The organism is Flavobacterium sp. (assembly GCF_046073885.1).
Lineage (GTDB): Bacteria > Bacteroidota > Bacteroidia > Flavobacteriales > Flavobacteriaceae > Flavobacterium.
The window spans coordinates 1-57,671 of record NZ_JBJTND010000011.1; the positions used below are offsets into that span (position 1 = coordinate 1).

The window sequence follows — 57,671 nt, forward strand, 5'->3', positions numbered from 1 at the left end:
CCTCTCTTGAAACTTTTGCTGTCCATCCTACAATTTCTTTGGCTTTGGTAATGTCCGGTTGGCGCTGTAACGGATCGTTTATTGGCAAAGGATGATAAACTACTTTTTGATTTGTTCCTGTCAATTTTATAATTTCTTCTGCAAAATCTTTGATGGTAATCTCATCCGGGCTACCAATATTTACAGGGTAAATGTAATCGGAATGAAGTAATCTGAAAATGCCTTCCACTTGATCGGTAATATAGCAAAATGAGCGCGTTTGACTTCCATCGCCAAAGATAGTGAGGTCTTCTCCTCTCAATGCTTGTCCGATAAATGCCGGAATTACTCGGCCGTCATTAAGCCGCATTCTAGGACCATAGGTGTTGAAAATCCTGACGATTCTTGTTTCCACACCATGAAAAGTATGATATGCCATTGTTATAGATTCTTGAAAACGTTTTGCCTCATCATATACTCCTCTAGGGCCTATGGTGTTTACGTTTCCATAATATTCTTCTGTTTGTGGATGAATTAATGGATCTCCATAAACTTCTGAAGTCGATGCGATAAGTATTCTTGCTTTTTTAACTCGAGCTAATCCTAATAGATTGTGCGTCCCTAAGGATCCTACTTTTAGAGTTTGGATTGGAATTTTTAAATAATCAATTGGACTAGCTGGAGATGCAAAATGCAAAATGTAGTCTAATTTACCAGGAACATGAACAAACTTAGTAATATCATGATGATAAAATTCAAAGTTTTCTAACTTAAATAAATGTTCAATGTTCTTTAAATCTCCGGTTATTAGATTGTCCATTCCTATGACAAAATAACCTTCTTTTATAAATCGATCACAAAGATGAGAACCTAGAAAACCTGCGGCACCAGTAATTAATATTCTTTTCATGCTAAAGGGTGTTATCTCTGTGTTTAAATGAATAATTAAAATTAAACAAACAATAGAGAATGATAAAAAATACGATTCCTCTTTGTCTGCAAAAAAATGACTCTGACAAAAATAACAATATCATCGTGATTGCAAAAGCAATATGTAGAAAATCTTTTTTTTGGATTCCGTTAAAAAGATTTAAAAACAACATCACTATTAGAACCAATAATCCAAAAACTCCTATTTCAGCAAGCGATTGAATGTATTGATTGTGAAAATTATATTCACCGTATTCTTTATTTAAATTATGCACTAGGGCTTTGTTTCTTATTGCTTCTTGAGAAGCTTCCAATCCAAGTCCGGTAAAGAAAGTTGGCGATTCTTGTTGTATTTCTTTATATACTCTTATTTGATAAACTCTTAATGCAGTTCCAGGAAAAAAATCTGTTTGATTGAAAGATTTATTTTTCCAGGCTTCAGCCACACTTACATTGTGAATTGATGTTGAATCAATTGCATTGTTTTTACTACTAATATTATCGACAAATGCAGTTTCAAATTCTAAAAAAAAGCGCTCTTTAACTTCTTTAACGAAAAAAATAGAGAAAAATAAAAATAATGAAACCGCAAAGATGGTTAGCGCCTTTGTGCCATGAGATATTTTGGCATAAAAAGCATAAAAACAAATAATAATAACAAAATCAATTGTAATTATACTTTTTGAAGAAAGTAAAAAAATGAATGTCGAAATTAGGATTAATGCTATTTTATCAATGTTATTTTTTTTCTTTAACTGAACAAAATAAAATAATGCAAAGGAAGCGAAAACCGACATGTATATTGCTCCAGGATCATCAGGAACAAGGTTTTTATTAAAGAAACTTTCTCTGTTTTGACTGTGATAATAATTCAAACAGGCGTTCGCAAAATACATAACTGCATAGAACAGCATTCCGAAACTGTAAAATCTAAAAATATTGTTTTTAGATTCTTCTAATATTTTTGGTATGATAATAAATACCGCCGGAATAACTATAAATGACAGTGATTTTTGAAGCCCAGAAAGTGAGTCATTTAAATTATTGGTCCAAAACAAAGAAAGAGCCATAACGATGAAAAATAAAAAAGGCATAAAGACCGATTTTTCATAGTTTATTTTCTGGCGTTTATTTAGTACGATTCCAATTAGTACAAATCCAATGGTGGCGATGCTTACAAATGTATTTTCAAGCGGTAAGGTTATTAAAATTAAAGTAATTAATAGCTTTAATAAGTCCTGTGGGTTAGTAATAACGTTAGTTGGAAAACCAAAAAAAGCCGTTTTATTGATGCCCATTTATTTAATTTTTATTAGTTACAAAAATATACTTATTGTTGGAAACACAACATTTATTTGAAAAAATGTTTCTTATATATTTTACTTGTTATTATCTAAAATTCTAACCCATTAGATCTATTGTTTTTTATTGGATTCCTTATGTTATTCATAAAAACTCTATATTTGTTTCCTGAAATTTTATAAACATGAAAACAGCTTTAATTACTGGAATTAACGGTCAAGATGGTTCCTATTTAGCAGAATTATTATTAGAAAAGGGGTACTTTGTTCATGGTATTATTAGAAGAAGTTCTACTTTTAATACCGAGCGTATTGAGCATTTATACATTGAATCCTTGATTAAAGATCTTCATTTGAAGCAACAAATAAAACTGCACTATGGAGATATGACCGATTCAACGAATTTGATTCGATTAATTCAGCAAATAAAGCCGGATGAAATTTATAATCTTGCGGCCCAGTCTCATGTGAAGGTTTCTTTTGAATTGCCCGAATATACCGCTGAGACAGACGGTATTGGAACATTACGCTTATTAGAGGCAATCCGAATATGTGGCTTAGAACAAAAAACCAAAATATATCAAGCTTCAACTTCTGAGCTTTATGGAAAAGTGCAAGAAATTCCGCAAACAGAAACGACGCCTTTCTATCCAAGAAGTCCTTATGGAGTAGCAAAAATTTATGCCTTTTGGATTACAAAAAACTACAGAGAATCCTATAATATTTTTGCCGTAAACGGAATTCTTTTCAATCACGAATCTGAGCGAAGAGGAGAAACGTTTGTTACAAGAAAAATTACTTTGGCAGTAGCGCGAATAAAAAATGGATTACAAGAAAAACTATATCTAGGAAACCTCAATTCTCTAAGAGATTGGGGGTATGCAAAAGACTATGTAGAATGCATGTGGTTAATGCTACAACAGGATAAACCAGAAGATTATGTGATTGCAACTGGTGAGCAACATTCGGTAAGAGAGTTTTGTGAATTGGCTTTTAAAGAAGTTGGAATTTCTATTAAATGGGAAGAAGAAAATGAGAATGAAAAGGGAATTTGCAGTGAAACAGGAAAGGTTTTAATAGAAGTGGATCCAAATTATTACAGACCTGCGGAAGTGGAAACCTTACTAGGAAATCCAAACAAAGCGAAAACTCAATTAGGTTGGAATCCTACAAAAACCTCATTTGAAGAACTTGTAAAAATCATGGTAACCCATGATTTAGAATACGTAAAAAGAAAATAGTTTGGAAAAAACAGCTAAAATATTTGTTGCTGGGCACAATGGCTTAGTTGGAAGTGCGCTAGTTAAAAACCTTCAAGGAAAAGGGTTTGTGAACATTATCACTCGAACTCGGCAAGAACTAGACTTAACAAACACTTTAGAGGTTGCCACTTTTTTTGCTTCAGAAAAACCACAATATGTTTTTTTAGCTGCGGCTAAAGTTGGTGGAATTGTTGCAAATAATACCTATCGGGCGGATTTCATCTATGAAAATCTGATGATTCAAAACAATATTATTCACCAAAGCTATATTCATGGAGTAAAAAAATTACTTTTTTTAGGGAGCACTTGTATTTATCCTAAAAATTGTCCCCAACCCATGAAAGAAGACTATTTGTTGACCGATGAGTTGGAATACACCAATGAACCTTATGCCATTGCAAAAATAGCGGGAATAAAGATGTGTGAAAGTTATAATATTCAGTACAAAACCAACTTTATTTCGGTGATGCCGACTAATTTATATGGTCCAAATGACAACTTTGATTTAGAAAAGTCCCACGTGTTACCGGCGTTATTACGAAAAGTACATTTAGCAAAATTACTTTCGGAAAATAATATAGAAGCCCTTTTATTAGATTTAAAAGTGAACACTATTGAGGACGCAAAAATACCATTGGATCGATACAAAATTTCAAAAAACAATGTTGAAATATGGGGAAGTGGTGCTCCAATGAGAGAATTTTTATGGTCTGAAGATATGGCTGATGCGTGTGTTTTTATCATGGAAAATCGAAACTTTGAAGATTGTTACACCAATCCAAGTCACATCATAAATACTCACATTAATATTGGAACCGGAATAGATATCTCCATCAAAGACTTGGCTTATTTAATTAAAGATATAGTTGGATATAACGGGGACTTTGTTTTCAATACCGAAAAACCTGACGGCACCTTAAAAAAACTGACTGATTGCAGTAAATTAAATAGTTTGGGCTGGAAACACAAAATTGAATTAGCTGAAGGAATTGAAAAACTCTATCGCTGGTATTTAAAATAAGAGGATTGATTAATTTATATTTTTAATCTTTTTTATTACAAATACGTTATTAAAATAAGCCGTCTTATCTGAAGGTAAAATAAAGCTAAAGAATATTCCTAAGGTATTAAAAGTAACCATAAATGGAACTAATAATAGCTGTTTCAGGGCAAATTTTGGAATGATATTCTTAAAATAATTTATAGCAAACTGAAAAACAACTTCTATTTGGTTTCCAGTTTTGTGTTTTTGAACAACTTCAAATCCGTGTTTTTGGTAAAGGTATTCTAATGCCGGAGTAGTATATCTAGCAAAATCATAGGGCATTTCGTGCTCTTCCCACATAAATGGAGTGGTAATTAAAGCATGACCTTCCATTTTTAACACCCTATTGAATTCGATTAATATTTCTTCAATATTAAAAACATGCTCCAATACTTCTGTGCTTAAAATAGAGTCGAACATTTGATCCTTAAAAGGAATTGTTTTTCCGTCATAAAAAAAATCAACATTTTTTTGACTTTCTTCTCTTCCCTCAATTTTAAAATCAACTCCTGTGTAGCTATCAACGTTTAGAATTAGTTTTTTATAGGGCTTTGTACCGCATCCAAAATCTAATAAAGAACCACTTAAATAATTATTATACTTAACAATCGCTTTTCGAATGCTTTTTCGAATCAGAAAATTATTGTTAATAAAAAAGCTTATTATAGTTGGATGAAACTTTTCGTTCTGAATAATCCTTTTTAATCGCTTTATTATCATTGTTTTATCTATTTAATGATGCAATATAGATATTTTCTAAATTCTTTATGTTTTTTTCTACATTATATTTTTGTAAAAATTCATTTCTTGAATTATCAGAGAAAGTGTTTCTGACCTCTTTGTTGTCCAATAAATGAAGAATTTTGTCTTTAAACTCAGTACTATTTTGATTTTTTATTACATAACCATTATACCCATCAATTATTAAATCTCTATTTCCATCGCTATCGGTTACAACACAAGGTGTAGATAACGCAAGACTTTCTATAATTGAGTAAGGTAATCCTTCATATCTAGCAGTTGATATATATATTTTAGACTCTTTAATGATATTAAAAACATCGGTGCGTTTGGTCCAGTTTAATAAAGTAACTTTTTCGGTTAAATTGTAATTTTTAATCTTTTCTTGAACCTCTTCGAGTTTGTCTGAATGAAAGCCTACCCCCATTATTACAAGATGTACCTCTTTGATTTTATTTACTTCATGTAAAACATCAATCATTAACTCAATGTTTTTTTGATAGGATGGTCGGCCAACGGTGCAAATGTATTCTTCTGGCCATGTTTTTTCTATGGATAAGTCTTCTATTTTTTTAATATCAACTATTGAATTATTATATAAAAGCGCTTTTTCTTTTTTGAAAATTTTATTGTTTACCCCTCTTTCTTTTTCTGAATTTGATGAAGCTAATAAATACGAGTATTTATTTGTAAATAATCTCTCAATAAACAAATAAATTTTTCTTTTCAAATTATTTTCAGTGCTTAAAAAAGAGAATGCTTGAGGAGTATAAAACACTTTTGTTTTGAATAATAAGCCCATTAATCTGCCGATAATCCCTCCTTTAGCGCTATGTGCATGAATAATATCTGGGCGTTCTTTTTTTAATATCTTGTAAGTTTGAATTATTGCTATTAGATCATTAATAATATTTATTTCTCTGTATATGGAGGTTTTATACGACTTCAAAATTGTATTGTTTTGGTCTCTAAAATCAACATCGGTATCCTTTATTCCGTGAATTATTATATTTTCAAACTCTTCTGAATTAATGTTTTCAGTAATTAATCTTAATGAAACATCTACCCCTCCAACAGAATGTAATATATGAGCAACCTTAATCATTTAGGTGTTTTTTAAATTATTAATTTTCATTTTTTGCAGGTATAAGCAAGCAAAAATAGTCAACCAAAATCCGCTAAAAACAATACCATCAAAACGAATTAAAAAATCATCGGTTAGGTTGCTTGTAAAAAACAAAAAGAAGAAAGCAACTAGTATTGGTTCATGGGTTTTTAATCCAAAATATAAAAAGGAAAAAATGTAACCAATTGTTACTATTAATCCGATAAATCCAAACTTTAATAAAAAATCAATGTATTGATTGTGGGTGGCAAATTTATATTTTGTTAAAAATTTTTGATTTGTTTTTTTATAATATTTCACTAATTCGTTTCTGCCGTCTGATGATCCTGTGCCAAAAGGAAGTTCTTTGTAAGAAAGTTCAAGGGCCGATTTCCATATTGATACTCTTGTTACTAAAGAGCTGTAAACGGCTACCTCAGGATGATCAATTTCGTCTAGCCTTCCTACTTTATCCATATGAGCAAAAGCAATACTAGAAAATTTTTCTTTTAGATAAGAGTCCTTTTTCAAGAAAACAATAGAAAGGAGACTAATAAAAAGTACTGTTATAGAAGTATTGATTAAAAGCTTGGCTACATTTTCTTTATTTTTTAATTGATAAAAAACTACTATAATACACCCAATTGCCGTGTCCATTATCGCCATTCTTGTATTGATGAAGAGCAATAAAAAAATAGAGGTTAGAAAGATAAAGAAATATAGATATTTTGTGGCTCCGTTTTCCTTCTTTATAAAAATATAAAAGTTAATTATTGATACGAAAGCCATGTGCATATTCAATGCTGGGGCGTGCATGCCTAAAGTTTTGGAAAACACATACCCCATTTCCCACAAATGAATTCCGTTAAGGTATTTATTAAAATACTCGGGGTAAACTATTGTAAACCTTAAGAAAAAGAACAAAACAATTACCGTTGTGGAAATAGAATATATTTTTAATAATCTATAAAAATTAATCTCTTTATAATTACCTAAAATAAAAAGTGGAAAAATTAATAATGATACCGTTTTTTCTAGTGTTTTAACACCTAAATAATACGAATCGTTATTCCAGAAAAAAACAAGTTCTAATAACAACGGCGAAGCTATTAATGCTGTTATTAAAAGATTCTCTTTTTTAACTTTTATTTGTTTATAAAAACAAAGGCTAAATACAGAAAACAAGACGATTAACCAGGTACACGGAATTCTAAATAGGAAGGTTAATGGGATGCTTATTAAAAAAAAGTCAAGTCCTTTTTTATATATTTTTTCTGAAATAGTCATAGTATAAAACATAATAAATTAAAGGAAAAACACCTATTTTATGTCGAACCGCCGAACCAAGATCTGGTTCGAAAAGCCCTTGAATAATAAAGTATGAAAAGACAATTAACAAGAGCCATAATTCGTCTTTATTTTTATTCTTTTCTTTAAGGCATCGCGCTAATCGAACTAATAAAATGTAAAATAGTAACAACTGCCAAATTATAAATGAAATAATTTGAGGCGACATAATGTGTTTAAATCCTTCTATTACCGGTATGTTGATTTCAAAAAAGCCATAAACAATCCCAACCGTTTCCCCATACCATGTGTTTGTGCTTATTGGTGAAACAATAGCCGAATTGTTGTCTTTTGTTCGTTCTGCATTTAAAGCCTCTCTATTGCTCTCCGACATGTATTTCCCTTTTACGATTCCGTGTGATATAGAAAGGAAAATTATAATTATGATACCATAAAAAATCGAACTCGTTGTTTTGTTTTTAAAATTAAACTTTGTTATGTAATACATTCCTATTGATATGATAGGGATTAATGCATAATAGGTTCTAAAAAAAGAACCAAAAAACAATAGCAACAACATGCTACAGATTACTTTTCTTGTAGTTGTCCAATTCGATTTTAAAAAAATAAACGGAATTAAGGAAATATAGGTGAAATTAATAAACTCTTTTGATGGCATTGAAAGAAAAATAGCCATTAAAAAAATGCTTATGTAAACCAAAATATTTTTTACTGTTATTTTATGAAAATTGGAGGGGATCCCAATTCTATATAAAAGATAAGAACAGATTGGAAATTGAATTAATGCAATAATAAAAAAGGGGAAATATTTTAGTTTTGTTATCGAATAAAACATCATGGTAAATGGATAACTACCTATCCAGCCTATTTCATGATATTTATCGAAAATAATAATTACAGTGTCATTAAAATAGCGCTCTGGTAAAAATGAAAATGCTAAAGCCGATATCACTAAATTTATACTAAAAAGTGATAAAAACCAAAGTTCATTTTTTTTAATAAAATTACCCATAGCGTTTCTATTAATTTAAAAAAACAATTATTCTGTCTTTTTTATAAATTATAATTGTTGCAAGTAAATTCCAATAAAACATACTCGCTACATAGGAAAATGCAGCGCCGTTCATTCCATAAATTGGAATTAAAGTTCTATTTAAAGTAAAGTTAAGAAGAACTGCAGAAATAAGGATGTATTGAAAAATGTTTTGTCTTCCGGTCATATTTAAATAAACCTGAACACTGCCAAAAATAGAACATATTCCTTGCCCAACCATCAATATTATTAAAGGTTCTTTTACTACTAAATATTTTTCTCCAAAAAATCCTAAAATGTATGTGGAGAAGAAACAAAAAAACAATACGGTAGGAATGGATATTAGAAATATCATTCGGGCACTGTTTTTCATGGTTTTAATTAATTCATTTCTATTATCAGAAAAAAATTGCTCTGCTATTTTTGGGGAAATAGTAATATTAACGGAGTTCATAACCACTAGAAGAAGAGTCATTAATTTAACCGCTAGAGCATAATAGGCAACTTCCTCGTTTCCTTTAAATTTTTTTAAAAACATCACATCAAAACTCATCAATAAGAAAATAGCCAACGTACTTATCGCTATTGGATAGGATTTTTTAAAGATAAATTGGTAGGTGTTGGTTTCGTCATGTTCTTTGGAAGCTGAGACAAAGTGGCTCTTTTTAAAAATAGAAAATATCTTGAAAGTCGTAAATAATGATAAAAAGAAAAATCCAATTAAAAATGAATCTACTAAATAGGATTCTTTATGAATATTAAACAAAATTATTGACCCAATGATTACCGAAGCATATTTGAAAGTGTTTCGGTATAATTCTGCAATATAAACGCGCTCTAAAGCCCTTAATACTTCGGTGTTGAATAAGGTCATGCTGTAAAAAAATAAAAGCGCTGTCGCTTTTATTATGATGTTATAAATTACGCCGTCATTTAAAAAAGAATTAATAATTTCTTTTCCAATTACTACTAATAACAATAAACTAATAACAGAAGTTAAAAGAATTAATAAAAACATTTTGATGTAAATTCCTTTCAGCTCGTATAGTCTGTTCTTGCTTTTTAACATTCCTGTAAAATATAAAATAGACTGGTCTGTTCCTAAAATACAGATGCTTCCGAGTACTAATAAATACGTTCTAATGAAATCGTATTGACCAATAATTTTAGGATCGTAATTTTTGGTTAAAAAAAGTGTGAAGCCAAAAAGTGTAACCACCCCAATAATCCTTAAAATCATTGTATTAATGCTTTGCATCATGAATTCATTCTTATTAAATTTTTTAATAAAAGTGAACAGGTTATTTAAGTAGGTTTTATTTGTATTGATCTCCATTTATTCTTTTTCGTTTCCCGTATACAATCCGCCATCATAACTGCCAAATTGCATGGTTTTCCAGTCCCATAATACTTGATTGATTCTGACTTGTTTTCTGTATTTTGGATTATTCTTTTTTAATTTATTTAAAGATTCCGAATCGGATGGAAACAGGAATTTCCCATTTTTAGCAAATAATTCCATTCCGTTTCGATCAATAATTATGCGATCATTGTATAACGAAAAAATTTCTTGGTACGTTAGTTTTTCTTTGGAGGGAAATTCGATAGATTCTAGTTCTTCAAGTCCTGTAAATATACCTCCGTCATATTTCTTTCCAGGCATCGTCTTCCAGTCCCAAAGCAACTGATTAATTTGAACTTCATCACTTAATTTTGGATGCATTTTCTTATAAACATTATACGAATTATTGTCTTTTGGAAATTTAAATTTAAAATTTCTAACCAATAATTTTGTGCCGTTTTTATCAACTACAATTCTGTTGTTGTATTTTTTAAATAGCGCTTCATAAAAGTTGTCTCCACTAATATGGTCTTCTAATTTATTTTTTTCTGCAGCTTGATCGAGTTGTTCCTGTTCAAATTTCTTATTGCTTTCTGAAACAATTTTCTTGTCTAACTCTACTTCATCTGGAGGATAAATATCGTCTTTGGTTTTTATTCGTTCGTCACCTCGCCATACAAATCCTTTTAATTTTCGAGCGTTTTCTGGAAGTTCTGCTTCCGGATAAATATCTCCATCAACGGCGTCAAAAAAAGTAATCGTATCTACTTTGCTTTTATCGTCCATTGTCATGTTGATTCGGCTACTCACATTTTTATTAATTCCTATGAGTTCGTTTTTATCATTTCGCATAAAATAAACTACCTCCGTGTTTTTTACTACATCGGCTTCATAAAGTTTGTTGTCTTTAAATTTTCCGTAAAGATTAACCCCTTTTATTTGATTGAATCCCGTGCCTATAGTATCTTTTGAAATAATAAAAGTGTTTTTTAATATTTTAAGCGAATCCAATTTTTCAGTATCGTTGTTTCCAACTAAATGCATAATATCTCCCGTCATTTGACTTTCAAAATTCCAAAGAATTGGCTTTCCAATAAGTTTGGTAAGCGCTGCTTTTTGATCTGAATGAATGGAATCACACTTGCCGCTTAAGTCCGTTTTAAAAAAACGAACATTATGATATCCGGTAACTTTTCGTTCGCCAATTTTCCCTGTTACAATTATTTTTTTAGCATGAATAAACATAGAATCTTTTTCTATTAGGTATCTAACAGAAGCATGTTTTGTAATGTATAAGGAGTCTTTGTTTTTATATACTTCGCCATAATGCCCTTTAATTATGGCTTTATTTATAGAGTCTGTAATTTTAACATTGTTGGTTCCGGAGGCAAATTCCCGCTTTCGGTCGTAGTATAAACTGTCTCCTTCTATTAATCGCTCTTTGTACTTTATATAAGATTTCTTTTTGAAGTTACCGATGTTCTTTTTACTGTTGTAATATCCGTTTTCGGTATAAATAAAATTATCTTTTCCGGTAATTGTAGAGGGTCCTTTTAAATAAGAATCCCCTTGGGTGGTATAATAATCCAGATGATTTGATTTTATAGTATACTCAGGGTTTGTTAGTACTACAGAGGTCAAAAACTGGTATTTCTTTTCTTTAATATAATACCTCCCCGACTTGCTTTTTAAGGTGTTCTTTTTGTTTACAATTGTAGCATTTGAATTAAAATAAGCTTCCTGAATGTTTCGATCTAAATAGATTGTATCCGTAGTCATCGTAGATTCGGGCGAAGTCATGATTACATTTCCCGAGGCGAATGCCTTTTTTATGTTTCCATTATATTCGGCATACTTACTATTTAAATATAAAGTGTCTCCCTGTACCATTTGTACCTCGCCAAAAGCTTTAATGTAGTTTTCAATTTGAAAATAATAAGCTTTATTACAGGTCATTACTACGCCGTCATGTCGTACTCTTACATTTCCGGTTAGCAACAAAGCGTCTGGAACTTCATTTTGATTTATATCAGAAAAATCAGCGTTTTCAACAATAATTTTGCTCGTTTTTTGAGCACAAACTATTGTGAAATTTAAAATTAGTACGACTAAATAAAGTAGCTTTTTCTTCAAGGATAATGATTGTTTATTATTTATTGGAATAGTTTTTTTCTAAGCTATCTTCCCAACAACCTATTATAACGCAAAAAACCGATTTTATTTTACTTTTATCTAAAACACTTTGTGCGGGTCTTTTTGCCGGTGTAGGATAACTTGTTGTTGGAATGGGAATTAAGTGAATTTTACTATTATTTATTTCAAATATTTTTTTTGCAAAATCATACCAAGAGCATTGTCCTTCGTTACTGAAATTATAAATTCCAAAAAGCGATTGATCATTTGGTTGTTGACTATGTTTCTTGCAAATTTGTATTATTACATCGGCTAAATCAATGGCGTTGGTTGGCGTTCCTATTTGATCATTTACCACAGAAATAGTATCTCTCTCGGAAGCCAAACGCAACATCGTTTTCATAAAATTAGCCCCAAACTGCGAATAAACCCATGAGGTTCTTATAATAAAATACTGATTTAATATTTCTTGTATTGCTTTTTCTCCTTCCCATTTTGTCTTACCATAAACACCTGTAGGGTTTGGAATATCGAGTTCGGTATACGGTTTATTTTGACTGCCATCAAAAACAAAATCGGTAGAAATATGAAGGAGAACAGTGTTAAAATCTTTACAGGTTTCGGCAATGTTTTTAGCGCCAATACCATTTGTTAAATGCGCTTTTTCGGGTTCACTTTCGGCTTTATCAACGGCGGTATATGCAGCAGCGTTAATACAATAATTGGGTTTGTATTTATGAAATACTTCCTCACAATTTTTTTTATTAGTAATGTCTAATTCGGATGAGGCACAAAAAACAAAATTTATTTCAGGATAATTACCAGAAATAAATTTTATTGCTTGCCCTAGTTGACCGTTAGCGCCTGTTACTAATACTACCATACTTTTTTGGCGTTTTCAAAAGTAGGAAGGTTTTGGTCCTTCTCTGAAATAATCATTTCGTGAATTGGGAATTGCCAATCAATATTCAGCGTTGTGTCATTATATATAATTCCGCCTTCACTTTCTTTATTGTAAAAATTATCGCACTTATAAAAAAAAGTTGCCGTTTCGCTTAATACCAAAAAACCATGTGCAAATCCTCTTGGGATAAAAAATTGTTTTTGATTTTCTCCCGAAAGTAATTCCGAAACATAGTGCCCGTAAGTGCTAGAATTAGGACGAATATCCACCGCTACATCCAATACTTCTCCTTGAAGTACACGCACTAATTTTGCTTGAGCATGATCACCAGTTTGATAATGAAAACCGCGCAATACTCCTTTACTTGAAAAAGATTGATTGTCTTGAACAAAAACTATTTTTTTGCCAATTCCATTTTGGAAAGCATTTTCATTAAAAGTTTCCATGAAATAGCCTCTTGAATCTTGGATTATTTTTGGCTCAATAACAAAGCATCCTTCTAATTTGGTAGAAATAAAATTCATGGGGGATTGATTCTATTATTCGTTTGAAATGTCCATTAATTGATTTCCGTAGCCGCTTTTAAGCAAAGGTTCTGCCAATGCTTTTAATTGGGCTTTATCAATAAATCCCATTCTAAATGCCGCTTCTTCAATAGAACCAATTTTTAATCCCTGGCGCTCTTCTATTACTTGAACAAATTGTGCCGCCTGCATTAATGAATTGAACGTTCCGGTGTCAAACCAAGCGGTTCCTCTATCTAAAATACTTACTTTAAGTTTTCCTCTGCGTAAATATTCTTTATTTACATCGGTTATTTCTATTTCCCCTCGGTGCGACGGCTTGATATTGGAAGCGATTTCTACCACATCATTGTCATAAAAATAAACCCCTGGAACGGCATAGTTAGACTTAGGCTCTTTTGGTTTTTCTTCAATAGAAATTACATTTCCTTGTTTGTCAAAATCTACAACGCCATAGCGCTCTGGGTCATGAACATGGTATGCGTATATAATTCCACCGTCTGGGTCGTTATTTGCTTGAAGCAAATCAGCTAATCCGGTTCCGTAAAAAATATTATCTCCTAATATTAGCGCCACCTTATCGTTTCCTATGAATTTTTTTCCAATAATAAATGCCTCTGCTAAACCGTTTGGATGCTCTTGAACTTCATACTCAAATCGGCATCCATATTTTTTTCCATCGCCAAGCAGGGATTTAAAAAGTGGTAAATCATGTGGTGTAGAAATAATCAAAATTTCTTTTATTCCTGCCCACATTAATGTTGCCAATGGGTAATAAATCATTGGCTTGTTATAAATTGGCATTAACTGCTTGCTTACTGCAATGGTTAATGGGTGTAATCTTGTTCCAGATCCTCCTGCTAGAATAATTCCTTTCATATTTATGCTTTTTGAGACTTTTGATTTAAGCGTTTGATATAGCTAATAAACAAAAACAAGAAAATAAATAAAATAGGTAGTATGAATTTTAATTTATTAGCAATCCCCTTGTTGTTAATTTTATTAAGCACAACAGTGTTTTCTTTAATTATTTTATTTTGGCTAATAAGACTCAGCTTATCTTCATCAATTTTTGAAATTAATTCCTTTTTTTGTGTAATTAAACTATTTACTTCGCTGTTGTCGTTTTTAAACATCACATTAGCGTCTCCTCTAGCAATGCTAGTAGTATAGCTTTGAATCAATTTATCAATTTGTGCTATAGTAGAGTCATTTTTAATAATTCTTTCTTTAATGTTGGAGATGTTTAAATGTAAAATACTATCAAAATAAGCGTCTTTATTTAAATAAGTAATTACCGAATTAATATCTTTTTCTTCAACTTTATCTTTAGAAAAAACATTAATTTGTTGGAAATAATAATTTTTACTGGTCACCTCATCTTTAATAATATTATTAATGTCTCCTTTTTCAGACATTAACTTCAACATCTCAAAATTTTGTGAATTTTGAGCATTATTAGCGGCATTTGATGAAGTATTACTCACAAAAGAGTAAACATCAATTACAGGTTCTACCTCTATTCTTGTGAACTTTTTATAATTGGAAATTGGTAGTTCTGATTTAGAGTTTTGAATAAAATGATTATTTAAAAGGTCAACTCTTGAGTACAAATAATCATTGCTTGTAAAATTTGAATTTACGACAATCTCAGCAACATAGCTTTTTAAAAAATAATCTGCTGCTGCTCCTAGAGCACCTCCAATTATTAATAAAAATAACAAACGATAACTGTTTTTCTTAAAAAACAGAAATGTATTCATTATGGCATTATTAATAGCTTTTGAAATCGCAGCTCTTAAATTAAATAAATCTATTTCTTCTGGAATATGGTTTGATTCGTTTTTAGTACTCATTGTTAATTTATTTTATGTTAAAAATTTGTTCTAGTATTTTTATAGTAATCAAATAAGTGGGCTTAACCCCAGTGGTTCCTAATCCGCCAGAAGCTAAGGTACTTCCTGTTTCTAAAGGATTATCAGAAGCATAATACGCATACCTTACTTTCACATTTTGATTGATACTTTTTCTAATTTTAGAAGCACTTTGTATCGCTTTTTGATAATAAGACCCTTCCATTTCTAATCCTATGGCGCCCCAAGTTGAGTCATGGAAAAATTTTAATAAATCTTTATTTTGCAAAGAAGTTCCCAATACGGTAACCATTGGTCCGGCAAAAACCGGAATGTCATTTCCTTCAAACATTTTTGCGGTAAGCTCATTTTCAAAAGAATAATTATCGGCTGTGCCCTCATTAATGTGTGCATTCGGAATCATGATGTCGCCTTTACCTCCTTGAAGAATTCCGGCTTTACCCATTATTGAAACCGATTCTACATTTAAAAAATGTACTTTATCTTCTTTCTTAAATGGCTTTAATAATTCATCTATCGTTTCATATGCTTGTTCTCCAAAAGCATAATCCATTACAATAATAACTGGATTTTCACCTTTTATTGAAGCTTTAGGAAAATTCGATTTTGACCAATCAATTTTAGCGGTGTCAAAAATTTGAACATCTATATTCGTTCCTGATTGATCTGGCAAAGAAATCATTCCGTGTTGTAAAGCAAATGCTTCTACTTTGTTCCTGATTTCTTTACTGCCCGAAGCACTTAAATCTTCATAAATTTGATACTCCGATTTGCCTTTGTATTTCGTTCCTAAAACCGGAGTTGCAAAAATAGAATTCATTACCGAGTGCATGTTGGCACTTATAATATGAATAGGGCGTTCAATTAATTTATTATTGTTTAAGACTTCTTTAATGTTATTCGCCCATACCTCCCCGTGAATGTGGTGCCCAAGGCGTTCTCTTAATAACGGACTAAAAGTAATGGTTCGTTTGTTGTTGTCAACCACTTCTTCTATTGCTAGTTTTCCTAACCAATAAATTAGATGTAAAAAACGATCTGGTTTTTCGGTAGTTCCAAATGCATCGTAAATGTCTAACACTTCCGAAAAACTTCTACCCAATACATTTGAAGTGTGCGAAATGGCTTTTTCTTTTTCGGTTTGAGATAGTTTTTTTGTTTGTAAAGCGGCTTGCTCCAATTTTAACCAATCTCTTGTAACTTCATTATTTTCGTCTAATAAAACGCGGTCTTTTATTTTGTGGGATTCAATAAAGATGAATGTTAAATGCGTTAGAATATCATAAATATCGGATCTTCCGCGGGTAATTTCAACATTCATTTGTTCCTCATCAATTCGATAACAATTTCGTTTTCTTTTTGGTGGAACTATAGCTTGAAAATGAGACTGTGAATACCCTTCGTCTGAAGTTAAGTTGATGTATCTGCATTCTTCAATTCCTATCGGAAGCCTTTCAATTACATAAAGTAACCCATTAAGTTCTACTTTCTCTTCTGCAATACTTCCGTAAATTTCTGGTCGAAGCTCTAATAAAGCTTCTCGTAAAGTTTCTCCCGAAACACCCATTGGTTTATAAAAACCTCTGTTAAATAAGTGCCTCATAGTAATGTACAATCGTTCGATAGCTGCCGACGATTCTTGCGCCCTAGAACGCGAAATGTTTTTAATTTCTATCATTAAATTTTGTTTTCTAACCCGCAAAGATAGGCATTTAAAATTTTAATTGGTTAAAATTAGGTTAATTGACGGCTCGTAGACCATTCGCTTAATAGGGACTTTGTTATTATCGTATTGAATTTCTTTATTCCATTTTCCGCCCGAAAACGTAAAAAGGAAATCTCTTTCTTCTAAATTATATAAAACCAATGGTGAATACGTCTTCTTAATCGAGGTAACATTGGTATTGTAATTTGTAACCGGGATCTCTAATTTATTTCTCTCAATAATTAGTTTTTCAAAGCCCACGAAAAGTCCTTTTTTCGGCATTCGAAGATTAAAATCGGAAACATTAAAAATGTTTTTTACCACGCCAATAGGAACAGTAGCAATAAAATCTTTGGATAATAGCTCCTCTCCCGGAAAGCCGTTTTCGTCCACGCTATAAAAATGAATTTTAACGGTGGCGCCCTCTATTTTGCTGTCGGTTTCAATGGTAACTTGCTTGATGAATTTGGTTTTTTGGTAACGCGGCAAATACGGAAAGTACTTCACATCTATTCTTGGGCCGTTATCAAATGCTTGGTAAATGGCGTTTTTGCTTTTGCCAATCTCAATGATTTTGGTTTCTTTCTTTTTTAGAATTACCACATCGTTTAGTTGGTACGCTTTAGAGGCCAACCTCACTTGCATGGCTTGTGCTGCTTTTAGGGTTTTCTTTTCAAATCCTAATGCGGAGAAAATTAAGATTTTGTTTGAGCTTGTGTTGATAACAAATTCGCCATTTTCTTCGGTGCTGGCGCCTATATTCTCGTTTTCTACCCAAATATTCGCATACGGAATGGGTTTTCCGGTAATGCTGTCTTTAACGACTCCTTTAATTTGGGCGGAAACCGTGAATGAAAACACTATAAATAAAAGGTAAATTTTTTTCATTAATTTGTTAATATGATATTTATGGCTGGTTCAATGACCAAATATTGCCCTTCTCTTTCTAAATACGTAAGTTTTCTTTTCATCCATTCGTTATTTAAAAAAACATACGACTTTTCTTCTTCTGAATTATTGCAAATTATCGCTGGAGCATACAACTCTGTATCGTAATTCAATCCGTTGTATTTATACGAATAAATATACTTATTGCTTTCTATAAGCATACTTTCTAGTCCAATATCTAAACCTTTTTCAGGAAATTTTATTTTGTATTTAGAAACGTCTATTTGGGTTTTATTTCTGCCTCTTTTGACTTTTATAATGATGTCTTCATTAACTAAATCAATAATAGGTAAATCTGAAATGCTATCATGAAGTAAAATTCTAAGTTTAAAGGATGCATCTTTAATTTCTGATTGTGTAAAAACTTCAATCTCTTTTAAATAAGGTGTTTTTTTGTAAATAGTATCATAGTCAAATTTTTTAGCTATAATCTGCGGGTATTTTCCTTGTAAATGGGTAATTCTTCTAAAAACCGATTTCCCAACCAATAAAGATTCCGATTTTTTTAGTGTAATGATATCAATATTTTCTAATTCGATGCTTTTTTGACTGAGCAGTACTTCGTTTTTAGAATTTAAAATTGTTTTTTTAGAATGGTATCCAATGATGGAGAAAAACAAAGGTTTATCTTTTGCTGTTTTTATTTCAAAAGTTCCATCTTCTTTAGATGTGGTTCCAATATTCTCGTTTTCTACCCAAATATTCGCAAACGGAATTGGTTTTCCGGTAATACTGTCTTTAACGACTCCTTTTATTTGAGCGGAAAGAGCAGTTGATAAAAGAAAAAATAATGCTAATTTTTGCATTTAATTAGAAATAGTAATGTTTACGGAGGGCACTAAATAGTTGCTATGGTATTTTTTCATCAATAAATTCTCATAACTATTTGGGTTTTGTAAGATTATTTTTTCGTTTATTTCCCACTTATTATTTATTCTTTTATGCCATCCTATTTCCTCTTTTACCGGAGATAAAGGAATTTCTGGCTGATATTGTAATCCCTTTGATTTAATTTTATTGCCGTCACTATTTTTATATTCATATTCGTAATAATACTTATTTTCCTCAATTTTTAATTTTTCAAAAACAACATAAAATCCGTTTTCTGGTATGGCTATTTTTTTAACAGATAAATCAATTATGTTTTTTCTGCTTCCTTTTTTAACTTCAATAATTAAATCATCCATAATCAATTTATCGCTTGGAGAGCCGTCATTATTAATCTCTACAAGATATAATCTAATTTTAGCATTTTGAACTTTTGATAATGTTTTAAATTTCAATTCTTTTAAAAAAGGAAATTTTTCCAATTCTTCTTTAGCTACTTTAAATAAAATACCATCAACAAAATAGGCCCTATGGTATCTAAATCCTCCCGACTCATAATAGCCTATTTCTTTTTCTTCTTTTGTGGTTTTTTTATTAATTACTACATCTTCAAGTTCTATGGAAGTTGATTTTAGGATTACATTTTTAGCTTCAATAGGTTTAAGAATTTTAGTTTCAAAACCAATTGCTGAAAAAATTAAGGGTTTATTTTCATCTTTTAAATCAATTTTAAAACTCCCATCATCTTCAGAAGTTGTTCCAATGTTTTCATTCTCTATCCAAATGTTTACGTAAGGGATAGGAATATTGTTTTCATCTACAACCACCCCTTTTATTTGGGCGGAAGCTGAAATACTCACTAATAACAAAAGAAACCACAGCCTTTTTTCCTGCATCATTTTATTTTCTTTCTAATAAATCAGCAATTTTTCGGTCGTTGGCTAATCGGGGTAATTTATTTTGTCCGCCTAGTTTACCAATGGATTTCATGTATTCCTGAAATCCGTTTTTGGAAACTTTCGTGATTTTTAATGTTTTTAATACTTTTCCCACAATTAAATCGTCATAATAAACGTTTTGCTTGCGCATAGCCCCATCAATGGCTAACGCAAATTCTTCTAAATTATTGGGTTCGTTTTCAAATTCTATGAACCATTCATGGTAAGGCAATCCGGTTTCTGGGGCAATTTGTGGCGCTACCGTAAACTCGTTTACTTGAATAGTGGTTCCGTTCATGGCTTCTTGCAAAGCATGCTCTACTTCTTTTCCAATCACATGCTCGCCAAAAGCAGAAATGTAGTGCTTAATTCTACCCGAAACAATTACGCGATAGGGCTTCAAACTAGTAAATTGAACTGTGTCGCCAATGTTGTAGGCCCAAAGTCCGGAGTTGGTTGAAATTATTAATACATAATTCACGTTTAGCTCAACCTCGCCTATTGTATATCGTCTTGGATTTGGAGTAAAAAACTCTTCCGATTTTACAAATTCATAGAAAATTCCAGAATTTAAAAGCAATAACATGCCTTTTTCTTTTTGGGAATCTTGGTAGGCAAAAAATCCTTCGGAGGCGGGAAATAATTCAATTGCATCTACTTTTCGCCCGATAAGATTTTCAAATTTAGCGCGGTACGGTTCATAATTTACACCGCCATAAATAAACAAATTGAAATTATTAAAAAGGTCACCAACCGGCTTCCCTCCTTTTTGTTGCAGTTTTTCAAAATACATTTGCACCCACGACGGAATCCCCGAAATTACGGCCATATCTTCGCGGATGGTTTCTTCTACAATGGCATCTACTTTGGTTTCCCAATCTTCTATGCAATTCGTCTCCCAACTTGGAAGGCGGTTTTTTTGCAAATAGTTGGGAACAAAATGGGCTACAATTCCGGAAAGTCTACCGAATTGGATGCCGTTTTTTTCTTCAAGAATGGGACTCCCTTGCAGGAAAATCATTTTCCCGTTAACAAAATCAGCTTTACCCGTTTCGTGAATGTAATTCAAAATGGCATTTCGAGCCGCTTCAATATGAAACGGCATCGATTCTTTGGTAAGCGGAATGTATTTAGCACCCGATGTCGTTCCGGAAGTTTTGGCAAAATAAATCGGTTTCCCTTTCCATAATACATTTTCTTCGCCTTGCACTACGCGGTCTACATATGGTTTCAGCTCTTCATAATCCCGAATTGGAACTTGCTTTGCAAAATCTTCGGGGGTTTTTATTAGAGAAAAATGGTGGTCTTTGCCAAACTGCGTCTTTTCCGCTTGACGGATTAAATTTTCAAAAACTTTTTGCTGCGCAACTACCGGATTAGCAACCCATTTTTGAGTTTTGTGATGGATTACCTTGGCAAATAGTTGGGCTGCAATAGATTTTAAACTCATTATTTGTGCTTCTTTTTGGAAGATTTTTCTTTTTCTTTATCTGCCTTTTCTTGCTCGGAAACTTCTTTTCTTAGTTTTAATTCCGATTCTGTTGCGGTTAATTGTAAGTCGGGTAAAGTATCCACCGAAATGGCTAAAATAGAATCTTTGTTGACTTTGGCATATTGTAAATTTCCGTTCAATACTTTTTGAATGGATTGCAAATAGATTTCGTTTTTCTTAATTGCAAATTCCAACGAATCCGATTTTAGTGCCAACTCGGTAGCGTCTTTTTTGAGTTTGGTGGAAGTATACCCCGGAATGTATTCGCGCAAAGGGGTAAAGGCAATAATAAATGTGGTGATGAAAATAATTAAAATGGCTCCAATTGACGCCACAACGAAAACATTCATTAAAGTTAATTTTAACGAAAACAACTCTTCAAAGGTGTCTTCGTTTAAAACAACCAATCGGTTTTTAGCAAAAAGCTGTTTCTTTAATAATTGTTTTTTTAATCGTTTTTCAGACATCTTACTAGATTATAATACAAATATAGAAATTAGTTCGTAACCAAACTTGTCATTTAACCGTTCTTTAATGCTAAATAGTTGCAGAGCTAAATAAATATTTTCTACATTTGCATCACATAACTTTTAACAAGTATCATTATGAACTTTTTAACCATATTTTTAGAGCTTACAGGAATGCATGTTTTATTAATTTTGGGAGTTGCTCTACTTCTTTTTGGAGGTAAAAAAATTCCAGAATTAATGAAAGGATTAGGAGCGGGTGTTAAAGAATTTAAAAACGCAGCTAAAGAAGATCCAACTCCTGCAAAAAAAGAGGAAGAAACTAAAGAATAGGTTTTCTTTAATACAAATTAAAATCCCAACTCCCATTTCCTTTGACTAGCTTAGGATGACGGTGGGAGTTGGGATTTTTTATTTTACAAAATCATGGTAAGTTGAATTCGTTTTCGATCTTCGTCTACCTCAACTACTTTTACTTGAACATGCTGGTGTAGTTTCACCACTTCATTCACATCAGAAACATAGCCGGCTTTAAGTTGGGAGATATGCACCAAGCCGCTTTCTTTAACGCCTATATCTACAAAACAGCCAAAGGCGGTAATGTTATTCACGATTCCAGGTAATATCATTCCCGAATGCACGTCTTTTATAGTTTTTACATTGGGGTCAAATTCGAAAACTTTGGCTGCTTTTCTTGGATCCAATCCGGGTTTTACCAATTCTTTTAAAATGTCTTTTATTCCTAAAATTCCGATGGTTTCGTTGGTGTATTTTTCTGGGGAAATGGAATCTATTTTTTCTTTATTGGCGATTAATTCGTTTACCGAAATTTTCAAATCTTTTGCCATTTTTTCCACCACCGGATAAGCCTCTGGGTGCACCGCCGAATTATCTAACGGATTTTTTCCGTCTTTAATTCGAATAAATGCTGCGGCTTGTTGGTAGGCTTTGTCTCCCAATCGAGGCACTTTTTTAAGTTGTTTTCGGTCTTCAAAAGGTCCGTTTTCCGATCGGAAATTAATGATGTTTTCGGCGGTTTTTTCGCCTATTCCACTCACATAACTCAACAATGATTTACTTGCCGTATTGATATTAATTCCCACTGAATTTACACATCGAATAACAGTATTGTCTAGCTCTTCTTTTAATTTTGTTTGGTCTACATCGTGTTGGTACTGCCCCACTCCAATTGATTTGGCATCAATTTTCACCAATTCAGCTAAGGGGTCGGATAATCTTCTTCCAATTGATACCGAGCCTCGAACGGTTACATCATAACTCGGAAATTCTTCCCGCGCAATCTTACTTGCAGAATATACAGAGGCTCCAGCTTCAGAAACCACAAAAACCTGAACCGGCTTATCAAAAGCGATTTTCTTAATGAAAAATTCAGTTTCTCTAGAGGCGGTTCCGTTTCCAATGGAAATTGCTTCAATATTATAGGCATTCACCATCGATTTGATTTTTTTCATCGCCATTGCTGTTTCATTTTGCGGCTGGTGCGGATAGATGGTTTCGTTGTATAATAAATCGCCTTTTTCATCTAAACACACCACTTTACAACCGCTTCGATATCCGGGATCGATGGCTAAAATTCGTTTTTCGCCTAAGGGTGGTGCCAACAACAGCTGACTTAAATTTCCTGCAAAAACTTCGATTGCTTTACTATCGGCTTTGGCTTTGGCTTCTTGCAAAACTTCATTTGAAATAGCTGGTTGTAACAAGCGTTTGTAACTATCTTCTATTGCAAGTTGCACGTGAGAAATAGCCGGACTGTTGCTGTTTTTTATTATAATTTCATCTATTAAATCGTAGGTTTCGTCAAGATCGGTCTCTATTTTTATTTTAACAAAACCTTCGTTTTCGGCGCGAAGCATAGCTAATAATCGATGTGAAGGTGCTTTAGTTAGGGGTTCAGACCAATCAAAATATTGCGAAAATTTTTGAGCTGCCTCTTCTTCCGATTTCTTTTTTATTACTTTCGATTCGATGATTGCTTTTCTGGTATACAATCTTCGTAAGCTTTGTCGGACCGCTATATTTTCATTAATCCATTCGGCCACAATGTCTCTAGCGCCTTGAAGCGCTTCCTCTTCGTTTTTAACATTCTTATTAATATATTGCGTTGACAAGAAATCTACATCGTCATTTTTTTGAGCTATTATTAATTTTGCTAAGGGCTCCAACCCGTTTTCTCGAGCCACATCGGCACGGGTTTTTTTCTTCTTTTTATAAGGCAAATACAAGTCTTCTATTTCCTGTAAATCGAAACTTTTTTCAATTTTTGATTTTAATTCCGATGAAAGTTGCCCTTGCTCTTCAATGGTTTTTAGAATGCTTTCTTTTCTTTTTACAATTTCATCGTATTGCTTGGAAAGCTTTGCAATTTGTTCAATTACCACCTCATCTAAATTTCCGGTTTGGTCTTTTCTATATCGAGAAATAAATGGAATTGTACAGTCCTCGGATAATAATTTTAGAGTGGCTTCTATATTTTTAGGCGCCGTGTTTACTTGTGCCTGGATGAATTGTATGTTGGTCATTAACGAATTATTTAATCCTGAACAATAATTTCTTTTGGGTCTTCTTTTTTATATTCGGGCTGAATATTAATGTGGTTTATTTGGAATTTTTCAAAAACTACTTCTTCGATTTTAGCGGATATAGTATTGAATTCACTAATAGAAATATCTTTTGAACAATCTAAATGCGCTTCAAGATGCAATTCTTCTTCGTTAAGATGCCACACATGCACGTGATGTAATTTTCCGGCTCCTGGAATTTTTTCTACTTCTGCAACTATTTCTTTAATATCTATTTCGTCTGGAGTGAATAACATCAACATTTTTGTAGCTGTTATTACTAATTTATAACCTACCACAATTAAGTAGATTCCTATTAAAATAGTTAGAATTCCGTCAATCCAAAACCATCCAAAAAATTTCATCATCAATCCGCCAACAAGTACAGCAACCGAAGCCATCATATCAGTTAACAAATGCAAGTAGGCCGATTTCATATTGATGTTGTGCTCGGAGTCTTTTTGTAGAAGCAATACAGATCCTCCGTTAACTATAATTCCTAAAACGGATAGCCAAATTACAATATCAGATTCTATTGGTTTTGGATTAACAAATCGGTTTATTGCTCCATAAATCAATATAAAAGCAACAATTATTAATGTGGAAGCGTTAACAAAAGCCGCAATTAACTCGGCTCTTTTGTATCCAAATGTGTGTTCTTCGGTGGCTTTTTTTCTAGATAATTTATGCGCAATTAAACTAAATCCTAATGATAATACATCTGAAAAATTATGAAGGGCATCTGATAATAAAGCTAAACTGCCGGAAGCTATTCCTCCTATAACTTGAGCTACAGTAATTAATAAATTCAGTAATATTGAATAAACTAAATTTTTCCCTTGAACGACATGTTTATGAGAATGGGTATGCGTGTGGGTTTCTGTCATTTATTTACAAGAAATTTTATCTACACGATTGGCATGTCTTCCGCCTTCAAAATCGGTATTTAAAAAAGTATTTACAATTTCTACAGCTTGAGGAATTGAAGTGAAACGCGCCGGAATACTTACTACGTTAGCATTGTTATGTTGGCGCGCTAGCGCCGAAATTTCTTTGGTCCAACATAGTGCGGCACGAATTCCTTGGTGTTTATTAGCAGTCATAGCAATTCCGTTTCCAGAACCACAAATTACAATTCCTAAATCGGCTTTACCAGATTCTACATCTAAAGCAACCGGGTGAGCAAAATCTGGATAGTCTACACTATCTTCCGTATCTGTTCCGTGGTTAATTACTTGATGTCCATTTGAAGTTAAATAAGCAACAATAGCTTTTTTATAATCTGGTCCTGCATGATCGTTACCGATAGAAATTTTCATATTTTAAATGTATTAATTATGGAAACAAATTTAGTTATTCTAATTAGTATATCTATTTGATTTTAATAAAAATATAACTTCATGATTTACAAATAATAAGAAAATTAGTGGTTGTTATTATTTTAATTATTTGAGGTTTTTCTTGTTATTTTTTTAAGATAAATGTTAAAATTATTAATTGTTAATAGTGTTTTGTAATTCGTTGATATTCAGATAACTTTAAATTAACTTACTTTGTTGATAACTTAATAAAGAAAATTAGAAGTTTTTTTAGGTTGTATTTAAATTATTTGTAATCCAAAATTGGTTTTAAAAAATCAAATTTAGTTTTCTGTTTTTTTATAAAAGTTATCACTATAAAAATATGTTTTTTCAACCGAAATTAACAATGAAAGTTATTTACAAATTATTTAAATTTTTACTTATTAACAACTGTTTATTGTTTAAGGTTTTCTATTTAAAATTAGCGTTTTAAGTATTCAAAAGGCTGTTGATAATTAGAAATAAATAAAAATAACTTCAAAAACAATTTTTAAAAAATAAAGTTATTATACAAATTAACACCACATAATAACCATCATATATTTAAATTTAATTTTTAAAATATTTTTTTTGTTTTTAATAGATGTTGAAAACTTGGTGATTTTATAAACTTGTAAAAAGTTATATTTTCGATAAATCTATTCGGTATTCTCTATTTTCTATTTTCTTCTTCGTAAATTTAAACCTTATTAAAAAAGAATATGAGTAAATTCCCAAAAAAGTTTGGAAAAAAAGAGAAAACATTCTCTGAAAAAATCTTAAAAATCTTATCAAAACAAGCTAATAAACCCTTTAATTACAAACAAATTTGTGCTATTTTAGAATTAAACGATACTAAAAGCAGAAATGAGATTATTAAAGATTTAAAAATACTTGCAGCTCAAAAAGTAATTATTGAAAGTGAGCCTGGAAAGTATTTAGTAAAAGCGGTCAGTCAAGATTATTATGAAGGAACAATAGATATGACTTCACGAAGAACTGCTTATTTTATTTGTGAGGAATTTGAAGAAGATATTTTTATTCCTACAAATAATTTAAATCATGCTTTAGATAAAGATAAAGTTAGAGTTTATGTTTATAATAGAAGAAGAGGAAGAAAACCAGAAGGTGAAGTAATTGAAATTATAGAACGAGCTAAAACAGAATTTGTTGGAGTAATTGATATTCAAAAAAACTTTGCTTTTGTTACTACTGCTAATGCTAAAATGTATACTGATATTTTTATATCAAAAGAGAAATATAACGGAGCCGAACAAGGAGATGTAGTTTTAGTAAAAATTGAAGATTGGCCTAAAAAAGCCGATTCCCCTTTTGGAACTGTAATAAAAGTACTTGGAAAACCAGGTGAACACAATACCGAAATTCATGCAATCCTTGCTGAATATGGATTACCTTATGATTTTCCTGTAGAAGTTGAAGTTTTTGCTCAAAAATTAGATACTGCTATTCATCCAGAAGAAATAGCTAAACGTAGAGATCTTCGTGATACCTTAACTTTTACAATCGATCCAAAAGATGCAAAAGATTTTGATGATGCATTATCATTTAAAAAATTAGAAAACGGAAATTATGAAATAGGAATTCATATTGCCGATGTATCTCATTATTTACAAGAGGGAACAATTTTAGATGATGAAGCGTATCACAGAGGAACTTCGGTTTATTTAGTTGATCGAGTGGTGCCAATGCTTCCTGAAGTTTTATCTAATTTTGCTTGTTCACTTCGACCAAATGAAGAAAAATATACCTTTTCAGCTATTTTTGAAATTAATGAAAAAGCAACTGTTATCAACCAATGGTTTGGTAGAACGGTAATTAATTCCGATCAACGCTTTGCTTATGAAGAAGCACAAGTAATTATTGAAACAAAATCTTCTACTATTCCAGCTGAAATATCATTAACAGGAAAAGAATATAAAGCTTCCGATGCAATTACAGAAGCAACATTAAAATTAGATGAATTAGCTAAAATTCTTCGAAGAAACCGAATGAATAATGGTGCCATTTCTTTTGATAAAGTAGAAGTAAAATTCAATTTAGATGACAATGGAGAACCAGAAGGAGTTTATTTTAAAGTTTCTAAAGATGCTAATCATTTAATAGAAGAATTCATGCTTTTAGCTAATAGAAAAGTAGCTGAATATATTGGAAAACAAAAGAAAACATTTGTTTATAGAATTCATGATGAACCCAATGAAGATAAGCTATTCGCAATGCAAGCTTTAATTTCAAAATTTGGTTATCGAATGAATTTAAGAGATAAAAAAGATATTTCTAAATCTTTAAATCAATTGATGGCAGATGTTAATGGAAAAAAAGAACAAAATCTTATTGATACATTAGCTATTCGAACGATGAGTAAAGCAAAATATTCAACTGAAAATATAGGTCATTATGGACTAGCTTTTGATTATTACAGTCATTTTACTTCTCCAATTCGTAGGTATCCCGATGTGATGGTACACCGTTTATTGCAATATTATTTAGATGGTGGAAAAAGTGCTAACGCAGAAGAATTTGAAGAAAAATGCGAACATTCTAGTAATATGGAAAGTTTAGCCACAAATGCCGAAAGAGATTCTATCAAGTACATGCAAATAAAATACATGCAAGATCATAAAGATCAAGAGTTTCTTGGTGTTATTTCAGGTGTAACCGAGTGGGGAATTTATGTAGAAATTGTAGAAAATAAATGCGAAGGAATGTGTAGAATTCGAGAGATAAAAGATGATTATTACACTTTTGATGAAAAACAATATGCTTTAGTTGGACAAATTTCTAAAGCTTTATTACAATTAGGTGATGAAGTTTACGTTAAAGTTAAAAATGCCGATTTAGTAAAAAAACAATTGGATTTTACTTTTATTAGAAAGGAAGAATAAAAAAATAATTACGTAAAAAATGAAAAATATAGTTTATTATTTATTATTAATCAGTTCAATAGGTTTTTCACAAATTGAAAAAGAAGTAGGTGATTTTAATAAAGTAACTGCTTTTGATCAAATAGCTGTTCAATTAATTCCGGCCGAAAAAAACAAAGTTGTGTTAAACGGAAATGGATCTGAAAACGTAGAAATAATAAATAAAAATGGAGAGTTAAAAATACGAATGCCATTTACCCAATTATTAGATGGAGAAAATATTTCTGCATTAGTTTATTATAAAAATATTTCTGCAATAGAAGCAAATGAAGGTTCTCGAATTGCTGGAGAAAAAGAAATTCATACTTCTTTATTTGATATCAAAACAAAAGAAGGAGGAGAAATTAATATCAAACTTGAAGTAGATAAACTGACGGCTCGCGTAGCTAATGGAGCTAGGATTGAATTGGAAGGAACAGCTATAAATCAAGATGTGGTTGTTAATTCGGGAGGTGAATACAAAGCGGAAAAATTACATACCAATCAAACTAGTATTACTGTAAATGCTGGAGGAAATTCGCAAGTTTTTGCTACTGATTTAGTGGAGGCAAAAGTAAGAGCGGGTGGATCTATTATTATCTACGGAAAACCAAAACAGATCAATAAAAATATTCTAGCAGGAGGAACTATTCAAGAAGCTAAATAATTCATATTTTTTAATTTTTAAAATTAAAATAGTATTTTGCGACGTAATTAGTTAATTAAAAGATGCTAAACGATATTATTTCAGCTATTCCACTAGGCTTTTTTCTTAGTTTTATGATAGGACCTGTTTTTTTTGTTCTATTAGAAACTAGTGTAGTAAAAGGTTTTAAAGCGGCAATTATCTTTGATTTAGGAGTTGTTTTAGCAGATGTTATTTTTATATTAATTGCATATTTCAGTAGTTATCGCTTAATTCAAAGTATCAAAGACGATCCTGCATTATTTATTTTTGGAGGGTTGGTTATGTTAACTTACGGCATCATTTCATTTGTTAAAAACAGAAATGAATCAAAAAAAGAACTCGATCCAGAAGATCCAAAAGAGTTAGAAAAAAACAATTACCTTTCCTTATTTATTAAAGGTTTTTTCTTGAATTTTATAAATATCGGAGTACTTGGATTTTGGTTGGCAATTTTAATTACAATTGGTCCCCAATTAGAATTAAAAGCCTCCCGAATGATTACTTTTTTCACCACACTTATTGCCACTTACTTTATTACCGATATTTGTAAAATACTAGCTGCAAAGCAATTAAGAAATAAATTAAATCCAAATAATATTTTAATTATTAAAAAGTTTATTAGTATTGTTTTAATAATTTCTGGGTTGTTTTTACTTTCACAAGGATTGTTTCCTAAAGACAAAAAAATTGTCAATTCTGCAATTGAACATTTGGAAGAACAGCAGTAATTTTTTAGATTCCTTCGGAATGACAAGTTGGTGATATTTTTTAGTATAATATCGACAGGATTCGAAACAAACTTTAATTAATTTTTTTTAAAAATTTGAAACAAAAAAAGAGCTACATTTCTGTAACTCTTTTTTTAGAGGCATCGTCCGGATTCGAACCGGAGTAGGAGCTTTTGCAGAGCCCAGCCTAGCCGCTCGGCCACGACGCCAATTTTATTGGATTGCAAATATATAAAAAAGTTTAAAGTTTAAAGTTTAAAGTTCAAAAACTTTTATTTTACTTCATTCACTAAGATCTATACTCTTCCATTTCAATAGTAACTGCTTCTACATCACCACCAATTGGAGGGTTTAATTTTGAAACACTTAAATTAATTCGAGAAACGGAAGCGACTTCTTTAAAAATTCTTACAATTATACGGTTGGCAACATGTTCTAGTAACTTAGATCGAATAGCCATTTCTTCAACTACGATCCGGTTTAATAAAACATAATCTACGGTGTCATTTAAATCATCTGATAGAGCCGACTTACGTAAATCAGTTTTAATTTCAAGATCAACTCTATAATCAGAGCCTATTTTTGCTTCTTCCTCAAGACAACCGTGAAATGAAAAAGTACGTATGTTTTGTAATTTAATAATTCCCATCTTTTATTTTTCTATTATAAAAACTAAATAAAAGACATCTATTATCTATTTGTCTAGTATCTATATGTCTAATTTTTTATCTTTGCTAAAATTACAAAATTATTATGTCTACAGAAGAAAAAGCCTTAAATTTTATTGAACAGATAATTGAAGAAGATTTAAAAAATGGTTTGTCTCAGGATAAATTACGTTTTCGATTTCCACCCGAACCTAACGGATATTTACACGTGGGTCATGCAAGTGCTATTTGTTTGAATTTTGGTTTAGGAATAGATTATAATGCACCTGTAAATTTACGCTTTGATGATACCAATCCTGCTAAAGAGGAGCAAGAATACGTTGACGCAATTAAAAGAGATGTTGAGTGGCTTGGATATAAATGGGATAGAGAATGTTATGCATCTGATTATTTTCAAGATTTATACGATTGGGCAATTGAGTTTATTAAAAAAGGAAAGGCCTATGTTGACAGTCAATCTTCAGAAGAAATGGCAAAACAAAAAGGAACTCCTACTACTCCTGGAACCGATTCACCTTTTAGAAACCGATCTGTAGCTGAAAACTTAGATTTATTTGAACGCATGAAAAATGGTGAATTCGAAGAAGGAACCCATATTTTACGTGCTAAAATCGATATGAAACACACCAATATGTTGATGCGCGATCCTATTATGTATCGTATTTTACATAAACACCACCACCGTACTGGTGATAAATGGTGTGTATACCCAATGTATGATTGGGCTCATGGAGAAAGTGATTATTTAGAGCAAATATCGCACTCTTTTTGCACCTTAGAATTTTTACCTCATAGAGAATTATACGACTGGTTTTTAGATCAAGTTTACGATGTTACAAAAGTACGTCCGAAGCAGAGAGAATTTGCCAGAAGAAACTTATCGCACACTGTTGTAAGTAAGCGTAAATTATTACAACTAGTTGAAGAAAAACATGTTACAGGTTGGGACGATCCAAGAATGAGTACCATTTCTGGAATGAGAAGAAGAGGTTATACACCAGCTTCTATTCGTAATTTTGCCAAAACTATTGGAATTGCTAAACGAACAAACTTAATAGATGTTTCTTTATTGGAGTTTTGTGTTCGTGAAGATTTGAATAAAATCGCGCCTCGAGTTATGGCAGTTTTGAACCCCGTTAAGCTTGTAATAACAAATTATCCAGAAGGAAATGAAGAGTGGTTAGAGGCAGAAAACAATCCGGAAGAAGAGGTATTAACTTATAGAAAAGTGCCTTTTTCTAAAGAATTGTATATCGAAAGAGAAGATTTTCAAGAAGAGGCAAATAAGAAATTTTTCCGATTAACTTTAGGTACTGAAGTGCGTTTAAAAAATGCATATATCATTAAAGGAGAAAGCGTTGTGAAAGATGCAAACGGAAACATTACTGAAATCCATTGTACTTATGATTTAGATTCTCGAAGCGGAAGCGGTACCGAAGCAAGTCAAAGAAAAGTAAAAGGAACCATTCATTGGGTGTCAATTGCTCATGCAGTACCTGCAGAAATTCGTATTTATGATCGTTTGTTTTCTCATGAAAGCCCAGACGGAAATAAAGAAATAGATTTTAAAGAATTTATCAATCCCAATTCTTTAGAAGTAATTACCGGATATGTAGAACCGAGTTTAAAAACTGCTAAAAATTTAGATCATTTTCAATTTCAGCGATTGGGTTATTATTGCGTAGATAAAGACTCTAATTCTGATAAACTAGTTTTCAATAAAACGGTTGGCCTTAGAGATACTTGGGCGAAAGTTGAAAGTAAAGAATAAAAAAAGAGGCATATGCCTCTTTTTTATTTATATATTTTTGATAGCGGATTCTAATCTTTTAATGGTTTCTTCTTTCCCAATCATTTCTGCAATATCAAAAAGATGAGGCCCTTTTAAAGCGCCCACCAAGCTCAATCGAAACGGTTGCATTACTTTACCCATTCCTATTTCGTTTTGAGTCATCCAGTCTTTTATTATGGTTTCCATATTTAAAGAAGTGAAATCTTCAATAGTTTCGATAACCGTAATTAATTGTTGTATTAAAGCAGGCGTTTCTTCTTTCCAGTTTTTTGCGGCTTTTTCATCATACGATGTTGGAGCCGCAAAGAAATAATCGGATAATTCCCAAAAATCAGTAACAAAATCTGCTCGTTCTTTTATTAAAGAAATAATTTTAATTAAATCAAGAGAAGTAGAAATTCCTTTTTCAGACAAAATTGAAGCAAAGGCTTTTGCTAAATTTTCGTTAGATTGTTCTTGTAAATAGTGGTGGTTGAACCATTTGTTTTTTTCTGGATCAAATTTAGCACCCGCTTTGTGAACTCGATTTAAATCAAATTTTTCACACAATTCTTCCAAAGTGAAAATCTCCTGATCGGTTCCATCATTCCAACCTAGTAAAGCTAAGAAATTTACGACCGCTTCAGGAAAAAATCCGTTTTCTCTGTAGCCCATCGATTTTGTCATGTTAGAAGCATCGTTCCATTCTAAAGGAAACACTGGAAATCCCATTTTATCGCCATCTCTTTTAGATAATTTTCCGTTACCAATTGGTTTTAAAATCAAAGGCAAGTGCGCAAATTGAGGCGCTTCCCAACCAAATGCTTTATATAATAAACAGTGTAAAGGCATTGATGGCAACCATTCTTCCCCACGAATAACATGCGAGGTTTCCATTAAATGATCGTCCACAATATTTGCTAAATGGTAAGTTGGCATCCCGTCTGACTTGAATAAAACTTTATCGTCTAATAAATTAGTTTCAAATTTTATATCACCACGAATAATGTCTTGTAAATGCAACGTTTCGTTTACCGGAGTTTTAAATCGAATAACATAATCAGCCCCAGAAGCAATACGTTTATTCGTTTCCTCTTCCGAAATCACCAACGAAGTATCTAATTTTTCACGGTTATGCCAATTGTAAATAAACGTTTTTCCTTCGGCTTCGTGTTGTTTTCTATGCGCATCTAAAGCTTCTGGAGTATCAAAAGCATAATAAGCCCACCCCGATTTTATTAACTGATCGGCGTATTGTTTGTACAACTGTTTTCTTTCTGATTGACGATAAGGTCCAAATTTTTCATTTTTTCCTATTGTTTCACTTGGCGCAATTCCAAGCCAATTTAAAGCTTCTAAAATATATTCTTCCGCTCCAGGAACAAAACGATTTTGATCGGTATCTTCAATTCGAAGATAAAAAACACCGTTATTTTTTTTGGCAAATAAATAATTAAAAAGAGCGGTTCTTACCCCGCCAATATGTAAAGGCCCAGTTGGACTTGGCGCAAAACGCACACGAACTTGTTTAGACATTTTAGTAAAATTTGACGCAAAGATAATCAGAAGTTGGAAGTTATATAAGCCTATATTTCTAAAAAATCCGTTTTAGAAAGAATTAACTTTTATTCTAAATAGAAATTACTACTTTTATCGGTTATAAATAAGGCAGAAATTAAATTGGAAAATAGCAGCATAATTTATCATAAACTGGAGCAGTTTATAAAGAAATATTACACCAACGAATTGTTGCGTGGTGGAATTTTCTTTATTGGAATTGGCCTGCTTTATTTTCTTTTTACCCTTAGTATTGAGTACTTTTTTTGGCTGAAGCCAAATTCTAGAACGCTTTTGTTTTGGACATTTGTAGCAGTAGAACTGTTTTTATTACTTCGATTTATTCTTTTTCCAATTTCAAAATTATTTAAGCTTCAAAACGGAATTAATTATGATGATGCTTCAAAAATTATTGGAAACCATTTCAGTGAAGTAGGGGATAAACTGACTAATTTCTTGCAACTTTCTCAAGATTCGAATACTTCAGAATTGTTACTTGCCTCGATAGATCAAAAAGCCAAAACGCTACAGCCTATTCCTTTTGTAAAAGCGATTAATTTCGGAAAGAATAAAAAATATATTCCATTGGCATTAATTCCTGTGTTGTTTTTTGCTTTTTTCTACATTTCAGGAAACGGAAATTTTATTACCCAAAGTTTGCATCGTGTGGTAAATTATAAGGAACAATTTTTACCCCCAGCACCATTTGAATTTCAGATTTTGAATTCGGATTTACAAACAGAACAAAACCAGGATTTTATATTAAAAGTTAAAACGGTTGGAAAGGTAGTTCCCGAAAACACTATGATTTTTATTGGCGAAGAGAGTTATTTTATGGAGACCTCCAAGCCAGGTGAATTTCAATTTGTGATTTCCAAACCAAAGGAAAATTTAGAATTCCACCTCGAGGCCAATGCCGTTGTTTCAAAAGATTATGAGTTGAATGTAGTTACTGTTCCAACTATTGCTAACTTCGAAATGGTTTTGAATTTTCCGAATTATTTAAATAAAAAATCAGAAGTAATTAAAGGAACCGGAAACGCTGTTGTTCCAGAAGGCACAAGAGTTACCTGGAAAATGAATACGGTTGCCACCCAAAAAGTGGAATGGCAAAACGAAGCTGCTAAATATCGTTTCACAAAAAGCGATAACCAGTTTTTACTTTCAAAAAACATTATACAGAATACCAACTATCAAATTGTAACTTCCAATAATAAAATCCAGAATTACGAAAAGTTAAACTATCAAATCACAATTGTTAAAGATCAGTTTCCAGCAATTTCTGTTGGCAACGCTCCAGATAGTCTAAAGATCGATAAAAACTTTCTTTTAGGTCAGGTTTCGGATGATTACGGACTTTCTAAGCTTCAAGTAATTTATTACCCAAAAGACAAGCCTATTAACGCAAAAAGAGCAACCATAGCCGTTAAAAAAGATGTTTATGACCAGTTTGTGTTTGCTTTCCCAAGTAATCTTCCTGTTGAAGAAGGTGTTTCCTATGAGTATTATTTCGAAGTGTTTGATAATGATGCGTTTCATAATTACAAAAGCACTAAGTCCTCTGTTTTTTCAAATCGAATAGCAACACAAACCGAGAAAGAAGATCAATTATTGCAACAACAAAATGACAATATCAATGCGATGCAGAAGTCTTTGAAAGCTCAAGATAAGCAGCTTAATGAAATGGATAAGTTGCAAAAAATGGGTAAAGAAAAAGACAATTTAGAATTTAAAGAACAGCAAAAGGTTGAAGATTTTCTAAACAAACAAAAGCAGCAAGATGAGTTGATGAAGAATTTTGCTGAAAAGATGAAAGAGAATTTAGAAAAAGTTAAAACCGAAAAGAAAGATGAGGTTAAAGAACTTTTGAAAGATCGTTTAGAAAAAGTAGAAAAAGACCTAGAAAAGAACAATAAGCTCCTGGACGAACTTCAAAAATTGAACGAAAAACTTCAAAAAGAAGAATTGTTCGATAAAATGGACAAATTAAAACAGCAAAGTAAAAACCAAACCAAAAGTTTGCAACAATTAGTTGAGCTTACCAAAAAATATTATGTAGAAAAGAAGGCAGAGCAAATCGCTGATAAATTAGATAAATTATCCGAAAAGCAAGATAAATTGGCTGCTGATGAGAAAGAAAACAGCACTGAAAAACAAAATGAGATCAACAAAGAATTTGATAAAATTCAGGAAGAATTAAAAGAATTAGAAAAAGACAACAAAGAGTTAAAAGCCCCGGTTGATCTCCCTGATACTGATGCTAAAGAAAAAAGTATTGATGAAGATTTGAAAAACGCTTCAGATCAATTGCAAAAAAAATCAAAAGAAGGAGCCAAGCCTAAGCAAAAAAGCGCCTCTAAGAAAATGAAACAAATGAGCCAAGACATGCAATCAAGCATGGAAATGGGCGAGCAGGAACAAATGGAAGAAGATGTTGCTATGTTGAGACAAATATTAGACAATTTATTGGCTTATTCTTTTTCACAAGAATCGGTCATGGGTCAGTTTAAAGGACTTAAAAGAGGCTCGCCTTCGTTTAACAAAAACCTTAAGATTCAGCAGGATTTAAAACAAGAATTTAAACACGTAGACGATAGTTTATTTGCACTATCTCTAAGAAACCCGAAACTATCCGAAGGAGTAACTGCAGAAATTGGAAACGTACAATACAATATAGACAAATCGTTAGAAACATTGGCGGAAGCTGATGTTTTTAAAGGAGTTTCCTACCAGCAATTTGCCATTAGTGCAGCAAATAAGTTGGCCGATATGTTGGCTTCTATATTGTTTAATATGCAAATGTCAATGCAAATGTCGGGTTCAGGAAAAGGCAAAGGAATGCCTTCGCCTGGAAAAGGATCTGGAGGCGATTCTCAATTGCCTGATATAATCAAAAAGCAAGGTGATTTAGAAAAGAAAATGAAAGACGGCATGAAGCCAGGAAACAAGCCGGGCGACAAACCAGGGCAAAAGTCTGGCGATAAGCCCGGAGAAAAACCAGGTGACAAACCAGGCGATGGTAAAGAAGGTGGCAAGGAAGGTAAAGGCAAACAAGGAAAAGACGGAAAATCGCAATCGGGAGGATCTCAACAAGGGGATTCTGAAGGCGAAAATGGTCAAGATGGAGAAGGAGATGCTAAAGCGATTATGGAAATTTACAAAGAGCAACAGCAATTAAGAGAGGCGCTTCAAAAAGAATTAGACAAACAAGGCGTTGGAAATCAAGGAAAAAGTGCGCTTGAACAAATGAAACAAATTGAAAAACAGTTACTTAACAAAGGTTTTAACAATGAAGTGCTCCAAAAAATATTAAATGTTAAATATGAGTTGTTAAAACTTGAAAAGGCGGTACAGCAACAAGGTGAAGAAAAGAAACGCCAATCGGAAACGTCCAAAAAAGAGTTTAGCAATACCGCTACCGCCTTGCCGTTGCGCTTACAAGAATATATAAATAGTGTAGAAATTTTAAATAGACAAACCTTACCTTTGCGTTCCAATTTTAACAAGAAGGTTCAAGAATATTTTAACAAATGATAAGTTTTAATTACGAAAACGATTTTGAATTAAGTAACGAAGAACAATTTTCGAATTGGATTTCTAGAGTTATTGCTTCAGAGGAAAAGAGAGAAGGAGAAATAAGTTATATTTTTTGTGATGACGATTATTTATTGAACTTGAATGAGCAATATTTAAATCACGATACGTTAACCGATATTATTTCATTTGATTATTCTATGGGGGATGAAATACACGGGGATATTTTTATTTCAACCGAACGCGTCAAAGATAACGCCAATGATTTTAAAGTGTTTTTCGAAGAAGAATTAAAGCGTGTTATGGTTCATGGTGTTTTACATTATTGTGGATACAAAGACAAAACAGAAGAGGACGAGGCTTTGATGCGAAGTAAAGAAGACGAGAAAATCAAAATGTTTCACGTGGAACATTTAAATAAAAAAAGGGCTATTTAGTAATAACAGTTCTAAATCAAAATTTATGTTTAACACATACGATGTTATTGTTGTAGGAGCGGGTCACGCAGGGTGTGAGGCAGCGGCAGCGGCAGCCAATTTGGGCTCGAAAACCTTATTAGTGACAATGAGTTTGCAAAACATTGCTCAAATGTCTTGTAACCCTGCTATGGGAGGTATTGCAAAAGGTCAAATCGTAAGAGAAATTGATGCGCTTGGAGGTTACTCAGGGATAGTCTCTGATAAAACCGCTATTCAATTTAAAATGTTGAATAAATCCAAGGGGCCGGCTATGTGGTCTCCTAGAGTTCAGTCGGATAGAATGCGTTTTTCTGAGGAATGGCGTATGATGTTGGAAAATACACCAAATTTAGATTTCTATCAAGAAATGGTGTCCGGATTAATAATCAATAATGGAAAAATTGAAGGGATTAAAACATCTCTTGGTATATCAATTAAAGCTAAAACAGTTGTTCTTACTAACGGAACCTTTTTAAATGGTTTAATTCATATTGGCGATAAACAATTTGGAGGAGGTAGAGCTGGCGAAAGCGCTGCCTATGGAATAACCGAAGATTTGGTTAAAGTAGGTTTTGAAGCAGGAAGAATGAAAACAGGTACGCCGCCTCGAGTTGATGGCCGTTCTTTAGATTATTCAAAAATGAACGAAGAACCTGGAGACGAACGTCCTGATAAATTTTCTTATTCGGATGAAACCAAACCATTGGTGCATCAAAGATTATGTCACATGACTTATACTTCGTTGCAAGTTCATGATATTTTACGTGAAGGATTTGACAGATCACCCATGTTTAATGGAAGAATTAAATCACTTGGACCTCGTTATTGCCCATCTATTGAAGATAAAATCAATCGTTTTGCAGATAAAGAAAGACATCAATTATTTATTGAACCAGAAGGGTGGAATACCTGTGAAGTTTATGTAAATGGATTTTCTACTTCGTTACCCGAAGACATTCAGTTTAAAGCATTGCGCTCTGTTGCGGGGTTTGAAAATGTGAAGTTTTTCCGTCCTGGATATGCCATAGAATATGATTATTTTCCGCCTACACAATTAAAACATACTCTTGAAACTAAATTAGTTGAAGGATTGTATTTTGCAGGTCAAATTAATGGAACCACCGGATATGAAGAAGCCGCTTCACAAGGATTAATGGCCGGAATCAATGCCGCATTAAAGGTTCAGGAAAAAGCCCCAATGATATTAAAACGCGACGAGGCTTATATAGGCGTTTTAATCGACGATTTAATCACGAAAGGAACGGAAGAGCCCTACCGAATGTTTACCTCTCGTGCTGAATACAGAACGCTTTTAAGACAAGATAATGCTGATGCTCGATTAACGCCAAAGAGCTATGAAATTGGCTTGGCATCGGAGAAAAGAATGCGCCGAATGGAACAAAAATTTGCCGCAAGTGACGCAATGGTGAATTTTTTTAAAGAAACAAGCGTTACAGTAGGCGAAACAAATCCAATTTTAGAGCAAAAAGGAAGTGCTCCAATTGTACAATCAGATAAGATGTTTAAAGTATTTTCAAGACCCCAAATTGATTTAGAAGATTTCTTAAAATTTGAAAAAGTTGCCCAATATGTTGCCGATAATAATTTGGACAAAGAGGTATTAGAGCAAGCTGAAATTCAAGTTAAATATTCTGGTTATATTGAAAAAGAAAGAAATAACGCAGATAAATTAACTCGTCTTGAGGACATGAAAATTCCGGTCGACTTTGATTATAACAAAATAAAATCGATGTCGATTGAAGCAAAACAAAAACTAACTAAGATCAGACCTATCACAATATCTCAAGCATCAAGAATAAGTGGTGTTTCACCAAGCGATATTTCGGTGCTGTTAATTCATATGGGAAGATAAGATGTTCCACGTGAAACTACTTTGTAAACCCTTATTAATAAAGACAATTTAATGAATATTCAAAACACAATTCATTTTTTAAACGTTAAAGATCATTCTGTTTCCCAAGAAACATTTGAACTCGTGCACGACAAAGATTTAGATATGTTGATTACGCATCCGCAACCATCTCTTGATAAACTTCCAAGTTATTATGAAAGCGTAGACTATATTTCGCACACCGATGGAAATAAATCGTTGTTTGAAAAAATGTATCAGTTTGTTAAATCAATTGCTTTAAAAAACAAATTAAATCTTATAAATTCTGAATCACAGCGAGGCAAAATTTTAGACATTGGAGCTGGAGTTGGTGATTTTTTATCGGTTGCAAAAAAAGACGGATGGGAAATTATTGGTGTTGAGCCAAGCGAAAAAGCTAAGGCAATTGCCAAGAACAAAGGAGTTACATTTGTTGAAAGTTTAAACGATTTAGAAAATAATTCTTTTGATGTAATTACGATGTGGCATGTATTAGAGCATGTACCCGATTTGAAAAATCAAATAAAAGAATTAAAGCGATTAATTAAACCGTCCGGAACTATAATTATTGCCGTACCTAATTTTAATTCCTTTGACGCAAAATATTATGGTTCATTTTGGGCGGCTTATGATGTGCCAATTCATTTATGGCATTTTTCTAAAACTGCAATAAAAAAATTATTTGCTAAAGAAAACTTAGAATTGCAAAAAGTACTTCCAATGAAATTTGATAGTTTTTATGTTAGTTTATTATCTGAAAAATATAAAACAGGTAAAATGAATTTTATTAAAGCTTTTTTTATTGGTTTACGATCAAATTGGGCTGCAAGACAAAATATGGAATATTCGTCCCATATTTATGTCCTAAAAAACACTAAAAACTAAAATAAGAATCAAATTTCAAACAAAACAACTCCAAACATAAGTTTTGACGTCAAAAAAATAATTTACGCTAAAAACGCTTTATTTAAAGCTGATTTTGATAGAGAATTTTTATTTAATTAAAATCAATAATAATAAAATCTTATAACACAAAATAAAAGTCATTTTTAAACTTTTAAGCTTTTACTGTTTAAATTTTATACTTTTGACAAATAGAAAAAAATAAACACCATTAGAATGAAAAAAGTATTAGTAGGGATTGCAATTGTATTTGCAATTGTTTCATGTGAAAAATCAGTTGAAGCAAAAGATTTTAAAACAGCTTACATAGACACTAATAAATTATTAGAAGAATCTACAGAAGCAAAAGACATAAAAGCTAAATACGAAGCAATTGCTGACGAGAAAGGATCTAGATTAAAAGTTGAAGTTGATAAATTGGAAGCAGAAAAAAATGCATTTCAAGGTAATGCTCAAAAAAATGGTCAAGCTTGGGCACAACAAAAATACGCTGAGTTACAACAAAGAGAGCAACAGCTTCAATATACCCAACAAGCATTAGCACAACAAATTCAAGGGCAACATAGTGTTGAAATGGATTCGGTTGTAGTGAAGTATAAAAAGATCTTCAAAGATTACGGAAAAGAAAAAGGATACGATTACGTTTTTGGAACTGGTGAGGCTGCTACCGTTTTATATGCAAAAGACCAATACGACATCACCAAAGAAATGATCAAATTGGTTAATGATAAATACACATCAGAAGCTAAGAAAGAAGATAAGCCTGCTGCCAAAAAATAATCAAACCCTTATTAATAAAAAAAATCCAAGCTATATCGGCTTGGATTTTTTATTTATATAATTTATAAAAGAGTTTAGCTTAATAAAAACACACCCAATACAGCGGGAACAAAATAGATGGCAATCGTTTTTGCACCTTCATAATCTTTCGCTAAACGTTGTCCAACAAGCATCATTAATAAGCTTATACAGGAAAAAACCGCGCCATAAAATCCAAATTCTCTACCACCATTAATATAAAGCTGAATACAACCAATTACCGAAAAGATAGCTGCAATTAGCTCCACGACAAGTAATATACCTGTTGCATAAGGCACTAAATTTTTCAATATTGTTTTTTCAAAATGAGGAATCATCCAAGACATCGCTTCTTTCCAGTGAAAGATTTTTTCGTGACAGGATATAATAAAAGTAATTGCTAAAAAAAGTAATATCAAAATGGAAGCGGTGTTGTTCATAGAATTATTTTTTATGAATTAGTCGAGTAAGTTTAATTGATAAATCGGTCAAAATTAATTTAGCATTTCCGTTACGCTCAATATGGTAAGACGCATCAGAAAGTTCTTTAAATATTTCCGAAATATTATTTCCATTAACAAAAGGAGCAAAATTTTCTAATTTAAATTTCTCTACTGTAGGCTCCATATACACTAAAGTTTCTGCTTGATAATTTAACATCAAAGCTTGGCGAAACATATCAATGCAATAATTTAAAAATTTCTTTTGCGCTTCTCTTCCTAAACCAGCAATTTCTTCACTCCACGCAATTAATTCTTGAATTGCCGCTGCATTCCCTTTGGCTTTAAATGCTGCCCGAACCCAGTCTACAAACCATTTTTCGAAAGGTAATTCTTCATTATCTTCTTTTAAAATATGTAAGGCTTTATTGTAATTTCCTTGAGCTTGACGGGCTATTTTATAGGCCTCTTTTTCATCAATATTTTCTCTTGATACTAGGGCCTGGGTGATCACATTTTCTGGCAATCCATTAAAATGTAACACTTGGCAACGCGATCGAATGGTTTGAATAATATCTTCTTCGTTTTCCGAAATCAAAATAAAAACTGTTTTATCAGTTGGTTCTTCTAGAAGTTTTAAAAGCTTATTCGATGCCGCAATATTCATTTTATCGGCCATCCAAATGATCATAATTTTATAACTTCCTTCGAGAGATTTTAGCGCCAACAACTTTAATATTTCTGCCGCATCGTCTACACGAATTTCGCCTTGTTTATTTTGAACGCCCAGCATTTTATACCAATCAAATAAACCTCCGTATGGATTTTCAGACACAAATTGCCTCCAATCTTGAATAAAATCAATGCTTTTTGGCTTTGATTTTACGTCTTCGGTAGAAACGGTAGGATAAATAAAATGTAAATCGGGATGCCCAAGGTGATTAAATTTTAGATTACAGGCTTCGTTTTCTCCAGTGTTATCGGATCCCGAATTTTGACAAACAATATATTGCGCATAGGCAATTGCCATTGCTAAAGTCCCAGTACCTTCCGGCCCAATGAAAAGTTGTGCATGTGGAATTCTCCCTTGACTCGCGCTGCGAATTAAGTGGTTTTTTATATGTTCGTGACCTAAAATTTCAGAAAATAACATAAGCAAAGATACTTAAAAAGCAATAAATAAAAACCCTTTTGAGTCCAATTCAATTAATGGTCTAGTTGATTTTCCCAAAAAAACAAATTGCCTATATTTGCAAAACTTAAATATTAAACAAATACTTCCTTATGAAAACGCTTCTAGACTTTAATTTTAATTCCAAAAAAGCAATAATTCGAGTAGATTTCAACGTTCCTTTAGATGAAAATTTTAAAGTTACGGATGCAAATCGAATTGAAGCAGCAAAGCCAACCATAGATAAAATTATCGCTGATGGTGGAAGCGTAATTTTAATGTCTCACCTTGGAAGACCAAAAGGGAAAGAAGAAAAATATTCTTTAAAACATATCGTTTCAAAAGTATCGGAAGTTTTAAATGTTGCCGTAATTTTTGCTTCTGATTGCAGGGGCGAAGTGGCTCAAACGGCTGCTGCAAATCTTCAACCTGGACAAGTATTACTTTTAGAGAATCTTCGTTTTTATGCTGAAGAAGAAGCGGGCGACGTTGCCTTTGCAAAAGAATTAGCCTCTTTGGGTGACATCTATGTAAACGACGCATTTGGAACAGCACATAGAGCCCATGCATCTACTACAATTATTGCTCAGTTTTTCCCAAATAGCAAATGTTTCGGGATGTTATTGGCAAAAGAAATAGACAGCTTAAATCGTGTATTAAACAACTCGGTTAAACCGGTAACCGCTGTTTTGGGAGGATCTAAAGTTTCTTCTAAAATTACCGTAATTGAAAACATTTTAGACAAAGTTGATCACATGATAATTGGTGGAGGAATGACTTTCACGTTCATAAAAGCCTTGGGCGGAAAAATTGGGGATTCTATTTGTGAAGACGACAAATTGGATTTAGCTTTAGATATTTTGCAAAAAGCAAAAGAGAAAAATGTACACATTCACATTCCGGTTGACGTGGTTGCTGCAAATGCCTTTTCTAATGATGCACAAACCCAAATTGTGGATGTAAGAGAAATTCCAGACGGATGGCAAGGATTGGACGCAGGACCAAAGTCATTAGAAAATTTTAGAAAAGTGATTATGGAATCAAAAACGATTCTTTGGAATGGTCCATTAGGGGTTTTTGAAATGGAAAATTTCGCAAAAGGAACCATAACTCTTGGAAATTTTATTGCAGATTCTACTGCTAACGGCGCTTTTTCATTAGTTGGAGGAGGAGACTCTGTAGCGGCAGTAAAACAATTTAATTTAGAAGAAAAAATGAGTTACGTTTCTACTGGAGGCGGTGCTATGCTTGAAATGTTAGAAGGTAGAATATTACCTGGAATCCAAGCAATTTTAGACTAAAGTAATTACTTTAACAATAATTAAACACTTTAATTCGTTAGATATCAATAAGTTTGTATTAATCAATATTTATCCCAAAGTAATATTGAAAAAAAACACTATGAATATAAAACACCACATTACCGTTCTATTATTACTTGTTTCAGCTACTTTTTACAGTCAAGATTTAATAAAAGCCAAAGACTCTATTCTTAAAAAAGAAATTAAAGTTTCCTATTTAGACTCCATTAAATCCACTTTTGTTTCAGATAATATTGCAACTTGTATCGATAGTCTCTGGATGCAGGAACTCACTTCGTTGGATCTTTACGACGATATGATTGCCGATATTAAAAATGTAAATGTTGATCAGAAAGTTGACTTTGAACTTCCAACCGAATTACTAAAAGAAAGATTAAAAAAATTAGATGAAAAATCGCCATTTAATATTGAATACAATATTGGTTTAGAAAATGTAATCAAATCATTTTTAAAGAACCGAAGAAAATCTTTTGAAAGATTATTAGGCTTGTCCCAATATTATTTTCCACTTTTTGAAGAAGAATTAGCTAAAAACAATATACCATTAGAAATAAAATATTTGGCCGTTGTTGAGTCTGCATTAAATCCTAGAGCTGTTTCACGAGTTGGCGCAACAGGCTTGTGGCAGTTTATGTATCAAACGGGAAAGCAATACGGTTTAAATATTGATTCTTATTTAGACGAAAGAAGCGAACCGCTAAAAGCTAGCCAAGCGGCATCGGTTTACATGAATAACATGTATAAAATTTTTGGTGATTGGGATTTGGTTCTTGCAGCTTACAATTCGGGTCCAGGGAATGTGGCCAAAGCAATTCGAAGATCAGGAGGGCATCAAAACTATTGGAATATTAGAAAAAATCTTCCAAAGGAAACCCAAGGATATTTACCTGCTTTTTTGGCAACGATGTATATTTTTGAATACCACAAAGAACACGGAATTGTCCCCAATAAAGCGGTGGCCAATTTATTTGCCACAGATACTGTTGCAATAAAAAACCACATGACTTTTAAGCAAGTTTCAGATTTATTAGACGTTCCGGTTGCGGCTATTCAATTTTTTAATCCTTCTTTCAAAAGAAACGAAATCCCACATATTACCGGACAAACCAATTTTCTTAGACTTCCAAAAGATAAGATAGCAATTTTCACATCAAATGAAGATAAAATTTATGCTTACATAAACCACGAACAAAGCAAGAGAGAGCGGCCACATGAGAGCATAGCGATTTCTAAGCCTAAAGATTCTCTTAAAGGAACTGCAGATCCTCAAAACGGCATGGCCTATAAAACAAAATACCATAAAGTACATCGAGGGGAAAGCTTAGCCGAAATTGCCGAACAATACCATGTTTCTGTGGATGATATTATGAAGTGGAATTATTTGAGATCAAATAAAAATCCAAAACGAAGAACATTAAAAATTAAAATCACCGATGATGTAGCTAAAAATGTTACTCATGAAACGGAAGACCCTAAAATTAAAAACAGTGTAATTGCTTCTGCTGACGCTAAACCTGAAAAAGAATATAAAACCGAAAAAGTTGTAACCACCAAAGAGGTTACTAAAATCCATAAAGTTAAAAAGGGAGATAATTTAACAGAAATCGCCAATAAATATGGAGTTACGCTGGCAGAAATCAAAAAGTGGAATCAATTAAAAGACAACAACATTGCGCTTGGAGAATCAATTAAAATTATCAAAACTGAAAAGGTTACTAATTGGGTAAAAAAAGAAACCAAGCAACCTACTGTTGAAACCAAAGAATCGGTTGTTGCTACAGAGTCAAAAACAAACAATACTGAAACCCCCAAAACTACCGAAAATTATTATGTGGTAGCCAAAGGCGACTATTTATTTTCTATTGCAAAAAAACACAATATTAGTGTAGCCCAATTAAAAGAATGGAACAACATTATTGACAATAATGTAAAAGTTGGAACGCAATTAATTATTTCTGAAGATAGTGTTACACAAGCAAAAACTGAATCATTGGTCTTAAAAAAAGAGTATAAAAACATTGAACACATTGTAGAAAAAGGAGAATATTTGGGCACTATTGCAAGAAAATTTAACACTACAATCAACGACCTATTAGAATGGAATTCATTATCGGATAGTAATATTAAACTTGGGGACAAATTAATTGTTGGAAAAGAAGAAATAATTACTTCAAAAGAGGCATTAGTTCAAAACAATAAAGATAAAAAGTCAAGTGAAATTCTATACCAAGTAAGAAAAGGCGACACCTTATTGAAAATTACTCAAAAGTTTCCAGGTGTTACTGTTTCCGATTTAAAAAAATGGAACAACATTAAAGGCGAAAGTTTAAAACCGGGTATGAAATTAAAAATAAACGGATAATACAAAAATCTTATATAAATTTGGGCTTTATTTCATGCTATGAATAAAGCCCATTTTTTTTTGTTATTTCTTTCATTGCTATTTATTTCTTGCAAAAACAAAGAGATACAACCCGCCAATGCGCAAACTAGTCCCACAAATGAAGTTTCTGTGATTATTGATGACCAATTGTGGAATGGTGAGGTGGGGGATAGCATCAGAAATAAATTTGCGGCGCCAGTATTAGGACTTCCTCAAGAAGAACCAGTTTTTACCTTAAAGCAATATCCTGTTAAGTTATTAGAGGGATTTATGACAAATAGTAGAAATATTATTGTGGTCAAAAAAGAGTCTAAAAGTCAATTTCGAATTGAAAACAACGAATATACCAACCCGCAGGTAGTAGTTCATATTTCGGGATCTTCTGTCTTGCAAATTTTAGACACAATTCAAAGCAACGATTCCTTGATTATTAAACGAATTAAAGATTCGGAAATCAAGGTATTTCAAGAAAAAATAAAACACGACTCGTTATTAGATATTTCTAAAATCAGAAAGAAATTTAACATTCAGTTGAATGTTCCAAATAAGTACAAATTTGTATTTCGCCGCCGAAAATTTATTTGGCTAAAGAAAGAAATCACAAGTGGCAATTTGAGTTTAATTTTTTATCAAATTCCCTACAGTAGTATTAAAGACAATGCTGCTGCAGTGAAACGAATTACGTACATTAGAGATTCCATTGGCAGATTGTATATTCACGGAGCGGTTCCTAGAACGAGAATGGCCACCGAAAAGGCGTTTGCACCGTATTTATCCAAAACTAAAATTTTCAACAAACCTACTTTTGAAACTAAAGGAAATTGGGAAATGCTGAATGATTTTATGAACGGACCGTTTGTTAATTATGCCATTTTAGATGAGGCTAACAATAGAATTTTAGTCATTGAAGGATTTTGTTACGCACCCTCAAAACAAAAAAGAGACTTAATGTTCGAATTAGAATCAATTATTAAATCGGTTCAGTTTTTAAAAAAGAAATAAAATAAGCGATGAAACAAGATTCTTTAAAATGGAAAATAAAGCGATTTAACGAGCTTTCTCTACAGGAACTATATTCGATATTAAAACTTCGCTCTCACGTCTTTGTAGTGGAGCAAAATTGCATTTATCAAGATGTTGACGGAAAAGATGAAAAAGCAATTCACTTATTTGGAGAAAAAAACAGCCAAATTGTGGCTTATGCCCGTTTATTTAATTCGGGAGATTATTTTGAAAATGCTTCTATTGGCCGAGTTGTAATTCACCCAGAAGCCCGAAACAAAAAATGGGGACATGATTTAATGCAACACGCAATTGAAGGAATAGAAACCTACTACAACCAAAAAAAGATAACCATTTCGGCGCAATTGTATCTTAAAAATTTTTATGAGAGCCACGGGTTTGTGCAAACCAGTGAGATGTATTTGGAAGACGATATTCCACACATTGAAATGAAACGCGAATAGTTAGATTTTAGTAATTACCAACTCTACTCTTCTGTCGTATTCGGGATCTTTTCCTAACGGCATCTTGTTTCCATAACCCTTGTAGGTCATTCGGTTTTTGGGAACCCTTCTAAAAGCTAAATATTTATATACGGCCAAAGCACGATTTACAGACAATTCCCTTTTTTTAGTATCTATATCTATAGCCTCCTTTTGATATTTTGGAGTGCAGCAAACATGCCCTTGTATTTCAAATTCAATATTTTTATATCGTAATGTTAAGAGGGCCACTCGATCCAATTCGGCAATTGCTTTTTCCTTCAACTTGCTGCTCCCTGATTCAAAAAGTATATTTTCTAAGTAAATATGATCTCCAACAACATGGTCTTTTTTTAGCATATTATAAAATCCAGGCAGAACTAATTTGGGCAATTCTTTTAGATTGATGACTACATCTACTCGTCTGTTTTTGGATCGTTTTTCAGGAAGGTTGTCCAACACATCGTCGTCAATTAATATCTTTCCTTTGCCTTCTATGGTAACAATGATTTTGCTTTTAATTCCATTTTCAATCAGAGCATTTTCAATGGTTGCCGCTCTATTGGTAGACAATCGACAGTTGTAGTCGTCCTTGCCAATATCGTCAGTATATCCATAAATTTGGATAGATTCAATTCGGGTTGAATCGGTAGTTTTTACAAAATCAACGACTTCTTTGATTTGTTTTTCGTCTAAAGAATATTTGTCAAACTCAAAATATACCGACTTAACCGCTTCCTCTTGGCCAAAGGCTAGGCCAAAGAATATTAAAGGGATATATTTTAATATCCTAAGCATCATTGCAATATTTTAGAATATTCAACAGGGTTAGCTAATAACGAGGTGGCTCTTGCAATTTCTATATTATTTTTCAAGTAATATTGGTATAGTCCCTCTTTGTATTGGTATCGTTTTATTATTTCTTCTAAAATTAGTTTCTTTATTTCTTTCTGATTTTTATCAATTAAGGCTTCTTCACTTTTTTGTAAAGCGGCCATTAATTGATCGTATTGCAATTGAATCGTTTCATCAATTTTTTCTTTTTTAGCTTTTTCCAAAGTGGTTTTCAATGCCAATTCAGTTTCAGTATCAAAACTTATTTTTTCTTTTTTCAGAAATGCTTTAAATTCAGTAAAATCGGCATCTGTGAAATTCGGAATTGCCGTTCCAAGATTCGGGTTTTTGTAATAATATTGTGTGACATAGTTAAAAATGGCATCGTTTTTTTGCAATACTTCTGCAATGGTACTGGTTTTGGTTTCAGCAAGTTCAATATCAGGTTGAATACCTCCGCCATCATAAACAGTTCTTCCTTTTTTGGTTTTAAATGCATTGTATTTAGAGGCATCCGTTCGAACTGCTTTTCCATCGGCGTCTTTGTGCCAATAATCCAAAGCTTGTATGCATCTTCCCGAAGGCGTGTAATAGCGCGAGATGGTTACTTTAACTTGTGTTCCGTAGGTCATATCAATTGGTCGTTGCACCAATCCTTTTCCGAAACTTCGGCTGCCCAAAACAACAGCTCTATCCAAATCTTGTAAGGCTCCTGATACAATCTCCGAAGCCGAAGCGCTTTTTCCATTTACAAGGACCACCAACGGAATTGAAACATCAATAGGTTCATTTGTGGTCTTGTACGTGTTGTTGTATTTAGGGTTTTTAGATTTTGTGGTCACAATAACCTCTCCTTTTGGAACAAATAAATTACACACATTAACAGCTTCATTCAATAAACCTCCCGGATTTCCTCTTAAGTCTAAAACGATTCGTTCGGCACCATCAGCTTTTAGTTTTTCTAATGCTTCTTTGGTTTCTTGAGTTGTTTTTCTGTTGAAAGCCGTTAGCGCAATATAACCTGTTTTCTCATCAATTTTAGCATAGAAAGGAACCGCTTTAATTTCTACTTCATCTAATACAATTTGTGCCGAATAGGTTTTTCCTTGTCGGATGTATTTAACCTCAACTTTAGTGTTTTTAGCACCCTTTAGTAATTGGGAAGCATCGTCTTTAAAATCCGATAATAGTACATCTCCAATTTGAAAAATAGCATCTCCAGCTTTTAAGCCTGCTTTGTCTGCCGGAAAACCTTTGTAAGGCTCTTTAATGATTAACTTGTCTTCTTTTCTAGTAATCATAGCTCCAATTCCCGTATATTCTCCAGTATTATTTATTTTAAATTTTACAACATCTTGCTCGTTAAAATAATTGGTATACGGATCTAATTCGGCAAGCATGCTTTTAATGGCTTTATCCATTAATTCGGCCGGGTTTACCTCATCTACATAGTTTTGATTTACTGTTTTAAATAGCGTGGTGAAGATTTCAATTTGTTTTGCAATTTCAAAAAAATCATCTTTAAAACTAACTCCAACAAACAAAAATCCAGTTGCAATTACTGGCAGAACATATCTTTTTTTAAAGTAAGTAAACATGGTTTTTTTTATTTTATTAATTCTGTAAAAGCGCGGTTATGATTTTTTTTCAACTACCCATTTTTCAAATAACTGAATGGTTTTTTCTTCAATTTCTTGATAGCTTAAAACTTCATTTGATTGGTAAAAAAACATAAACGCATAAGGTTTATCTAAGTTTTCGTGCAACAGCTTTTTATTTAATCGGTAACACTCTCTTAAAACACGTTTTAAATAATTTCTATCGGAGGCGTTTTTAAAATATTTTTTTGAAACGGAAACGCCAAATAATAATTTTTCATCAACTCCTTCCGTTGGAACATAAACCAATCGCAGCGGAAATTTAGAAACCGACTTCCCTTTTGAAAAAAGCAAATCAATTAATTTTCTGCTCTTTAATTTCTCCGATTTAGAATATGTAAAATCTTTATTTTCGATCAAAATTAATTTGTGTTGTAAATGTTGTAAACCATTTTCAAGTCGTTGTAGTTGATATAAAACTGCATTCGATTGCCTTCTTTTTTTCGGGTAACGATAAGAATTACACATTTTTCACCTTCATTATCGGTGCAATTAAAACCTAACGTATCATCATTTTCATTTGAAATCTTTTCTAAATAGGCATCAATTTTATAGAGCTGTAATTCTTTAGAATTTACAATAAAACGATCTTTTTTTCCGTCTAAAGTAATTACAATTTCTGCTTTAACAAAGTCGGACCATTTGCTCCAAGCACCTTTTTCATTTCTATCCATAACGCTCAAGCTGCTGGTTTTAAAGCGATACACTTGTGCGGAAGTTTTTTGAAAACCCAGGCACAGAAAAGCAAAAAGTAAAATATATCTTAATGATTTCATGATGAAAATTAAATTGACTGTAAAACTACAAATTCTATTCTAAAAATAAAGCGTCCCCTAAAGAACGCTTTTTGAATTATTTTATTTCATAACTATTATTGTCTGGCTTTACATCAGCCATAAGTCCGCTAGGATCAATAGTGATTTTTTTAATTTTATCTTTCGCTTTTGAGATGTTAAACGAATAATTTGGGTCGCCCCAAGTCCAATCTCTTAAAACAGTTCTTGAAATTTCTGGTGTTGGATTCGCTTTTTCAAAACTCATCATGCGCAACGGAATGTAAAAACTTTCTTTGCTTCCATCCGAATATTCAATTAAAAGATCAATTGGCATTGGCATTCTGCCAATTCGTTCTAACGAAATTTTAGTTGAACCTTCATTTTCCGTTATTTCTTTTATTCCGTAATCAATGGTGTTTAGGGTTTTAGTCCAATCGGTTAAATACCAATCGAGATTTGCTCCCGAAACGCGTTCTGCGGTGCGCTTAATGTCATTTGGAGTTGGATGTTTGAATTTAAATTCATCATAATACCTTCTCAAGGTTTTCATTAAATTTTCTTTTCCGATGAGGTATTGTAATTGCACCAAAAACACTTCTCCTTTGCTATAAGAAGCAATGCTATAACTTCGGTTTTCATCATAGCGATCACCATGTGTTGAAAGCGGATGCTCCTTTCCAGAATTAGCCAAATTGATATAACTTTTTATGGCTCCCGCAAATGGATTAGCAGACTTTGTTGCTGCTAATTCATTCAACCCTAAATCTTCAATAAACGAGGTAAAACCTTCGTCCATCCAAGGGTTTTTACTTTCATTGGAAGCCAAAATATGCTGGAACCAAGAGTGTCCCATTTCGTGGGCAATAACCCCAACCAATCCGTCTAAGGTTCCTTCGCCTAAAATCAACGTACACATGGCGTATTCCATTCCGCCATCTCCACCCTGAATTATAGAATATTGTTTGTAAGGATATTTACCTACAATAGCATTGTAATACTCCATTAACTGAACCGTTTTAGGCTGTGCCTGTTTCCAGTTTTCAATAATTTTAGGATTGTTTTTATAGATGAAGTGTAAGGTTGTTCCAAAGTTGGTTTGCACCACATCGTGAACATAATTTTTATCAGCAGCCCAGGTAAAATCATGCACATTAGGCGCAATAAAATGCCAAGTTAAAGTTTTTTGTTTTTTAGGAATGGCTACTATCACATCTTTGTCTTGGTAATTAAATCCAACTTCGTTGCCATTTTGTAAGTAACCCGAACCTCCTAAAAGGTAATTTTTATCGATCGTAATTTTCACGTCAAAATTTCCCCAAACCCCATGAAATTCTCTAGCTATATAAGGATCGGCATGCCATCCTTCAAAGTCAAATTCGGCCATTTTTGGATACCATTGTGCCATTGAAAGCTCAACTCCTTCTTTGTTATTTCTTCCCGATCTTCTAATTTGAACTGGCACTTGGCCTTCAAAATCTAAAGTAAAAGTAGCTGATTTCCCCGGAAGGATTGGTTGGGCAAGCGAAACTTCTAAAATGGTTTCTACCTCTTTTGCAACGGCTGTAACCCCATCCTGCTTGAAATTTGAGATGTGTAAATACCCCATTTCATTAGGCTGTAATTTGGCAATTCGACTTTCTTTTATTTCTTTATCACCCACTTTGGTTTTAGTAACCATTCTACCATCAGGGTCTTTTATAGATTGAAGTCTTTTATCCATTTCGCTTCCAGGCTGAAACGCATTGTTATACAAATGATAAAAAACACGGCGCAACGTGTCCGGCGAATTATTGGTGTAAATTAATTCTTGTTTGCCTTTGTATTGATAGCTTTTTACATCCATGGAAACGTCCATTTTGTAATCTACATGTTGTTGCCAATAGCTACTACTTTGTGCAAATAATCCAGAAGTTGTTATTCCGATAAGGAGAAATAAAATAATTTTTTTCATGCTATAAAATTAAAAAAGGAAGGTCAAGCCTTCCTTTAAAATATTAGTTTTTAAGTTTCTTAACCTTTATTTTTTTTGAAAGCAATTCGGCCATTTGTAAAGCATTATATGCATTTACAATTTTACCCGAAACACAAGCGCTTGAAAACGGAATTTCTTTTTTTGTTTCATCAACTACAACTGTTTCATTAATTGGCGTTCCAGAATCCATTAGGATGTGTTTAACTTGAGCAGCAGTTAATTGAGGGTAATAAGAACGAATTAAAGCTGCAACACCCGCCGCGTTCGGAGACGCCATAGAAGTTCCTTGCTCGTATTTGTATTTATTATTTGGCACGGTTGCATAAATTTCTACTCCAGGAGAGAAAACATCTACATTTTTTGCTCCATAATTAGAAAAATCAGCTACAATTTCTTTCCCGTATTTATTATTTAGAGCCCCAATGGTGATTAAGTTATCACTAATTTCTTTCCCATTAACTTCATCTGTTGGAAAGTTTGGCTCTGTATCAACGTCTTTAGAATCGTTACCAGCAGCATGAACAATTAACACGTCTTTACTAGCCGCATATTTAATTGCCTCCCAAACCCATTCTTTGTGTGGAGAGTAATCTTTACCAAAGCTTCCGTTGATTACTTTAGCCCCATTATCTACTGCGTATCGAATTGCCAATGCAATATCTTTATCGTACTCATCTCCATTTGGAACCGCTCTAACCGCCATAATCTCAACATTATTAGCAACAACACCATCTCCTCCAATTCCGTTTCCACGTGTTTGAGCAATAATACCTGCCACATGCGTTCCGTGAAGAGCGTCTTCTACATCTGGTCCTTTTACATTTCCGTTTCCGTAGTGTGTTTCTTTCATATCGTCTGGATTATCACCTACTTTTCTACCAGAAAAATCAACATTTAAATTGTAATTTAATTGGTCATAAACATAGTCTACATACGAATTAATTTCATCTTGAAAACCTTCACCTGCTTGAGCTGCAATACTTGACATAATCATTTTGCTTCTTGATAAACTAGCGTCTGTAGTAACAATACTTTTAAGTTCCTCAACAGTGTATTTGTCTTTTTTCAAGTAAGTTTGAATTTCTTTATTTGCCTTAGAAATCATGTCTACTTGAGGTTTTTGTCTTTTTATTTCAGTTAATTTTTGGTCTAACTCTGCTTTGGCTGCTTTATAAATTTCTGATCCATCATCACCCTTTTTTACAATTCTAGTTAACTCCAAATTTTCATTTGTAGCCTCCCCAAGAAAGTTCCAACCGTGCACGTCATCAATAAATCCGTTTTTGTCATCATCAATGTTATTTCCAGGAATTTCTTTAGTGTTTGTCCAGATTTTACCTTTTAAATCTTCGTGATCAATATCCAATCCAGAATCGATTACACCCACAATGATTTTTGTTCCTTTCTTATTTTTTAATAATTCCGAATACACTTTATCAACGCTCATTCCAGGTATAGAGTCTGTTTTTAAATCAAGGTGACTCCAACGCTTTTTTTGAATTTCGGTTAAGGGTGTTTTTTTGGCAACTACAGCGCTATTTTTTTCTTGTGCTGAGACAGATGCGCTAGCAACAATGGCTACTGCAGAGATGTAAAATGGATTAAATAGTTTCATATTTATTTGATTAATTTGATAATTGGTATAAAAATATTGTCTTTAAATAGAACTTCCGAAAGGATTAACACTAAATTAAGATGTCATTACAAGTAAACAGTTCTTTAATTCGTACTCCTTTTTCGGTTTTTTCAACTGTAATGATTTCGTTATGTGCATCGTGTTCTAGAAAAAGATAATGGTTGTTTTCGGCAGCAGCCATTAAAAATTTTGATTTCTCTGGCATGGTTAATAACGGCCTTGTGTCGTACCCCATCACATACGGAATTGGAACGTGACCGGCTGTTGGCAACAAATCCGAAGGGAAACAAATTGTTTTATCTTGGTATTGAATGTACGGCACCATCATTTTTTCGGTATGGCCATCTACAAAATAAACCCCGAATCCCAACTCCGATTTTTCTATAAAATCACCTTCATTTCTTTTAATGAAATTAAGATGTCCGCTTTCATACATTGGCATGATGTTTTCTTGTAAAAAAGAAGCTTTTTCTCTCGGATTTGGTTTTGTAGCCCACTCCCAATGGTTTTCGTTGGTCCAGTATTTTGCATTTTTAAATGCAACTTCATAGCCGGTTTTATCTTTGTTCCAATTGACGCTTCCGCCACAATGGTCAAAATGCAAATGCGTCATAAAAACATCGGTGATATCATCGCGGTGAAAGCCATATTTTGCCAAAGATTTATCTAGCGAATGCGATCCCCAAAGTGAATAATAACCAAAAAATTTCTCCGATTGCTTGTTTCCCATTCCGGTATCAATAAGAATTAAACGCTTACCGTCTTCAATAAGCAAACAACGAGCCGCAATATCAATTAGATTATTTTCGTCTGCAGGGTTGGTTTTATTCCAAATGGTTTTTGGAACTACACCAAACATTGCACCGCCATCTAACTTAAAATTTCCTGCTTCAATTGGGTAAAGTTTCATGTTTTTCTGCTATTAAAAGTCTGCAATTTAGAAATAAGTTCGTTTAATTCGATGCAATAATCAATTTTTTCTATCGAATTATACGTTATAAAAATGTTATAGGTTGTGGAAAAAAAGGATATTTGTAGTAACTTTGCCCTTTATTTAGACAAAATCAAAATAAGCAAATTTACTTTTAACTAAATTTCTTATTGCAAAGAAGATTTAAAACGAATATTATTATGATAAAAGTTTCAGATACTGCAAGTAAAAAAATTGTTTCGATGATGCAGGAAGACGGATTTGATCCAACGAAAGATTTTGTTCGAGTTGGGGTTAAAAGTGGCGGCTGCTCTGGGCTATCTTACGAATTAAAATTTGACAAAGAAACGAATGAAAATGACAAAATTTTTGAAGACAATCAAGTAAAAATTGTGGTTGAAAAAAAGTCATTTTTATATCTTGCCGGAACTATTTTAGAGTTTTCAGGCGGTTTAAACGGAAAAGGTTTTGTATTCAATAATCCCAACGCGAGTAGAACTTGTGGCTGTGGAGAGTCTTTCTCATTATAGAAAAAATTATGTCAAAATATACCGAAGAAGACTTAAAAGTCGAATTAGAAAATAAAGAATACGAATACGGATTTTACACCGAATTGGATTCGGAGACCTTTCCTATTGGATTAAACGAAGACATTGTTAGAGCTATTTCAAAAAAGAAAGAAGAACCGCAATGGATGACTGATTGGCGTATTGAAGCCTTTCGTTCTTGGGAGCAAATGACCGAGCCAGAATGGGCAAATGTACACTACGAAAAACCAAATTTTCAAGCCATTTCGTATTATTCTGCACCTAAAAAAGCCGATCCAAATAAAACTCTTGATGACGTAGATCCGGAACTTTTAGCCATGTACAAAAAGCTAGGAATTTCGCTGGACGAACAAAAGAAAATGAACAATATCGCTATGGATATTGTGGTAGATTCGGTTTCGGTTGCTACTACGTTCAAAAAAACATTAGCAGAAAAAGGAATTATTTTTATGAGTATTTCTGAGGCAATTAGAGAATATCCAGAATTGGTTCAAAAATATTTAGGTACCGTAGTTCCTCAAAAAGACAATTTTTATGCCGCTTTAAATTCGGCAGTTTTTTCTGATGGAAGCTTCTGTTATATTCCAAAAGGCGTACGTTGTCCAATGGAATTATCTACTTATTTCCGAATCAATCAAGCCGGAACAGGGCAATTTGAAAGAACCCTATTAGTTGCCGACGAAGGCAGTTATGTTTCGTATCTTGAGGGATGTACAGCACCAAGTAGAGACGAAAACCAACTGCATGCTGCGGTGGTTGAATTGATCGCGTTGGATGATGCCGAAATTAAATATTCAACGGTTCAAAACTGGTATCCC

At 32.6% G+C, this 57,671-nt stretch carries 50 protein-coding genes and 1 tRNA gene (1 of these 51 running past the window's edge); 18 read left to right on the top strand and 33 right to left on the bottom strand.

Annotation, left to right across the window (positions count from 1 at the left end; genetic code table 11):
• Both ACKOWY_RS01245 and ACKOWY_RS01250 read right to left on the bottom strand, forming a co-directional pair.
• On the bottom strand, window positions 1–889 hold an 889-nt coding region (locus tag ACKOWY_RS01245), incomplete at its 3' end, for a UDP-glucuronic acid decarboxylase family protein (protein WP_408939622.1).
• Between the two features lies 1 nt (window position 890).
• The gene (locus ACKOWY_RS01250) at window positions 891–2,207 is read right to left on the bottom strand and encodes an O-antigen ligase family protein (protein ID WP_408939623.1); all 1,317 of its coding nucleotides are present in this window, start codon (window positions 2,205–2,207) and stop codon (window positions 891–893) included.
• A gap of 188 nt (window positions 2,208–2,395) precedes the next feature.
• Here ACKOWY_RS01250 and gmd point away from each other — a divergent pair, with 188 nt between their 5' ends.
• Window positions 2,396–3,451 (top strand): GDP-mannose 4,6-dehydratase, encoded by a 1,056-nt coding sequence (gene gmd / locus ACKOWY_RS01255; RefSeq protein ID WP_408939624.1) that lies wholly within the window; start codon window positions 2,396–2,398, stop codon window positions 3,449–3,451.
• Between the two features lies 1 nt (window position 3,452).
• Complete coding sequence (locus tag ACKOWY_RS01260; protein WP_408939625.1) at window positions 3,453–4,493, top strand: GDP-L-fucose synthase family protein; 1,041 nt, start codon at window positions 3,453–3,455, stop codon at window positions 4,491–4,493.
• A gap of 9 nt (window positions 4,494–4,502) precedes the next feature.
• Here ACKOWY_RS01260 and ACKOWY_RS01265 read toward each other — a convergent pair whose 3' ends face one another.
• From ACKOWY_RS01265 to ACKOWY_RS01340, 16 genes are all read right to left on the bottom strand, one after another.
• Entirely contained in the window at window positions 4,503–5,237 is a 735-nt protein-coding gene (locus tag ACKOWY_RS01265) for a class I SAM-dependent methyltransferase (protein ID WP_408939626.1), read from the bottom strand.
• 4 nt (window positions 5,238–5,241) lie between these two features.
• The gene (locus ACKOWY_RS01270) at window positions 5,242–6,363 is read right to left on the bottom strand and encodes a glycosyltransferase (protein ID WP_408939627.1); all 1,122 of its coding nucleotides are present in this window, start codon (window positions 6,361–6,363) and stop codon (window positions 5,242–5,244) included.
• Complete coding sequence (locus ACKOWY_RS01275; RefSeq protein WP_408939628.1) at window positions 6,364–7,461, bottom strand: O-antigen ligase family protein; 1,098 nt, start codon at window positions 7,459–7,461, stop codon at window positions 6,364–6,366.
• A 163-nt stretch (window positions 7,462–7,624) separates the two neighbouring features.
• Window positions 7,625–8,683, bottom strand: coding sequence for a hypothetical protein (locus ACKOWY_RS01280; protein ID WP_408939629.1), 1,059 nt, complete (start codon window positions 8,681–8,683; stop codon window positions 7,625–7,627).
• Between the two features lie 10 nt (window positions 8,684–8,693).
• Complete coding sequence (locus ACKOWY_RS01285) at window positions 8,694–10,040, bottom strand: MATE family efflux transporter (protein WP_408939630.1); 1,347 nt, start codon at window positions 10,038–10,040, stop codon at window positions 8,694–8,696.
• The gene (locus tag ACKOWY_RS01290; RefSeq protein ID WP_408939631.1) at window positions 10,041–12,179 is read right to left on the bottom strand and encodes an OstA-like protein; all 2,139 of its coding nucleotides are present in this window, start codon (window positions 12,177–12,179) and stop codon (window positions 10,041–10,043) included.
• Between the two features lie 16 nt (window positions 12,180–12,195).
• Complete coding sequence (gene rfbD / locus ACKOWY_RS01295) at window positions 12,196–13,062, bottom strand: dTDP-4-dehydrorhamnose reductase (RefSeq protein ID WP_408939632.1); 867 nt, start codon at window positions 13,060–13,062, stop codon at window positions 12,196–12,198.
• The gene (rfbC, locus tag ACKOWY_RS01300; protein ID WP_408939633.1) at window positions 13,056–13,607 is read right to left on the bottom strand and encodes a dTDP-4-dehydrorhamnose 3,5-epimerase; all 552 of its coding nucleotides are present in this window, start codon (window positions 13,605–13,607) and stop codon (window positions 13,056–13,058) included. The genes rfbD and rfbC overlap by 7 nt, the downstream gene beginning before the upstream one ends.
• Before the next feature lie 15 nt (window positions 13,608–13,622).
• Window positions 13,623–14,486, bottom strand: a complete 864-nt coding sequence (gene rfbA, locus ACKOWY_RS01305; RefSeq protein ID WP_408939634.1) for a glucose-1-phosphate thymidylyltransferase RfbA — start codon at window positions 14,484–14,486, stop codon at window positions 13,623–13,625.
• 2 nt (window positions 14,487–14,488) lie between these two features.
• The gene (locus tag ACKOWY_RS01310; protein ID WP_408939635.1) at window positions 14,489–15,463 is read right to left on the bottom strand and encodes a hypothetical protein; all 975 of its coding nucleotides are present in this window, start codon (window positions 15,461–15,463) and stop codon (window positions 14,489–14,491) included.
• 7 nt (window positions 15,464–15,470) lie between these two features.
• Window positions 15,471–17,159 (bottom strand): DUF6909 family protein, encoded by a 1,689-nt coding sequence (locus ACKOWY_RS01315; protein WP_408939636.1) that lies wholly within the window; start codon window positions 17,157–17,159, stop codon window positions 15,471–15,473.
• Between the two features lie 42 nt (window positions 17,160–17,201).
• Complete coding sequence (locus tag ACKOWY_RS01320; RefSeq protein WP_408939637.1) at window positions 17,202–18,074, bottom strand: carboxypeptidase-like regulatory domain-containing protein; 873 nt, start codon at window positions 18,072–18,074, stop codon at window positions 17,202–17,204.
• A complete protein-coding gene (locus ACKOWY_RS01325; RefSeq protein ID WP_408939638.1) occupies window positions 18,074–18,940 on the bottom strand; it encodes a carboxypeptidase-like regulatory domain-containing protein in 867 nt (288 codons plus the stop codon). Before ACKOWY_RS01325 ends, ACKOWY_RS01320 begins: the two co-directional genes overlap by 1 nt.
• On the bottom strand, window positions 18,941–19,861 hold the full coding sequence (locus ACKOWY_RS01330) for a carboxypeptidase-like regulatory domain-containing protein (RefSeq protein ID WP_408939639.1): 921 nt from the start codon (window positions 19,859–19,861) through the stop codon (window positions 18,941–18,943).
• A gap of 1 nt (window position 19,862) precedes the next feature.
• The gene (locus ACKOWY_RS01335; RefSeq protein WP_408939640.1) at window positions 19,863–21,350 is read right to left on the bottom strand and encodes a GH3 auxin-responsive promoter family protein; all 1,488 of its coding nucleotides are present in this window, start codon (window positions 21,348–21,350) and stop codon (window positions 19,863–19,865) included.
• Window positions 21,350–21,859, bottom strand: a complete 510-nt coding sequence (locus ACKOWY_RS01340) for a peptidase (RefSeq protein ID WP_408939641.1) — start codon at window positions 21,857–21,859, stop codon at window positions 21,350–21,352. The genes ACKOWY_RS01335 and ACKOWY_RS01340 overlap by 1 nt, the downstream gene beginning before the upstream one ends.
• Window positions 21,860–21,997: 138 nt before the next feature.
• On the opposite strand from ACKOWY_RS01340, the gene ACKOWY_RS01345 reads away from it, so the two are divergent.
• Window positions 21,998–22,192 carry a twin-arginine translocase TatA/TatE family subunit gene (locus ACKOWY_RS01345; RefSeq protein WP_408939642.1) on the top strand — a complete coding sequence of 65 codons (195 nt, stop codon included), beginning with the start codon at window positions 21,998–22,000 and terminating at the stop codon, window positions 22,190–22,192.
• An 83-nt stretch (window positions 22,193–22,275) separates the two neighbouring features.
• Here the strand turns inward: ACKOWY_RS01345 and ACKOWY_RS01350 are convergent, their stop codons facing one another.
• The 3 genes from ACKOWY_RS01350 to rpiB are packed head-to-tail and all read right to left on the bottom strand — an operon-like array spanning window position 22,276 to window position 25,760.
• Entirely contained in the window at window positions 22,276–24,402 is a 2,127-nt protein-coding gene (locus tag ACKOWY_RS01350) for a Tex family protein (protein WP_408939643.1), read from the bottom strand.
• 11 nt (window positions 24,403–24,413) lie between these two features.
• A complete protein-coding gene (locus ACKOWY_RS01355; protein WP_408939644.1) occupies window positions 24,414–25,328 on the bottom strand; it encodes a cation diffusion facilitator family transporter in 915 nt (304 codons plus the stop codon).
• Window positions 25,329–25,760, bottom strand: a complete 432-nt coding sequence (gene rpiB / locus ACKOWY_RS01360; protein WP_408939645.1) for a ribose 5-phosphate isomerase B — start codon at window positions 25,758–25,760, stop codon at window positions 25,329–25,331.
• Window positions 25,761–26,503: 743 nt separating this feature from the next.
• Here rpiB and rnr point away from each other — a divergent pair.
• From rnr to ACKOWY_RS01375, 3 genes are all read left to right on the top strand, one after another.
• A complete protein-coding gene (gene rnr, locus ACKOWY_RS01365; RefSeq protein ID WP_408939646.1) occupies window positions 26,504–28,684 on the top strand; it encodes a ribonuclease R in 2,181 nt (726 codons plus the stop codon).
• Between the two features lie 19 nt (window positions 28,685–28,703).
• A complete protein-coding gene (locus tag ACKOWY_RS01370; RefSeq protein ID WP_408939647.1) occupies window positions 28,704–29,369 on the top strand; it encodes a head GIN domain-containing protein in 666 nt (221 codons plus the stop codon).
• 62 nt (window positions 29,370–29,431) lie between these two features.
• On the top strand, window positions 29,432–30,118 hold the full coding sequence (locus ACKOWY_RS01375; RefSeq protein WP_408939648.1) for a LysE family translocator: 687 nt from the start codon (window positions 29,432–29,434) through the stop codon (window positions 30,116–30,118).
• A gap of 138 nt (window positions 30,119–30,256) precedes the next feature.
• Here the strand turns inward: ACKOWY_RS01375 and ACKOWY_RS01380 are convergent.
• Both ACKOWY_RS01380 and folB read right to left on the bottom strand, forming a co-directional pair.
• Window positions 30,257–30,327: transfer RNA gene (locus ACKOWY_RS01380), tRNA-Cys, on the bottom strand.
• An 80-nt stretch (window positions 30,328–30,407) separates the two neighbouring features.
• Window positions 30,408–30,767, bottom strand: a complete 360-nt coding sequence (gene folB, locus ACKOWY_RS01385) for a dihydroneopterin aldolase (protein WP_408939649.1) — start codon at window positions 30,765–30,767, stop codon at window positions 30,408–30,410.
• A 104-nt stretch (window positions 30,768–30,871) separates the two neighbouring features.
• Between folB and ACKOWY_RS01390 the strand changes: the two genes are divergently transcribed.
• Entirely contained in the window at window positions 30,872–32,557 is a 1,686-nt protein-coding gene (locus tag ACKOWY_RS01390; protein ID WP_408939650.1) for a glutamine--tRNA ligase/YqeY domain fusion protein, read from the top strand.
• A gap of 27 nt (window positions 32,558–32,584) precedes the next feature.
• Here the strand turns inward: ACKOWY_RS01390 and gltX are convergent, their stop codons facing one another.
• On the bottom strand, window positions 32,585–34,093 hold the full coding sequence (gene gltX, locus ACKOWY_RS01395; protein WP_408939651.1) for a glutamate--tRNA ligase: 1,509 nt from the start codon (window positions 34,091–34,093) through the stop codon (window positions 32,585–32,587).
• A 144-nt stretch (window positions 34,094–34,237) separates the two neighbouring features.
• Here gltX and ACKOWY_RS01400 point away from each other — a divergent pair, with 144 nt between their 5' ends.
• From ACKOWY_RS01400 to ACKOWY_RS01420, 5 genes are all read left to right on the top strand, one after another.
• A complete protein-coding gene (locus tag ACKOWY_RS01400) occupies window positions 34,238–37,648 on the top strand; it encodes a hypothetical protein (protein ID WP_408939652.1) in 3,411 nt (1,136 codons plus the stop codon).
• Window positions 37,645–38,085 carry an rRNA maturation RNase YbeY gene (gene ybeY / locus ACKOWY_RS01405; RefSeq protein ID WP_408939653.1) on the top strand — a complete coding sequence of 147 codons (441 nt, stop codon included), beginning with the start codon at window positions 37,645–37,647 and terminating at the stop codon, window positions 38,083–38,085. Before ACKOWY_RS01400 ends, ybeY begins: the two co-directional genes overlap by 4 nt.
• Before the next feature lie 25 nt (window positions 38,086–38,110).
• The gene (gene mnmG, locus ACKOWY_RS01410) at window positions 38,111–39,979 is read left to right on the top strand and encodes a tRNA uridine-5-carboxymethylaminomethyl(34) synthesis enzyme MnmG (protein WP_408939654.1); all 1,869 of its coding nucleotides are present in this window, start codon (window positions 38,111–38,113) and stop codon (window positions 39,977–39,979) included.
• 51 nt (window positions 39,980–40,030) lie between these two features.
• On the top strand, window positions 40,031–40,882 hold the full coding sequence (locus tag ACKOWY_RS01415; protein WP_408939655.1) for a class I SAM-dependent methyltransferase: 852 nt from the start codon (window positions 40,031–40,033) through the stop codon (window positions 40,880–40,882).
• Between the two features lie 234 nt (window positions 40,883–41,116).
• Window positions 41,117–41,680 (top strand): OmpH family outer membrane protein, encoded by a 564-nt coding sequence (locus ACKOWY_RS01420; protein WP_408939656.1) that lies wholly within the window; start codon window positions 41,117–41,119, stop codon window positions 41,678–41,680.
• A gap of 74 nt (window positions 41,681–41,754) precedes the next feature.
• On the opposite strand, the gene ACKOWY_RS01425 is transcribed toward ACKOWY_RS01420, so the two are convergent.
• Together ACKOWY_RS01425 and ACKOWY_RS01430 are read right to left on the bottom strand one after the other, a co-directional pair.
• On the bottom strand, window positions 41,755–42,138 hold the full coding sequence (locus ACKOWY_RS01425; protein WP_408939657.1) for a DoxX family protein: 384 nt from the start codon (window positions 42,136–42,138) through the stop codon (window positions 41,755–41,757).
• 4 nt (window positions 42,139–42,142) lie between these two features.
• Window positions 42,143–43,291, bottom strand: a complete 1,149-nt coding sequence (locus ACKOWY_RS01430; protein ID WP_408939658.1) for an ATP-binding protein — start codon at window positions 43,289–43,291, stop codon at window positions 42,143–42,145.
• A 131-nt stretch (window positions 43,292–43,422) separates the two neighbouring features.
• On the opposite strand from ACKOWY_RS01430, the gene ACKOWY_RS01435 reads away from it, so the two are divergent.
• From ACKOWY_RS01435 to ACKOWY_RS01450, 4 genes are all read left to right on the top strand, one after another.
• Window positions 43,423–44,610 carry a phosphoglycerate kinase gene (locus ACKOWY_RS01435; protein ID WP_408939659.1) on the top strand — a complete coding sequence of 396 codons (1,188 nt, stop codon included), beginning with the start codon at window positions 43,423–43,425 and terminating at the stop codon, window positions 44,608–44,610.
• Between the two features lie 100 nt (window positions 44,611–44,710).
• A complete protein-coding gene (locus ACKOWY_RS01440; RefSeq protein ID WP_408939660.1) occupies window positions 44,711–46,993 on the top strand; it encodes a LysM peptidoglycan-binding domain-containing protein in 2,283 nt (760 codons plus the stop codon).
• A 39-nt stretch (window positions 46,994–47,032) separates the two neighbouring features.
• Window positions 47,033–48,016 carry a DUF4837 family protein gene (locus ACKOWY_RS01445; RefSeq protein WP_408939661.1) on the top strand — a complete coding sequence of 328 codons (984 nt, stop codon included), beginning with the start codon at window positions 47,033–47,035 and terminating at the stop codon, window positions 48,014–48,016.
• Window positions 48,017–48,024: 8 nt separating this feature from the next.
• Window positions 48,025–48,480, top strand: coding sequence for a GNAT family N-acetyltransferase (locus tag ACKOWY_RS01450; RefSeq protein WP_408939662.1), 456 nt, complete (start codon window positions 48,025–48,027; stop codon window positions 48,478–48,480).
• On the opposite strand, the gene ACKOWY_RS01455 is transcribed toward ACKOWY_RS01450, so the two are convergent.
• The 7 genes from ACKOWY_RS01455 to ACKOWY_RS01485 form a co-directional block, all read right to left on the bottom strand.
• Window positions 48,481–49,299 carry an OmpA family protein gene (locus ACKOWY_RS01455; protein ID WP_408939663.1) on the bottom strand — a complete coding sequence of 273 codons (819 nt, stop codon included), beginning with the start codon at window positions 49,297–49,299 and terminating at the stop codon, window positions 48,481–48,483.
• Complete coding sequence (locus ACKOWY_RS01460; protein ID WP_408939664.1) at window positions 49,296–50,930, bottom strand: S41 family peptidase; 1,635 nt, start codon at window positions 50,928–50,930, stop codon at window positions 49,296–49,298. The genes ACKOWY_RS01455 and ACKOWY_RS01460 overlap by 4 nt, the downstream gene beginning before the upstream one ends.
• Window positions 50,931–50,966: 36 nt before the next feature.
• Window positions 50,967–51,347 (bottom strand): ribonuclease P protein component, encoded by a 381-nt coding sequence (gene rnpA / locus ACKOWY_RS01465; protein ID WP_408939733.1) that lies wholly within the window; start codon window positions 51,345–51,347, stop codon window positions 50,967–50,969.
• Between the two features lie 5 nt (window positions 51,348–51,352).
• Complete coding sequence (locus ACKOWY_RS01470) at window positions 51,353–51,766, bottom strand: hypothetical protein (protein WP_408939665.1); 414 nt, start codon at window positions 51,764–51,766, stop codon at window positions 51,353–51,355.
• Window positions 51,767–51,842: 76 nt separating this feature from the next.
• A complete protein-coding gene (locus tag ACKOWY_RS01475; RefSeq protein ID WP_408939666.1) occupies window positions 51,843–53,717 on the bottom strand; it encodes a M1 family metallopeptidase in 1,875 nt (624 codons plus the stop codon).
• Window positions 53,718–53,760: 43 nt separating this feature from the next.
• Window positions 53,761–55,353 (bottom strand): S8 family peptidase, encoded by a 1,593-nt coding sequence (locus ACKOWY_RS01480; protein WP_408939667.1) that lies wholly within the window; start codon window positions 55,351–55,353, stop codon window positions 53,761–53,763.
• A 70-nt stretch (window positions 55,354–55,423) separates the two neighbouring features.
• The gene (locus ACKOWY_RS01485) at window positions 55,424–56,284 is read right to left on the bottom strand and encodes an MBL fold metallo-hydrolase (protein WP_408939668.1); all 861 of its coding nucleotides are present in this window, start codon (window positions 56,282–56,284) and stop codon (window positions 55,424–55,426) included.
• A gap of 221 nt (window positions 56,285–56,505) precedes the next feature.
• Here ACKOWY_RS01485 and ACKOWY_RS01490 point away from each other — a divergent pair, with 221 nt between their 5' ends.
• Window positions 56,506–56,835 carry a HesB/IscA family protein gene (locus tag ACKOWY_RS01490; RefSeq protein WP_408939669.1) on the top strand — a complete coding sequence of 110 codons (330 nt, stop codon included), beginning with the start codon at window positions 56,506–56,508 and terminating at the stop codon, window positions 56,833–56,835.
• A gap of 8 nt (window positions 56,836–56,843) precedes the next feature.
• Window positions 56,844–57,671: the 5' portion of a Fe-S cluster assembly protein SufB gene (gene sufB / locus ACKOWY_RS01495; RefSeq protein ID WP_408939670.1), read on the top strand. The gene runs 621 nt beyond the window's last position; the window shows 828 of its 1,449 coding nt (coding positions 1–828); the start codon lies at window positions 56,844–56,846; its stop codon lies beyond the right edge, outside the window.

Excerpts from the sequence above, each read along its gene's own strand:
- ACKOWY_RS01250 (WP_408939623.1), bottom strand. The coding sequence starts at position 2,207 with ATGGGCATCAATAAAACGGCTTTTTTTGGTTTTCCAACTAACGTTATT.
- gmd (WP_408939624.1), top strand. The coding sequence starts at position 2,396 with ATGAAAACAGCTTTAATTACTGGAATTAACGGTCAAGATGGTTCCTAT.
- ACKOWY_RS01265 (WP_408939626.1), bottom strand. The coding sequence starts at position 5,237 with ATGATAATAAAGCGATTAAAAAGGATTATTCAGAACGAAAAGTTTCAT.
- ACKOWY_RS01270 (WP_408939627.1), bottom strand. The coding sequence starts at position 6,363 with ATGATTAAGGTTGCTCATATATTACATTCTGTTGGAGGGGTAGATGTT.
- ACKOWY_RS01280 (WP_408939629.1), bottom strand. The coding sequence starts at position 8,683 with ATGGGTAATTTTATTAAAAAAAATGAACTTTGGTTTTTATCACTTTTT.
- ACKOWY_RS01285 (WP_408939630.1), bottom strand. The coding sequence starts at position 10,040 with ATGGAGATCAATACAAATAAAACCTACTTAAATAACCTGTTCACTTTT.
- rfbD (WP_408939632.1), bottom strand. The coding sequence starts at position 13,062 with ATGGTAGTATTAGTAACAGGCGCTAACGGTCAACTAGGGCAAGCAATA.
- rfbC (WP_408939633.1), bottom strand. The coding sequence starts at position 13,607 with ATGAATTTTATTTCTACCAAATTAGAAGGATGCTTTGTTATTGAGCCA.
- rfbA (WP_408939634.1), bottom strand. The coding sequence starts at position 14,486 with ATGAAAGGAATTATTCTAGCAGGAGGATCTGGAACAAGATTACACCCA.
- ACKOWY_RS01310 (WP_408939635.1), bottom strand. The coding sequence starts at position 15,463 with ATGAGTACTAAAAACGAATCAAACCATATTCCAGAAGAAATAGATTTA.
- ACKOWY_RS01315 (WP_408939636.1), bottom strand. The coding sequence starts at position 17,159 with ATGATAGAAATTAAAAACATTTCGCGTTCTAGGGCGCAAGAATCGTCG.
- ACKOWY_RS01320 (WP_408939637.1), bottom strand. The coding sequence starts at position 18,074 with ATGAAAAAAATTTACCTTTTATTTATAGTGTTTTCATTCACGGTTTCC.
- ACKOWY_RS01325 (WP_408939638.1), bottom strand. The coding sequence starts at position 18,940 with ATGCAAAAATTAGCATTATTTTTTCTTTTATCAACTGCTCTTTCCGCT.
- ACKOWY_RS01330 (WP_408939639.1), bottom strand. The coding sequence starts at position 19,861 with ATGATGCAGGAAAAAAGGCTGTGGTTTCTTTTGTTATTAGTGAGTATT.
- ACKOWY_RS01335 (WP_408939640.1), bottom strand. The coding sequence starts at position 21,350 with ATGAGTTTAAAATCTATTGCAGCCCAACTATTTGCCAAGGTAATCCAT.
- ACKOWY_RS01340 (WP_408939641.1), bottom strand. The coding sequence starts at position 21,859 with ATGTCTGAAAAACGATTAAAAAAACAATTATTAAAGAAACAGCTTTTT.
- ACKOWY_RS01345 (WP_408939642.1), top strand. The coding sequence starts at position 21,998 with ATGAACTTTTTAACCATATTTTTAGAGCTTACAGGAATGCATGTTTTA.
- ACKOWY_RS01350 (WP_408939643.1), bottom strand. The coding sequence starts at position 24,402 with ATGACCAACATACAATTCATCCAGGCACAAGTAAACACGGCGCCTAAA.
- ACKOWY_RS01355 (WP_408939644.1), bottom strand. The coding sequence starts at position 25,328 with ATGACAGAAACCCACACGCATACCCATTCTCATAAACATGTCGTTCAA.
- rpiB (WP_408939645.1), bottom strand. The coding sequence starts at position 25,760 with ATGAAAATTTCTATCGGTAACGATCATGCAGGACCAGATTATAAAAAA.
- rnr (WP_408939646.1), top strand. The coding sequence starts at position 26,504 with ATGAGTAAATTCCCAAAAAAGTTTGGAAAAAAAGAGAAAACATTCTCT.
- ACKOWY_RS01370 (WP_408939647.1), top strand. The coding sequence starts at position 28,704 with ATGAAAAATATAGTTTATTATTTATTATTAATCAGTTCAATAGGTTTT.
- ACKOWY_RS01375 (WP_408939648.1), top strand. The coding sequence starts at position 29,432 with ATGCTAAACGATATTATTTCAGCTATTCCACTAGGCTTTTTTCTTAGT.
- folB (WP_408939649.1), bottom strand. The coding sequence starts at position 30,767 with ATGGGAATTATTAAATTACAAAACATACGTACTTTTTCATTTCACGGT.
- ACKOWY_RS01390 (WP_408939650.1), top strand. The coding sequence starts at position 30,872 with ATGTCTACAGAAGAAAAAGCCTTAAATTTTATTGAACAGATAATTGAA.
- gltX (WP_408939651.1), bottom strand. The coding sequence starts at position 34,093 with ATGTCTAAACAAGTTCGTGTGCGTTTTGCGCCAAGTCCAACTGGGCCT.
- ybeY (WP_408939653.1), top strand. The coding sequence starts at position 37,645 with ATGATAAGTTTTAATTACGAAAACGATTTTGAATTAAGTAACGAAGAA.
- mnmG (WP_408939654.1), top strand. The coding sequence starts at position 38,111 with ATGTTTAACACATACGATGTTATTGTTGTAGGAGCGGGTCACGCAGGG.
- ACKOWY_RS01415 (WP_408939655.1), top strand. The coding sequence starts at position 40,031 with ATGAATATTCAAAACACAATTCATTTTTTAAACGTTAAAGATCATTCT.
- ACKOWY_RS01420 (WP_408939656.1), top strand. The coding sequence starts at position 41,117 with ATGAAAAAAGTATTAGTAGGGATTGCAATTGTATTTGCAATTGTTTCA.
- ACKOWY_RS01425 (WP_408939657.1), bottom strand. The coding sequence starts at position 42,138 with ATGAACAACACCGCTTCCATTTTGATATTACTTTTTTTAGCAATTACT.
- ACKOWY_RS01430 (WP_408939658.1), bottom strand. The coding sequence starts at position 43,291 with ATGTTATTTTCTGAAATTTTAGGTCACGAACATATAAAAAACCACTTA.
- ACKOWY_RS01435 (WP_408939659.1), top strand. The coding sequence starts at position 43,423 with ATGAAAACGCTTCTAGACTTTAATTTTAATTCCAAAAAAGCAATAATT.
- ACKOWY_RS01440 (WP_408939660.1), top strand. The coding sequence starts at position 44,711 with ATGAATATAAAACACCACATTACCGTTCTATTATTACTTGTTTCAGCT.
- ACKOWY_RS01445 (WP_408939661.1), top strand. The coding sequence starts at position 47,033 with ATGAATAAAGCCCATTTTTTTTTGTTATTTCTTTCATTGCTATTTATT.
- ACKOWY_RS01450 (WP_408939662.1), top strand. The coding sequence starts at position 48,025 with ATGAAACAAGATTCTTTAAAATGGAAAATAAAGCGATTTAACGAGCTT.
- ACKOWY_RS01455 (WP_408939663.1), bottom strand. The coding sequence starts at position 49,299 with ATGATGCTTAGGATATTAAAATATATCCCTTTAATATTCTTTGGCCTA.
- ACKOWY_RS01460 (WP_408939664.1), bottom strand. The coding sequence starts at position 50,930 with ATGTTTACTTACTTTAAAAAAAGATATGTTCTGCCAGTAATTGCAACT.
- ACKOWY_RS01470 (WP_408939665.1), bottom strand. The coding sequence starts at position 51,766 with ATGAAATCATTAAGATATATTTTACTTTTTGCTTTTCTGTGCCTGGGT.
- ACKOWY_RS01475 (WP_408939666.1), bottom strand. The coding sequence starts at position 53,717 with ATGAAAAAAATTATTTTATTTCTCCTTATCGGAATAACAACTTCTGGA.
- ACKOWY_RS01480 (WP_408939667.1), bottom strand. The coding sequence starts at position 55,353 with ATGAAACTATTTAATCCATTTTACATCTCTGCAGTAGCCATTGTTGCT.
- ACKOWY_RS01485 (WP_408939668.1), bottom strand. The coding sequence starts at position 56,284 with ATGAAACTTTACCCAATTGAAGCAGGAAATTTTAAGTTAGATGGCGGT.
- ACKOWY_RS01490 (WP_408939669.1), top strand. The coding sequence starts at position 56,506 with ATGATAAAAGTTTCAGATACTGCAAGTAAAAAAATTGTTTCGATGATG.